Source organism: Komagataeibacter xylinus (genome assembly GCF_009834365.1).
Lineage (GTDB): Bacteria > Pseudomonadota > Alphaproteobacteria > Acetobacterales > Acetobacteraceae > Komagataeibacter > Komagataeibacter xylinus_D.
The window spans coordinates 1,302,501-1,360,171 of record NZ_CP041348.1; the positions used below are offsets into that span (position 1 = coordinate 1,302,501).

The 57,671-nt window shown below is 58.2% G+C and carries 42 protein-coding genes, 1 tRNA gene, 2 rRNA genes, 1 pseudogene and 1 other annotated feature (2 of these 47 cut by a window edge); of the genes and pseudogenes, 36 read left to right on the forward strand and 10 right to left on the reverse strand.

All coding sequences use genetic code 11. The annotated features are described in order from the left end of the window. The 5 genes and pseudogenes from FMA36_RS06185 to FMA36_RS06205 all read left to right on the forward strand — a co-directional run. A 23S ribosomal RNA gene (locus FMA36_RS06185) occupies positions 1-2,142 on the forward strand (it extends 597 nt beyond the left edge of the window). Positions 2,143-2,256: 114 nt separating this feature from the next. Beyond that, positions 2,257-2,372, forward strand: a 5S ribosomal RNA gene (rrf, locus tag FMA36_RS06190). Positions 2,373-2,392: 20 nt separating this feature from the next. After that, positions 2,393-2,469, forward strand: a tRNA-Met gene (locus tag FMA36_RS06195). A 247-nt stretch (positions 2,470-2,716) separates the two neighbouring features. Then, positions 2,717-3,232, forward strand: a pseudogene (locus FMA36_RS06200) (DUF7986 domain-containing protein); the annotation flags it as partial. A 50-nt stretch (positions 3,233-3,282) separates the two neighbouring features. Then, positions 3,283-4,517 (forward strand): IS3 family transposase gene (locus tag FMA36_RS06205; RefSeq protein ID WP_159261584.1). Its coding sequence is split into 2 segments (ribosomal slippage): positions 3,283-3,577 and positions 3,577-4,517, totalling 1,236 coding nucleotides; the frame shifts between segments, so codons are not numbered across the junction. Beyond that, positions 3,570-3,686 (forward strand) — a sequence feature (AL1L pseudoknot). (Overlaps the previous gene by 117 nt.) Positions 4,518-4,752: 235 nt before the next feature. Here FMA36_RS06205 and FMA36_RS06210 read toward each other — a convergent pair. Continuing rightward, a complete protein-coding gene (locus tag FMA36_RS06210) occupies positions 4,753-5,535 on the reverse strand; it encodes an IclR family transcriptional regulator (RefSeq protein ID WP_159261586.1) in 783 nt (260 codons plus the stop codon). 236 nt (positions 5,536-5,771) lie between these two features. On the opposite strand from FMA36_RS06210, the gene FMA36_RS06215 reads away from it, so the two are divergent. The 21 genes from FMA36_RS06215 (at position 5,772) to FMA36_RS06315 (ending at position 36,016) form a co-directional block, all read left to right on the forward strand. Beyond that, entirely contained in the window at positions 5,772-6,719 is a 948-nt protein-coding gene (locus tag FMA36_RS06215) for an ABC transporter permease (protein WP_159261588.1), read from the forward strand. Then, complete coding sequence (locus FMA36_RS06220; RefSeq protein WP_159261589.1) at positions 6,716-7,597, forward strand: ABC transporter permease; 882 nt, start codon at positions 6,716-6,718, stop codon at positions 7,595-7,597. The genes FMA36_RS06215 and FMA36_RS06220 overlap by 4 nt, the downstream gene beginning before the upstream one ends. Next, complete coding sequence (locus FMA36_RS06225; RefSeq protein WP_159261591.1) at positions 7,594-8,610, forward strand: ABC transporter ATP-binding protein; 1,017 nt, start codon at positions 7,594-7,596, stop codon at positions 8,608-8,610. The genes FMA36_RS06220 and FMA36_RS06225 overlap by 4 nt, the downstream gene beginning before the upstream one ends. Beyond that, positions 8,607-9,605: an oligopeptide/dipeptide ABC transporter ATP-binding protein gene (locus FMA36_RS06230; protein WP_159261593.1), complete on the forward strand. Its 999-nt coding sequence runs from the start codon at positions 8,607-8,609 to the stop codon at positions 9,603-9,605. Before FMA36_RS06225 ends, FMA36_RS06230 begins: the two co-directional genes overlap by 4 nt. A 36-nt stretch (positions 9,606-9,641) precedes the next feature. After that, positions 9,642-10,967, forward strand: a complete 1,326-nt coding sequence (locus tag FMA36_RS06235) for an NAD(P)/FAD-dependent oxidoreductase (RefSeq protein WP_159261595.1) — start codon at positions 9,642-9,644, stop codon at positions 10,965-10,967. A 39-nt stretch (positions 10,968-11,006) separates the two neighbouring features. Beyond that, positions 11,007-12,653, forward strand: a complete 1,647-nt coding sequence (locus tag FMA36_RS06240) for a peptide ABC transporter substrate-binding protein (RefSeq protein ID WP_159261597.1) — start codon at positions 11,007-11,009, stop codon at positions 12,651-12,653. A 90-nt stretch (positions 12,654-12,743) separates the two neighbouring features. Beyond that, a complete protein-coding gene (locus FMA36_RS06245; RefSeq protein ID WP_240906495.1) occupies positions 12,744-13,463 on the forward strand; it encodes an SDR family NAD(P)-dependent oxidoreductase in 720 nt (239 codons plus the stop codon). 103 nt (positions 13,464-13,566) lie between these two features. Further along, positions 13,567-14,382, forward strand: coding sequence for an aldo/keto reductase (locus FMA36_RS06250; RefSeq protein WP_159261599.1), 816 nt, complete (start codon positions 13,567-13,569; stop codon positions 14,380-14,382). A 1,075-nt stretch (positions 14,383-15,457) separates the two neighbouring features. Beyond that, positions 15,458-17,974: a TonB-dependent receptor plug domain-containing protein gene (locus FMA36_RS06255; protein ID WP_206065197.1), complete on the forward strand. Its 2,517-nt coding sequence runs from the start codon at positions 15,458-15,460 to the stop codon at positions 17,972-17,974. A gap of 358 nt (positions 17,975-18,332) precedes the next feature. Next, positions 18,333-20,801, forward strand: coding sequence for a zinc-dependent metalloprotease (locus FMA36_RS06260; RefSeq protein ID WP_206065199.1), 2,469 nt, complete (start codon positions 18,333-18,335; stop codon positions 20,799-20,801). Positions 20,802-20,876: 75 nt separating this feature from the next. Next, the gene (locus FMA36_RS06265) at positions 20,877-22,661 is read left to right on the forward strand and encodes an amidohydrolase family protein (RefSeq protein ID WP_159261605.1); all 1,785 of its coding nucleotides are present in this window, start codon (positions 20,877-20,879) and stop codon (positions 22,659-22,661) included. A gap of 400 nt (positions 22,662-23,061) precedes the next feature. Further along, on the forward strand, positions 23,062-23,991 hold the full coding sequence (locus FMA36_RS06270; protein ID WP_159261607.1) for a LysR family transcriptional regulator: 930 nt from the start codon (positions 23,062-23,064) through the stop codon (positions 23,989-23,991). A 340-nt stretch (positions 23,992-24,331) separates the two neighbouring features. Next, a complete protein-coding gene (locus FMA36_RS06275; protein WP_159261608.1) occupies positions 24,332-25,399 on the forward strand; it encodes an ABC transporter permease in 1,068 nt (355 codons plus the stop codon). Then, a complete protein-coding gene (locus tag FMA36_RS06280; RefSeq protein WP_159261610.1) occupies positions 25,399-26,229 on the forward strand; it encodes an ABC transporter permease in 831 nt (276 codons plus the stop codon). Before FMA36_RS06275 ends, FMA36_RS06280 begins: the two co-directional genes overlap by 1 nt. After that, the gene (locus FMA36_RS06285) at positions 26,219-28,021 is read left to right on the forward strand and encodes an ABC transporter ATP-binding protein (RefSeq protein ID WP_206065201.1); all 1,803 of its coding nucleotides are present in this window, start codon (positions 26,219-26,221) and stop codon (positions 28,019-28,021) included. The genes FMA36_RS06280 and FMA36_RS06285 overlap by 11 nt, the downstream gene beginning before the upstream one ends. Then, positions 28,018-29,640 (forward strand): ABC transporter substrate-binding protein, encoded by a 1,623-nt coding sequence (locus FMA36_RS06290; protein ID WP_159261612.1) that lies wholly within the window; start codon positions 28,018-28,020, stop codon positions 29,638-29,640. The genes FMA36_RS06285 and FMA36_RS06290 overlap by 4 nt, the downstream gene beginning before the upstream one ends. Beyond that, positions 29,637-30,212 carry an isochorismatase family protein gene (locus tag FMA36_RS06295; protein ID WP_159261614.1) on the forward strand — a complete coding sequence of 192 codons (576 nt, stop codon included), beginning with the start codon at positions 29,637-29,639 and terminating at the stop codon, positions 30,210-30,212. Before FMA36_RS06290 ends, FMA36_RS06295 begins: the two co-directional genes overlap by 4 nt. 37 nt (positions 30,213-30,249) lie before the next feature. Continuing rightward, positions 30,250-31,341 carry an alpha-hydroxy acid oxidase gene (locus tag FMA36_RS06300; RefSeq protein WP_159261615.1) on the forward strand — a complete coding sequence of 364 codons (1,092 nt, stop codon included), beginning with the start codon at positions 30,250-30,252 and terminating at the stop codon, positions 31,339-31,341. 7 nt (positions 31,342-31,348) lie between these two features. Beyond that, complete coding sequence (locus FMA36_RS06305; protein ID WP_159261617.1) at positions 31,349-32,494, forward strand: NAD(P)/FAD-dependent oxidoreductase; 1,146 nt, start codon at positions 31,349-31,351, stop codon at positions 32,492-32,494. Between the two features lie 352 nt (positions 32,495-32,846). Then, positions 32,847-34,649 (forward strand): FAD-dependent oxidoreductase, encoded by a 1,803-nt coding sequence (locus tag FMA36_RS06310; protein ID WP_159261619.1) that lies wholly within the window; start codon positions 32,847-32,849, stop codon positions 34,647-34,649. Continuing rightward, positions 34,640-36,016 carry a multicopper oxidase family protein gene (locus FMA36_RS06315; RefSeq protein ID WP_159261621.1) on the forward strand — a complete coding sequence of 459 codons (1,377 nt, stop codon included), beginning with the start codon at positions 34,640-34,642 and terminating at the stop codon, positions 36,014-36,016. The genes FMA36_RS06310 and FMA36_RS06315 overlap by 10 nt, the downstream gene beginning before the upstream one ends. Before the next feature lie 128 nt (positions 36,017-36,144). Here the strand turns inward: FMA36_RS06315 and FMA36_RS06320 are convergent, their stop codons facing one another. Genes FMA36_RS06320 through FMA36_RS06330 form a run of 3 tightly spaced genes read right to left on the reverse strand, consistent with a single transcriptional unit; the run spans position 36,145 to position 41,774 of the window. Continuing rightward, complete coding sequence (locus FMA36_RS06320) at positions 36,145-37,515, reverse strand: multicopper oxidase family protein (RefSeq protein ID WP_159261623.1); 1,371 nt, start codon at positions 37,513-37,515, stop codon at positions 36,145-36,147. Continuing rightward, complete coding sequence (locus FMA36_RS06325) at positions 37,512-39,410, reverse strand: NAD(P)/FAD-dependent oxidoreductase (RefSeq protein WP_206065203.1); 1,899 nt, start codon at positions 39,408-39,410, stop codon at positions 37,512-37,514. Before FMA36_RS06325 ends, FMA36_RS06320 begins: the two co-directional genes overlap by 4 nt. A 15-nt stretch (positions 39,411-39,425) precedes the next feature. Continuing rightward, positions 39,426-41,774: a TonB-dependent receptor plug domain-containing protein gene (locus FMA36_RS06330; RefSeq protein ID WP_159261624.1), complete on the reverse strand. Its 2,349-nt coding sequence runs from the start codon at positions 41,772-41,774 to the stop codon at positions 39,426-39,428. A 584-nt stretch (positions 41,775-42,358) separates the two neighbouring features. Here FMA36_RS06330 and FMA36_RS06335 point away from each other — a divergent pair. Further along, the gene (locus FMA36_RS06335; RefSeq protein ID WP_159261626.1) at positions 42,359-43,456 is read left to right on the forward strand and encodes a LacI family DNA-binding transcriptional regulator; all 1,098 of its coding nucleotides are present in this window, start codon (positions 42,359-42,361) and stop codon (positions 43,454-43,456) included. Between the two features lie 17 nt (positions 43,457-43,473). On the opposite strand, the gene FMA36_RS06340 is transcribed toward FMA36_RS06335, so the two are convergent. After that, positions 43,474-44,727, reverse strand: a complete 1,254-nt coding sequence (locus FMA36_RS06340) for an MFS transporter (protein ID WP_159261628.1) — start codon at positions 44,725-44,727, stop codon at positions 43,474-43,476. A 695-nt stretch (positions 44,728-45,422) separates the two neighbouring features. Here FMA36_RS06340 and FMA36_RS06345 point away from each other — a divergent pair. From FMA36_RS06345 to FMA36_RS06355, 3 genes are all read left to right on the forward strand, one after another. Next, entirely contained in the window at positions 45,423-46,202 is a 780-nt protein-coding gene (locus FMA36_RS06345) for an N-formylglutamate amidohydrolase (protein WP_159261630.1), read from the forward strand. A gap of 37 nt (positions 46,203-46,239) precedes the next feature. Continuing rightward, positions 46,240-47,514: an NAD(P)/FAD-dependent oxidoreductase gene (locus FMA36_RS06350; protein WP_159261632.1), complete on the forward strand. Its 1,275-nt coding sequence runs from the start codon at positions 46,240-46,242 to the stop codon at positions 47,512-47,514. Between the two features lie 87 nt (positions 47,515-47,601). Continuing rightward, positions 47,602-48,258 carry an IS1595 family transposase gene (locus FMA36_RS06355; RefSeq protein WP_159261634.1) on the forward strand — a complete coding sequence of 219 codons (657 nt, stop codon included), beginning with the start codon at positions 47,602-47,604 and terminating at the stop codon, positions 48,256-48,258. Between the two features lie 42 nt (positions 48,259-48,300). Here FMA36_RS06355 and FMA36_RS06360 read toward each other — a convergent pair whose 3' ends face one another. Both FMA36_RS06360 and FMA36_RS06365 read right to left on the reverse strand, forming a co-directional pair. After that, positions 48,301-48,852, reverse strand: coding sequence for a hypothetical protein (locus FMA36_RS06360; RefSeq protein WP_159261636.1), 552 nt, complete (start codon positions 48,850-48,852; stop codon positions 48,301-48,303). Beyond that, positions 48,849-50,042, reverse strand: coding sequence for a DUF3500 domain-containing protein (locus FMA36_RS06365; protein ID WP_159261638.1), 1,194 nt, complete (start codon positions 50,040-50,042; stop codon positions 48,849-48,851). The genes FMA36_RS06360 and FMA36_RS06365 overlap by 4 nt, the downstream gene beginning before the upstream one ends. 284 nt (positions 50,043-50,326) lie before the next feature. On the opposite strand from FMA36_RS06365, the gene FMA36_RS06370 reads away from it, so the two are divergent. The 5 genes from FMA36_RS06370 to FMA36_RS19690 all read left to right on the forward strand — a co-directional run bounded on the left by FMA36_RS06370 (position 50,327) and on the right by FMA36_RS19690 (position 55,674). Next, positions 50,327-51,964, forward strand: coding sequence for an MFS transporter (locus tag FMA36_RS06370; protein ID WP_159261640.1), 1,638 nt, complete (start codon positions 50,327-50,329; stop codon positions 51,962-51,964). Between the two features lie 16 nt (positions 51,965-51,980). Next, a complete protein-coding gene (locus tag FMA36_RS06375; protein WP_159261642.1) occupies positions 51,981-53,057 on the forward strand; it encodes an HlyD family secretion protein in 1,077 nt (358 codons plus the stop codon). Positions 53,058-53,061: 4 nt separating this feature from the next. Next, entirely contained in the window at positions 53,062-54,588 is a 1,527-nt protein-coding gene (locus FMA36_RS06380; RefSeq protein WP_159261644.1) for an efflux transporter outer membrane subunit, read from the forward strand. Between the two features lie 9 nt (positions 54,589-54,597). Continuing rightward, positions 54,598-55,329, forward strand: coding sequence for a pirin family protein (locus FMA36_RS06385; protein ID WP_159261646.1), 732 nt, complete (start codon positions 54,598-54,600; stop codon positions 55,327-55,329). Between the two features lie 219 nt (positions 55,330-55,548). Next, positions 55,549-55,674 carry a hypothetical protein gene (locus tag FMA36_RS19690; RefSeq protein ID WP_276612605.1) on the forward strand — a complete coding sequence of 42 codons (126 nt, stop codon included), beginning with the start codon at positions 55,549-55,551 and terminating at the stop codon, positions 55,672-55,674. Here the strand turns inward: FMA36_RS19690 and FMA36_RS06395 are convergent. After that, a complete protein-coding gene (locus FMA36_RS06395; protein WP_159261648.1) occupies positions 55,661-56,128 on the reverse strand; it encodes a hypothetical protein in 468 nt (155 codons plus the stop codon). The genes FMA36_RS19690 and FMA36_RS06395 overlap by 14 nt on opposite strands. Between FMA36_RS06395 and FMA36_RS06400 the strand changes: the two genes are divergently transcribed. After that, complete coding sequence (locus FMA36_RS06400) at positions 56,127-56,276, forward strand: hypothetical protein (protein ID WP_159261650.1); 150 nt, start codon at positions 56,127-56,129, stop codon at positions 56,274-56,276. The two genes, FMA36_RS06395 and FMA36_RS06400, sit on opposite strands and share 2 nt — an antisense overlap. Positions 56,277-56,682: 406 nt before the next feature. On the opposite strand, the gene FMA36_RS06405 is transcribed toward FMA36_RS06400, so the two are convergent. Further along, positions 56,683-57,534, reverse strand: coding sequence for a 23S rRNA (adenine(2030)-N(6))-methyltransferase RlmJ (locus FMA36_RS06405; protein ID WP_167518013.1), 852 nt, complete (start codon positions 57,532-57,534; stop codon positions 56,683-56,685). A 104-nt stretch (positions 57,535-57,638) separates the two neighbouring features. Then, a protein-coding gene (locus FMA36_RS06410; RefSeq protein WP_159261652.1) for a hypothetical protein crosses the window boundary here: on the reverse strand, positions 57,639-57,671 show its end. 129 nt of this gene lie beyond the right edge of the window; 33 of the gene's 162 nt are visible here — the last part of the coding sequence; its start codon lies off the right edge, out of view — the gene reads right to left on this strand; the stop codon is at positions 57,639-57,641.

The window sequence follows — 57,671 nt, forward strand, 5'->3', positions numbered from 1 at the left end:
GGTGTAGGCGCAGCGAAAGCGAGTCTGAACAGGGCGACGAGTTGCTGGCAGAAGACCCGAAACCGAGTGATCTAGCCATGGCCAGGCTGAAGGTGCGGTAACACGCACTGGAGGGCCGAACCCACGCCTGTTGAAAAAGTCGGGGATGAGCTGTGGCTAGGGGTGAAAGGCCAATCAAACTCGGAAATAGCTGGTTCTCCGCGAAATCTATTGAGGTAGACCGTCGAGTATTACCCCGGGGGGTAGAGCACTGGATGGGCTAGGGGGGCCCAAAGCCTTACCAAACCTAACCAAACTCCGAATACCCGGAAGTATGAGCTCGGCAGACAGACAGTGGGTGCTAAGGTCCATTGTCGAGAGGGAAACAGCCCAGACCACCAGCTAAGGCCCCCAAATCGTGGCTAAGTGGGAAAGGATGTGAGGATTCCAAAACAACCAGGAGGTTGGCTTAGAAGCAGCCATCCTTTAAAGAAAGCGTAATAGCTCACTGGTCTAATAGAAACCTTGCGCCGAAAATGTAACGGGGCTCAAGCCACGTGCCGAAGCTGTGGGTGCATTCTATGAATGCGCGGTAGCGGAGCGTTCCGTAGGTCTGTGAAGGAGACGGGGTGACCCTCTCTGGAGATATCGGAAGTGCGAATGCTGACATGAGTAGCGACAAACAGTGCGAGAAACACTGTCGCCGAAAGTCCAAGGGTTCCTGCGCAAGGTTAATCCGCGCAGGGTGAGCCGGCCCCTAAGGCGAGGGCGAAAGCCGTAGTCGATGGAAACCGGGCAAATATTCCCGGGCCTGCCAGAAGTGACGAATACAATATGTTGTCGGGTCTTATCGGATTGATCCGGCTTTTGGAGTATTCCAGGAAATAGCTCTGGCATATAGACCGTACCCGAAACCGACACAGGTGGACTGGTAGAGAATACCAAGGCGCTTGAGAGAACGATGCTGAAGGAACTAGGCAAATTACTTGCGTAACTTCGGGATAAGCAAGACCCGTCAGTGGGCAACCATCGGCGGGTGGCACAGACCAGGGGGTAGCGACTGTTTAGTAAAAACACAGGGCTGTGCGAAGTCGAGAGACGACGTATACGGCCTGACGCCTGCCCGGTGCCGGAAGGTTAAGAGGAGGTGTGCAAGCACCGAATTGAAGCCCCGGTAAACGGCGGCCGTAACTATAACGGTCCTAAGGTAGCGAAATTCCTTGTCGGGTAAGTTCCGACCTGCACGAATGGCGTAACGACTTCCCCGCTGTCTCCAGCATCGGCTCAGCGAAATTGAATTCCCCGTGAAGATGCGGGGTACCCGCGGTCAGACGGAAAGACCCTATGAACCTTTACTGCAGCTTTGCAGTGGCATCAGAGACATTCTGTGTAGGATAGGTGGGAGGCTTTGAAACCGGGGCGCCAGTTCCGGTGGAGCCATCCTTGAAATACCACCCTGACTGTTTCTGATGTCTAACCGAGGCCTGTTAGCCAGGTCCGGGACCCTGCATGGTGGGCAGTTTGACTGGGGCGGTCGCCTCCCAAAGTGTAACGGAGGCGCGCGATGGTGGGCTCAGGCCGGTCGGAAACCGGCTGTCGAGTGCAATGGCATAAGCCCGCCTGACTGTGAGAGTGACAGCTCGATCAGAGACGAAAGTCGGCCATAGTGATCCGGTGGTCCCGCGTGGAAGGGCCATCGCTCAACGGATAAAAGGTACTCTAGGGATAACAGGCTGATCTCCCCCAAGAGTCCACATCGACGGGGAGGTTTGGCACCTCGATGTCGGCTCATCACATCCTGGGGCTGGAGCAGGTCCCAAGGGTTCGGCTGTTCGCCGATTAAAGTGGTACGTGAGCTGGGTTTAGAACGTCGTGAGACAGTTCGGTCCCTATCTGCCGTGGGTGTTGGAGACTTGAGAGGATTTGTCCCTAGTACGAGAGGACCGGGATGAACATACCTCTGGTGCACCGGTTGTCGCGCCAGCGGCACAGCCGGGTAGCTAAGTGTGGACGGGATAACCGCTGAAAGCATCTAAGCGGGAAACCCACCTCAAAACAAGGTCTCCCCAAGGGCCGTGATAGACCATCACGTCAATAGGCCAGGTGTGGAAGCGCAGTAATGCGTGCAGCTGACTGGTCCTAATCGCCCAATAGGCTCATTCCAAGGCCCCTTAAAAGGGCAACACACATGCACAGCAGTCATCCACTCTCAACACAAAATCATACACACCAACCCATCCACTTCCAGTCCAACCCCATACCGGGGAGACTGGATGACCTGGTGGCCATGGCGGGGAATGATCCACCCGATCCCATCCCGAACTCGGCCGTGAAAACCCCCAGCGCCCATGATACTGTGCCTTAAGGCACGGGAAAGTCGGTCGCCGCCAGGTCTTCCAGTCTCCCCCACAACCGCGGGGTGGAGCAGCCCGGTAGCTCGTCAGGCTCATAACCTGAAGGTCATAGGTTCAAATCCTATCCCCGCAACCATATATAAGTGTCTGAAAAGACAAGAGAAAAGCCACCCTTAAGGGTGGCTTTTTTTGTGTTCAAAAACCACCGCAGGAAACACATAGGAAACAGACGGAAAGGTAATCCGGCGCATTTTTGTCGAAGGTCACAAATGCGTGAAAGTGGGGAGGGGCATCCCGTCGCCTGTTTCAGGGTATGATCCTGCCCTGTCGAGTCAGGACAGTCTCCCCTCTGCTGTCCATAACTGGAGTAGCAGGAAAGCCTCATGGCCGCAGACGAACTCACGGGACTGATCAGATATCTCGGTCAGGATGACTGGCAGGACTGTTTCGCGGAAGTGCTCGGCGATCACATCGGTCCGGCGCTGGAAGCGGGCGACATCACGTTCGAGGATCTGGCGGAGATGATCGGCCCCGACGTCGCCATGACACTGTGGGGCTGTGCCTTCGAGGATTTTCTCGGGCAGGACCGGGACGATGGTCGGAACATCGTTGACGTCTATCTGAAACGCCGGGGCTGGAAGGAAGGGCCGCGCAACAGCGCCTATATGCGTGCGCTCAGGGCTTCGGTCATGAGCCTGTATGAAGTCTCGGACATCAGACCCGGCCAGAGCTTCACGGCGCGTGACCTGCTGCGGGGTGGCGAGCCTGTTCTCGTGCATGAAGGCACCGCCACCCGGACACTCAGACAGTGGGACCGGATTGCAGCGCGCCTTGTACCGTCCAATGGAAAGACCATTCTGGCAGGTGGACTGCTCGCCTGTTCACGGGGCGCCTGTGAGTGAACTGCCCCGGGTTTACCGGAGAGTAAAACTCTCGGAGGATGAACCCTATGGTAGAGAAGAAGAAAACATCGCGTTATTCGCCTGAGTTCCGTGAGCGCGCCGTGCGCCTTCTGGACGAACATCGATCGGATTACCCGAGCATTTCGGCAGCCTGTCGGGAGATTGGTGGCAAGCTTGGCTGTTCGGGAGACAGCCTGCACGACTGGTGGAAGCAGGCGCGGCGAGATGTTGGTGCACAACCGGGACCGACCACAGCCGGGACGGCACGGATCAAGGCATTGGAGCGTGAGGTTCGTGAACTGCGTCAGGCCAATGAGATCCTCAAGAAAGCTTCGGCTTATTTTGCGCAGGCGGAGCTCGACCGCCCGTTTCGCAAATGATCGCGTTTATTGAAGCCTGTCGTACCGATTATGGGGTCGAGCCAATCTGTCGCGTTCTGCCGATTGCCCCTTCCACGTTTTATCATCAGGCGGCCATAGCGAGAGATCCGGCCAGAGCCAGCATACGAGCACAATGTGATAGGGATCTGATGGCGCATATCCGTCGGATCTGGCACGACAACCGTAATGTTTATGGTGCGCGCAAAGTCTTGCACAGCCTGCAGCGCGAAGGACGGAAGGTCGCGCGCTGCACTGTCGAGCGCCTGATGCGGCAGATGGGCCTGAAGGGGGTGATCCGGGGCAGGAAGGTCATCACGACCCGTCCGGATACGGCGCGTCCCTGTCCCGATGACAGGGTCAACCGGCAGTTCCGGGCCGAGGTTCCCAACCAGCTCCGGGTCTCGGACTTCACCTATGTCCAGACCCGGAATGGCATGGTCTATGTGGCGTTTGTCATTGATGTATTCGCCCGCAGGATCGTGGGCTGGAAGGTCTCGACCTCCATGACCACCCAGTTCGTGCTCGATGCCCTTGAACAGGCCATCTGGCAACGAAAGCCTGCAGGAAATAAGGTGCTGATCCATCATTCGGACCGTGGATCACAATATCTGTCGATCCGATATACCGAACGCCTGGCGCTGGCTGGCATCGATGCCTCGGTCGGCACGGTCGGTGACAGTTACGATAATGCACTGGCGGAGACGATCAACGGTTTATACAAGGCCGAAGTTATCCATCATCTGGGGCCATGGAAATCCATGGTGCAGGTCGAATGGGAAACACTCAGATGGGTGGACTGGTATAATAATCGACGCCTATTGGCACCAATTGGCTACAGGCCTCCCGCCGAAGCCGAACGCGCCTTCTATGCAGATCAGAGCAGACTTGATATCGCAGCCTGAGCGCTGAACAAATCGCTCTCCGGTAAACCCGGGGCAGTTCATACAGGCGTAATTTACGGTTTTTCCCTACGGATATCCGGCATCCGACCTTCTGTAGTTGAGTGCCGTCGCTGGTGACGTGCCTCTCCAGACCCTTGTCTGCCGATTTGGGCAGGTACCCTGCCGTCCAGTTGGGAATGCGGCCGCCCAGTATCATGGTCAGCCCGCCAGTTGGTCGGAACCTGGCGGGCCTGCGTTATGCCGGCTGTTCCATGCCGTGCAGTTCCTGGAAACGTTGTGCCGCGTGGGTGAGGCGCCGCATGAGCAATGTGCAGGATGTTGTCGTATGTTCCGACAGGTAGAATGAAACCCCCAGGGCGAGGGAGGCCGATCCCCGCGTGACCGGCACCGGCACCGACATGCCCCCGATATTGGGAATGAACTGTCCGTGCTCCTGGTCAAACCCATCCTGCCGGGCGCGCTGGACGCGCGCCATCGTCTCGCGTGGGCAGTAGGCGTAATGATCACGTAGATATGGCGTGTTGTGGCTCAGGACCTGTTCCTGTTCCGACTCCATGCATCCGGAAAGCAGCATGAGCGAGGCGCTGCCTGCCCCTATGGGTATCCGTCCGCCCACGCCACGGCAGAGGGAGGGTGTCTGGTCACTGCCAAAACAGGCATCGATGCAGATTGCGTCAAAGCCCTGCCGACGGAACAGAAAGAACGCATCCCCCGCCGCTACGGCCAGCGAGGCGATCATGCGTTTCCATTCACGCGTGTGAACTGCGGTGGAATGGGAAAGCCGGACAAACTCCATGCCGGTGCCGACGCGGCGGTAACGGCGTGTTTGTGGTACCTGCTCGATCAGTTTTCCACGCTGGAGCGAGGCGAGGAGGCGATGACATGTTGTCTTGGCAAGGCCGTCGCTGCGGGCAACGATATCGGCCAGGGCAAGGCCCGTTGTTCCTGCATTTTCAACAATTTGCAGCAGGCGCATGGCCTTCTGGATCGTTCCTGAAACATTCTTGTCCAAATTCATGTTCAACTCACTATTCGGAATAGTGGAGAGACTGCCCTTAAATTATGGCGAAAGTTGTTGATCGACCGCAACATTTTTTCCCATCCTGCTCTGACCGGCAGAAAGGGATTTGCTGCCTGGAGGGACATGTTGCTCAAAATGGTCATGACAGCAGGTCGTTCACGCTTTTACGTCCTGGAAACAGGGAAGGGTCCATCGTGCCTTTTCATGATCCATGACCGCCGAAGGAGAGGCGTATGCTCCGTCTTGTAATGCGGCATATTGTCGGCAGCGTGGGGTTGCTGGTGGCGGTTTCCATGACAGGATTCACGCTTCTGCGTCTTGCGCCCGGTGGCCCGCTGGCACAGTTCGCGCTGGCGCCGGGCATGACGCAGGAACGCCTGCGGACAATCGCGCACCAGATGGGCCTGGACCAGCCTTTGTGGCTGCAGTACCTGCGGTGGCTCGGGGCCATTCTTCTGGGCGACTGGGGCCGCTCCTACCGTGACCAGCAACCGGTCACGCATGTCATCGCGACCCATCTGGGGGCAACGACGGAACTCGTGGCCATTGTCATCCTGATCTCCTTCCCTATTGGCGCGGCGCTGGGGCTGTGGGGCGCGCTGACGACGGCCCGGATCGTGGACCGGGTCATTTCAGTTTTCAGCATGGTCTGTTATTCGGCGCCCACTTTCTGGATCGGCCTTGTCCTGATCTATGTTTTCTCAATTCGCTTCGGCCTGCTGCCTGCCGGTGGAATGGTCTCGCCGGGCACATCATCCTTCATGGACCGTGTCCGTCACCTTGTACTCCCAGTATCGGTGCTGGTAACGGTCATGGTGCCGGTCTGGTGCCGCTATATGCGTGCCTTTGCCGAGGATGTGCTGCGACACGACTATATTCGCACGGGCCTGGCCATGGGACTGCCCGCATGGCGTGTCTATGGCCGGCATGTGTTGGGCAACGCCATGCTGCCCATGATTTCGGTGCTGGGCACGCAGGTGCCGGCACTGCTGGGCGGGACGCTGATAACGGAGACGGTGTTCATCTGGCCGGGGATCGGTCGGCTGTTCCTCGACTCCCTGCAGTATCGCGATTACCCGGTCGTGATGGGCATCCTCATGTCCAGCGCGATCTGCGTTATTGTCGCGGCCATCATCGCGGAAACCTGTTACCGGTCCATTGATTCGAGGCTGGCGTTATGATGGTGTCGTTGCGTCGGCCGCGCGGCATCATGGACATGCAGGTATGGTCCCTGCTCAAAAGGGGTGGCCCCGTTACCAATGTCTCGCTGGTGTTCGTTGTGGCCATGGTCCTGGCATGCATGGTCGGGCCGTGGGTGCTGCCGTACAATGCGCGCCATATCGACCTGCAGCATCATTTCCTGCCGCCCTTTTCGGGGGGGCATGTGCTGGGCACGGATGAAATCGGGCGCGACAGCCTGGCCAGGCTGCTCATGGGGGGGCGCGCCTCGCTTGAAGTCGGGCTGACGGCCACCGCCATCAGCGCCACCATCGGCATGTTCGCGGGGATCCTGACGGGCACGGGCATCGGGGGATGGGCGGTCCGGTGGCTGCTGCGGGTCATCGTGAGCCTGACTTTATGCTTCCCCGCGATTTTCCTTCTGCTGACGCTGGCGTCGATCATGGGACCGTCGGTTTCGACGATCATCATCATCATCAGCTTCGTGATCTGGACGGAAACGACACGGGTCGCGGATATCCAGACCCGCACCCTGATGCAGAAGGATTTTGTCGCCGCCGCCATCGGCATGGGGGCGACGCGGTGGCATATCATCATGCGCGAGATTCTGCCCAATGTACTGCCCGTGGTCACGGTGACATCCACGCTGAACCTGGCGCGCGCCATCTTGCTGGAAGCCTATGTCAGCTATCTGGGTTATGGCGTACAGCCGCCGGACCCAAGCTGGGGCAGCCTGCTCAACAACGCGCAGGAATACCTGGTTTCGGATCCGTGGTTGGCGATTCTTCCGGGGCTCGCCATCACCCTGACGGTGACCGCGATCGGTTTCGTGGGGGAAGCGGTGCGCGATGGTCTGGGCCTGAAGAGGGACCAGGCATGACGCGCGATACCGTTCTGGATGTAAGCGGTCTTTCCGTAAGCTTTGGCCGCAATCGTGGCGCGGTCGTACCTCCCGTGGTCGAGGATGTATCCTTCAGCGTCCAGCGCGGCGAGATTGTCTGCCTGGTAGGGGAAAGCAGCTCCGGCAAAAGCGTAACCTCGCTGGCGCTGATGGGGTTGCTGCCCCCTTCCGCACGGGTCAGCGGAGAGATCGTGCTGCATGGCAAGGAGGAGGGCGAGTCTGGGCTCAACCTGCCGCAACTGTCGCGCCGGGCCCGAAACCGCATCCGTGGCCGTCGGATCAGCATGGTCTTTCAGGATCCTATGAGCAGCCTGGACCCGATTTTCAGCATCGGGAACCAATTGGTCGAGGTCCTGCGCTGCCATAATCCCGTCTCGCGCGTGGTGGCCTGGGGGCAGGCGATCGACTATCTGGATGCGGTTGGCATCAACCAGCCCGATGCCTGCATGAACCGCATGCCGCATGAACTCTCCGGTGGCATGCGCCAGCGTGTCATGATCGCCATGGCGCTGGCGGGCAAACCGGAACTCCTGATCGCCGATGAACCCACCACCGCGCTGGATGTGACCGTGCAGGCCCAGGTGCTGGACCTGATCATGCGCCTGCGTGAACAGACCAGCATGAGCGTGATCTTCATCACCCACAACCTTGCCGTCGCATCGCGCATCGCGGACCGGATCATTGTGATGTATGCCGGGCAGATTGTTGAGAATTCGCCAGCCGGCAGCTTTTTCAGCCGGCCCATCATGCCCTACAGCCGCGCCCTGCTTGAGGCGCTGCCCACAGTGGAGATGATCCATCAGGGGCAAAGGCGGCTGAACACCATCGTGGGCAATGTGCCCGGTCTTGCCGAGCGGCCAAGGGGATGTCGTTTTTCGCCACGTTGCGCCCATGCGGACGCCATCAAATGCGAAACTGCCATGCCCGTGCTGCAATCGGTTGATACGGACCATCTGGTGCGATGCAATCGCTGGAAAGAGATCGAGGCATGACGCAGCCCGATACGGTCCTGTCGGTCCGGAACCTCAACAAGGTCTATCAGAACGCCGTCTCATGGGGCAGGCCCGGGAGCAAAAGCCATGTCGTGCGCGATGTGTCCTTTGACATGCGGCAAGGTGAAATCCTTGGCCTAATGGGCGAATCCGGATCGGGCAAGACGACGCTGGGCCGCCTTGTCCTTCAGTTGCTTCCCCTGACATCGGGGCAGGTCATGCTGGAAGGCCGTGAACTGTCGGCCATGACAATGCAGGCCCTGCGCCCATTGCGCGCGCGCATGCAGATGATTTTTCAGGACCCGCTCTTCGCCTTCAACCCGCGACATACGGTCCACCAGATTCTGAGCATGCCGCTACGGCTCCATCCCGAACTGGTGGCGCGCCATGGTCCGGTAAATGGACAGATCAGCCAGATTCTGGCGCAGGTCGGGCTGCCGCAGGACATACTGCATCGCTACCCGCAGGAGTTTTCGGGCGGGCAGAGGCAACGCATCGGGATCGCCCGCGCGCTGATCCTGCGGCCTTCGCTGGTCGTGGCGGATGAAGCGACATCGGCGCTGGATGTCTGCGTGCAGGCGCAGATACTCAACCTGTTGCTGGACCTGCGCGATCAACTGGGCCTGACAATCCTTTTTATCGCCCATGACCTGACGGCCATGGGGCTGGTATGTGACCGGGTGGCGGTCATGCTGCGGGGGCGGATTGTTGAAATCGCCCCGACGGCCGAACTGTTCAGCAGGCCGCGCCATCCCTATACCGCCAGCCTGCTGCAGGCCATTCCCCGTATCGGGAGCCGGGCGGCCACCGCCTCTTCCGCAGTCGTTCCGGCAAGGATCGCAGCGGGACAGGACATGGATCATGGGTGCCCTTTTCGCATGTCATGCCGTTGGGCGGTGGAAGTGTGCGCCCGGACTGACACGACATTGCGACTGTTCGAGGACGGCCACTGGTCGGCCTGTCACCGCGAGGACCTGGAACTTCCAGGAATCTGAGCAGGAATAACAATATAATAGGAGGCTGTTGTCATCATGGGACCAGTAGTGACTTCTATCGAGACGGATCCCGTTCCGCCTGCCCAGGCCGACGTGGTTGTTATTGGCGGCGGCATTGTCGGGGTCAGCACGGCCTATTTCCTGGCCAGGCAGGGCCTGTCGGTTGCTCTGTGCGAAAAGGGATATATCGGCGGCGAACAGTCCAGCCGTAATTGGGGCTGGGTGCGCAAGAACGGCCGTGACTGGCGTGAACTGCCGCTGATGCTGGAAAGCTTCCGTATCTGGAAGGGGTTTGCCGCGGACAATATCGATACCGGCTTCAAGATCTGCGGGGTTCTGTCCGTTGCCCGGTCCGAAGCGGATCAGGCGCGTCATCACCGCTGGGTTGAAGAATCCATGCCATACCAGATCGGTTCGCGCATTATCGACGGGGATGAAATCCGCAAGGTGCTGCCGGGTCTTGCGCGTCCGTTCCGTTCGGCTCTGTACAACCCGACGGATGCACGCGCCGAACCGCAGAAGGCCGCCCCGGCCATTGCAACCGCCGCCCGTAACCTGGGCGCCAAGATCGTAACCAATTGCGCGGTACGCGGGCTGGACCGCCAGGGTGGGCGTATCTGCGCCGTTGTGACGGAGAAAGGGGTTATCAAAACATCATCCGTCGTACTGGCGGGCGGTGCGTGGTCGCGGCTGTTCCTTGGAAATTACGGGGTGACGATTCCACAGCTCAAGGTTCTTTCCTCGGTTGCCCGTACGGCGCCGGTTGAAGGGCTGCCGGAAACATCGGCTTATCTTGGTGATGTCGCGTACCGCAAGCGTGAGGACGGAGGCTACAATATCGCGCCTTCCACGGGGTTGAATGTACCGGTCGTGCCCGACCTGTTGCGGTTCATGGTGAAATATCTGCCTGCGTTCAAGGCGGACCGCAAGACCGTGAAGCCGCGCCTGGACAACCGGTTCCTGACGGAACTGATGACGCCTAGGCACTGGCCGCTGGACATGCCATCCCCTTTCGAGGCCGTGCGGACCCTTGATCCCACGCCTGCGATTAGCAAGGCGCGTGCGGCCGTGGCGACGCTGCAATCCATGTTTCCCAACGCAGGCAAGCTGTATGTGCTGCAGTATTGGGGGGGCATGATCGACGTGATGCCCGATGCGGTTCCCATTATCAGCCCGGTGCCCCAGTTGCCGGGCCTGACCCTTGCCACCGGTTTTTCCGGCCATGGCTTCGGGATCGGGCCGGGGGCCGGGCGGTTGACCGCGGAAATCGCGACCGGCGCAACCCCCGTGGTTGACCCGCATCCGTTCCGTATCGGTCGCTTCACGGATGGTTCACCCATTGTCGTTGATGGCGGATTCTAAGGGTTTTTGGCATCCAGAGAAGCAATTGGAATATCATTCGTGAGTGAGAACCGTAATTTTTCTCCTGGCAGGCGTCGTTTCCTGTGTGGCGGGGCGGCGGCAGCGGCGGCAGTGGTGCTGCCCCGGCCCGCACGGGCTGCGGATGGGCCCGCCGCGGGAAAAAACCAGGTCGTCATCGGCATTTCACAGGAACCCACGGTATTCAATCCGCTTCTGCCGCATATCGAGGTTGATGAAGGGATCTATCTGAACCTGTTCAGCCCCCTATGGTCCATTGACGACAAGGCCCGGCTTTGCCCGGAACTGGCTCGTGTGGTGCCGACGCAGGAAAACGGGCTGGTATCCGAAGATGGTCTGGTCTGGACCATTCCCCTGCGTGAGAACGTGCGGTGGCACGACGGGCGACCTTTTTCCGCCAATGATGTCATGTTTACCCTTGCGTTGCTGAAATACACGGAATTCCCTGCATTCAGCCGGCAGGGATATGAATACATGGAGCGTGTGGAGCAGACTGGCCCGTTTGAAATTCGCTGGCATATGAACAAGCCGTTTGCCCCGCTTCATTCCATTGTCGCCAATACTTTCATTGTACCGCGTCACAAATTTGAATCAGTTGAAAAATGGTCCGAAAGCCATTTTGCCGAACATCCGGTGGGAACCGGCCCCTTCCAGTGGGAGCAGCGGCTATCGGGGGAAAAGATCGTAATGAAGGCGAATCCCCTGTTTTATGGAGTACGGCCCGCACTCGATTACGTCACGTTTTCCTATATCCCTGACCTGACGGTCATGTTTACCCAGTTTCAGGTCGGAGCGATCGACTATATCGGCATGCAGGGAATCCCGCCCAACCGTTATCATGAGGCCCTGCAGATCCCCGGGCGGCAGATCATCGCCATTCCACAGGCTTTTCTCGAAGGATTTATTTTCAATACGGGGCGGCCGCAGTTCCAGGAACAGGCCGTGCGCAACGCCATATACATGGCTCTTGATAAGGAAAGTGTGCGTAAATACCTGTATCAGGACATTCTGGAATCCACGGAATCCTATCTGCCGCGACAATCTCCATATTTTAACCCCGATCTGCCCCCACATGTGTTTGATCCGGCACAGGCCCGGCATATCCTGGCGGATGCGGGTTGGAAAAAGGGGCGCGATGGCATCCTGCAAAAAGAGGGGGTGCGGCTGGAATTCACTAATTCCACGACATCGGGCAACCAGTTGCGTGAGCAGACGCAGGAAGTATTTCAGGAAAACCTGGCGGATATTGGCATGCGGATGCACATCCGCAACATGCCGCCTGCTGTCATGTGGGGAGAATACTGGATCATGTCTGAATTTGATACGGCCCTGTCCTCCGTTGATTACATGCTAGGAGCCGATCCCGCATGTGGATCGTATTTCGACAGCAGAAATATTCCAGCCCACCACGGTGCGGGCCAGAACATATTTGAATATGAAAACCGGGAGGTGGACCACCTTCTGCATATGGGGAACATGACCCTGGATACAACAAAAAGGAAAGAAATATACGATCAGGTACAGGAGGCATTACGTCGGGAACTGCCCGTGGCGCCCCTGTTCCAGGTTGTTTCGATAGAGGGGAAGAAAACCAGCCTGTCCGGTTGTCGGCCCAATATCAATGTCCGTTCCACATGCTGGAATGTTCATGAATGGCAGTGGATGTAATTGGTATTTTCAACATCAATATTTAATGGAAAGGTCGATGGACATGAAAATTTCATACGCCCCATATAACGAACATGACTGCAGCATGACATGACAATAAAGCAGGGCGAAACGGAAATGAAAACAGGCCGTGTGGTGATGATTTCCGGTGCCAATCGTGGAATCGGCGCGGCATTGTCGGCGCGGTTGCAAGCGGATGGATGGTCCGTCAGTGCGGGCGTGCGTAATCCGGATGTGCTGCAACTCGGGGCGCCACACCTTGTGTGTCCGTTTGACGCGAACCGCCCTGAATCAGAACAGGAATGGACTGAAAAGACCTATGCACATTACGGACGTATTGATGCAGTGATCGCCAATGCCGGGATCATGACACAGGGGTCGTTTCTGGATGTAGGGGACGCGGCGCTGGAGCATATGTTCCAGATCAATGTGCTCTCACCCGTCAGGCTTGTGCGGGCGGCCTGGCCGCATCTGGTCAGCAGCGGGGCAGGGCGTGTCGTCATTGTATCATCCTTATCGGGAAAGCGCGTAAAATCAGCACGATCAAGTGCTTATGCCATGACGAAGCACGCGGTGGTTGCGCTGTCGCACGGAATTAAACGGGTGGGGTGGGCTGATGGCGTGCGCTCGACGGTGGTTTGCCCCGGTTTTGTCGCAACGGATATGGCGCGTGGCATAACAGGCCGTGATGAAAACAGCATGACGCAGGCAGATGACATTGCGATGCTGGTCAGTTCCGTACTGGATATGCCCAATACAGCCAATATCGCTGAACTTTGCATCAGTTGTCAGGAAGAGGATCTTTACTGATGAAAAGAAGTCATGCGTTGTCGCATAAAGAACTTTTAAACCGGGAGCGGGCCTGTTTTACCCGAAAGCAAGCCTTGCGTCCAACCTGCCGGGAGAGATGCAAATGAGCAGTAACCAGCCCTATATCCGGCTCAATGATAATACGATGATGCCGCAGTTTGGTCTTGGTGTATGGAAAACGCCCGCGGCAGAAACGGACAGTATTGTGCGGCACGCGGTGGCGGCCGGATACCTTGCCGTGGATACTGCTGCGATTTACAGAAACGAGGAAGGTGTGGGCGCCGCACTGGCGGAGCATCCCGACATTCATCTCACGACAAAGGTGTGGAATGATGATCAGGGGTACGACACGACCTTACATGCGTTTGATACAAGCATGCAGAAGTTACGGCGTGAGACCCTTGATCTTTATTTGATCCATTGGCCCAGACCTACTGAAGGCAAATTTGTCGATACCTGGAAAGCCCTGGTCAAACTGCGCAGAGACGGGCGGGTTCGTTCGATTGGCGTGTCGAATTTCCGTGCGGAGGATATCGACCGGATCACGGAGGCGACGGGAGTAGCGCCAAGCGTTAACCAGATTGAACTCCATCCACGTTTTCAGCAGCATGCACTGCGCGCCTATAACGAGAAACATGATATCAGGACCGAATCCTGGAGTCCGCTAGGTCAGGGAAAGATCCTGGAAGAACCGGTCATTACAGCCATCGCCCGCAAGCACGGCAAGACGCCAGCGCAGGTCATTATCCGCTGGCATCTTGATAATGGACTGATCGTCATCCCCAAATCGGCCATGCCGAAACGGATTGATGAGAATATAGCGGTATTTGACTTTCATCTGGATGCACCAGACCTGAAGCAGATCGCTGGACTGGATTGCGCTGATGGTCGTATCGGCCCCGACCCTTCAATATTTTGATATTGGACCGATATTCACGATTATGAGCAATTCCGCAATTAAAATAGGGATATATAGTTGTAATTCCATGTGATTTTTATTTCGGATAGCTATGAACCGTTTTGTTTGAAAGGCATCAGTCATGTTTGTGCAACTTGTTTGCGAACCTGGTCTGGGGCATTTTTTCATTTCATTGTAACAACTGTTGCATGAAGCACACGATGGGGAAGTAATATTAAAAATAATAAATTTTTACTTGAGGGAAACAACCGTGCCGGGACATAATATTTATACGTCCGGCAAGCATGTAACAGCCTGAACATAAAGGTGGCCATGCGGCGATTGGTGAGGGGAAGGGCGTCATGTCTGGTCCGGTGTCGTGTCGGAAGGTCGTCAGTTCTACGGGTTCTGTCATAGCCATACGTTATGGAATGAGCATGAAATATTATTGGACATCGTTCTTTTACTGAAATAATGTTAATTATGAATAAATGGACGAAGTAAGTGAACCTGAAGGTTATAAAAATAACTTGAGGTAAGCCGAAGTCGTGTAAATAATGTTACGTTAAGATAACAAATTATGCAGGGTGGACGGACAGCGGCGTCATGCTGTTCGGGTGTTTCGTGGATAACAGTGTGGGGTTCGGTCGGAAAGAGACAGGATATCATGATGAAGTCCGAAATTATGAAACCCGGAACGTGTCATATCAAGCACGGACTGGAATTTGCCACCTCTGTCATGGAGCTGGCGTGTGTCTCTCGGGGATCTTCCTGAAAAATGAGTTTTTAACCTCTAGAAGTCATGGACCATAATCAGGTTGAGTGGAAGGCAGGACTTTAATAGGTGGGTGTAGGCATTCCATGCCGACCTGTCTGGGGCGGGCTGGCTGTCTTTATATTGTCCTGATGATCTTCAGATAGTTGATCGGCATGCTTTTTCATTGACGTGCCTGATCTGGCACATATCAGCTTATGCTAATGTGTGAAGTCATCCCTATCAGCCTTTTTATTGTCATGCTGTAAGTCGGAGTTGATAATGCACGGTCATTTTTCTTCGCGTAGGACCATTATTTCGCTGGCCTCGATAACGGCATGCATGATCTGGCAGGGAGTTGCCCATGCTGACGATACCATACCGGCAACAGGGCAGGGCACGAGGGCAAAGTCGTCCCAGGCTTCGGGCCAGCGGACAGGGGTGGGCAGGTCACAGTCCGCTCGTACCACGCTGCATACATCAAGCAACCTCGCATCGGGGCGGCAGGCTTCGGGCGCAAAAGGGCGTACGAATGGTGTTGAGGCGGATGGCGCAGGTGAGGCGATCATTGTTACGGGCACGCATGCCAGTAACAGGCGCGCCTATGATTCCGTCAGCCCGATTTCGGTGATTTCAGCGGCTGCCCTGCAACATACGGGCCAGGTCAATCTGGCGGATGCCCTTGTCAGGATGGATCCGTCCATCACGGCAGAGCAGGTGGGCAAGGGGGGGGCAAGCCTTGTTTCATCAATCCGTATGCGCGGGCTCAGCCCTAACGAAGTTCTTGTGCTGGTTGACGGCAAGCGTCGGCACAATTCGGCAACCATCAGCATTTCCACGGGCACGGAAAAAGGGTCGAGTGGCGTTGACCTGAACATGATTCCGGCCAGCGCGATCGATCACATCGAGATCCTGCGTGATGGCGCGGCTGCGATGTACGGCTCGGACGCTATTGCTGGCGTGGTCAACATTGTTCTCAAGAAACGGGTAACGGGTTTTCAGGGCAGTGTACAGACAGGCGCCAATGCCTATAATGGTGATGGCTGGCAGACGCAGGTCAACCTTGGCGGTGGTATCACGTTTGGCGGTAGTGGCTATTTCCGTATCGATGGCCAGTACATGCATACTGATCACATGGAGCCACGTACTTATGATGTAGGTTCAACGAAGTATAATTTCCCCTCTGATATCAATCATATCAATAGTACGCCTGAAGAAACGCGCGGAAGCATTGGCATATCATTCGGTGGGGACCTGGCAACGAATGTACATGGATATGGCAGTGTGACATATGCCCATCGCCATGATGAGCAGTTCCAGAACTATCGTTATCCGAATTCCCTGCCGGCATTATACCCCAATGGGTATTCCCCGATTGAAACCAACGATGAAAATGACTTCAATGCCAGTCTTGGCATAAAGGTTGATGACCTTCTGGGCTTCAACTGGGATTTCAGTACAACTTATGGCGAGGATATCAGCCGGATCGATACGATCAATACCGCCAACATCGATCTGTATGAGCTGACGGGTTCCACACCCACTCATATGAACGATACACAATATAGTTTCTCCCAATGGACGAACAACATCGACCTGCGCCGTAACTTCAAGATCGGCAATGTCGTGCCCATGACGCTGGCCATGGGTGCCGAGCAGCGGCTGGACATGTACCAGCTCTGGGCAGGTGAACCGGCATCCTATGAAACTGGTGGCGCCCAGGGGTATTCCGGCCTGATGCCCTCAAACGCTGGCAAATGGGATCGCGATATCTGGGCAGCCTATATTGATGGCGACTTCCATCTCACACCCAAATGGGAACTCGATTTCGCGGGTCGCTTCGAACACTACACGGATGGAACGGGCAATAACGAAACGGGCAAGGTCTCCACACGATACAACTTCAACAGGCGGATCGCGATCCGTGGCACGATCAGTAACGGTTTCGAAGCCCCCACCCTTCTGCAGGAGCATTTCAGTTCCACCAATGTCGGGCCGACCAGCGCGACCGGCCTGCTGTCACCCACCAGCGCGGGTGGTGAATATCTTGGTGGCCAGCATCTGAAGGCCGAACGCTCGACCAGTGTTGAAGGCGGTGTCATTCTCGAGCCAATCGACCGCTTCCATATTTCCGCCGATGTTTACCAGATCGATATCCGTGACCGTATCTATGTGGGCAGTTCCACCTATGGCGAAGATGCTGTTAAGGCGATCGGCCTGAGTGGCGCCTCCCTGGCAAGCACCGTGCTGGCCAGCAATGTCAGCGCGGTCACATTTGCCAATGTAGGCACAACCAGAACCCAGGGCCTTGATATCCGTGCGGATTATGTCTGGCGCTCGCCACGGTTCGGCACATTCAGGCCCCTGCTCGCGCTCAGTCTGAACCGCACACGGCTGCGCCACAATAATACGGATCAGAACGGCAACCCGTACCTGAACCAGCAGACAACCTCTTTCCTGACCACGGCGTCACCGCGCAGCAAGATCATCCTGGAACTGAACTGGAATCTGGGCAAATGGGATGCAACCGTTCGTCAGACCCGCTATGGCCAGACAACCACCATGATGACATACGAGGATCAGGCCGTGGGCACCTGTAACGGACAGGCGCTGTCGTTCTCCAACTCGTGCTGGCTGCAGTTCCATAATACGCCTGCATGGCTGACCGATCTCGAAATCGGATACCGTCCGACCGAAATGATCCATGTGGCGGTTGGCGCGAACGATATCTTCAATGTGCGTCCGCGCAAGGTTCCCCTCAGCGTCAATTACCGTGGCGCAAGTCCGTATGACCTCAATTCCTCGGGAATTTCATATACGGGCGGATATTACTACGCGCGTGTCGATGTGAAAATGTAACCCTTCCCCTCTGGCATTTTTGTGGAATAATATCGTTATTGTATCGGAACATATCGGGAGAGGCGTACACGATGCTTCCCGGACGGGGCGGGGATATCAGGCACAGATCCCGTGCAACACCCCAACCTGGCGCGGTAGGACAATCCTGCTGCGCCAGCGTGCGCCGGGCATGCCCCTCCTTCTATTTTTGATTTTCCAGGGAGATCCGACGTGTATTTTAAGATGGCGGCGCTTTTCCTGACCATCGGGGGCTGGCAGTCTGCTTCCCCTGCGGGTTTTTGGGCAGCCCTTCATGCAGGTCAGTCAATACCGCCGGGATGACAATATGATTCGTGCTCGACATTATCCGTCTAAAATCGTGCCTTCCCTTGTTTTGTGCTCTGCGTTTGTGTTTGGCACGCTGGCCGGGCTTTCATCCGGGCGGGCGGAAAGCGCTCCGTCGCCGTCGCTATTGCAGGTCAAGGCCGATGACCACACCGGAAAAGTGCTTGTTACCCTTCCCCCGCCTGATGGTGATGGCGTCTATGGCCGCTATCTCTATGCCAGCGCGTTACGTACCGGGCTCGGCTCGGCAAAGATCAGGCTGGATCATGGGATGCTGGGGCCAACCCAGATCATGGCCTTCCGGAAAATCGGCTCCCATGTTGCCGTTGTCTTTGAAAACCCGAAATTCACTTCTCAGGGTGATGAACAGATCACCAGCGGCGTGAGGCGCAGTTTCGCGTTCAGTGTCATCAGCATGCTTGATATCGTGGGTACCGATCCTTCGGGGCGGGTTGTGGTCGATCTGACCCCTTTCTTCATGCATGATTCAATCGCCATCGCGGAAAACCTCAATGGTGGCGGAATGAAACTGCCGGATACCGGGGATGCAGGCGCGAAAGGCTTCAGGCAGGTGGCCGCCCTGAGCGCGGTTGAAATACCCAGCCTCAAGGTGTTTCCTGAAAACATTGAGGTGGAAGCCGTTCAGACATTTGCTTCTGATACACCTGGCAGGGAAGTCACGCAGATTACTCCTGACCCGCACCAGGTCAGTTTCATCGTGCACCATTCGATCGTCAAGCTGCCAGATCCCGGCTACGTACCCCGAAAATTCGATATTCGTTCAGGGAGCCACGCCACCGGCATATATGATTTTGGCACGGCGCTGGGGCAGGATGTTCTCGTACAGTATGCCAATCGCTTTCGCCTGATCAAGACCGACCCGTCAGCCGCGCGTTCGCATGTCGTCAAACCGATCATCTACTATATCGACAACGCCGCGCCTGAACCGGTGCGTCGCGCCCTTGCCGAAGGGGTCGCATGGTGGAACCAGGCCTTTGAGGCCGCAGGTTATATCGATGCGTTCCAGGTCAGGATCCTGCCACCCGATGCCGACCCGCAGGACATACGCTACAATATCGTCAACTGGAATGAACGTCAGACCAGAAGCTATTCCTACGGTATCGGTGTTATTGATCCGCGTACCGGCGAAGTCATCCGTGGCAATGTGGTGCTGGAAGGCCTGCGCCTAAGGCAGGACATTATTATTTTTGAGGTACTGGCCGGTACTGCAGCCGAGAATACGGGCGGCCCGAATGATCCGGTCCGCATTTCGCTTGACCGTATCCGGCAACTGGCGGTGCATGAAGTCGGGCACACGCTGGGTTTGGTCCATAATTTTTATGGCAGCGTGCAGGACCGTAGTTCCGTCATGGATTATCCGGGCCCACGCATCAACATCCATAATGGCGGCCTCGATTTTTCTGATGCCTATGCAAAAAATGTTGGTCCGTGGGACAAATACGCGATCGACTGGCTTTATGGTGAACCCGGACCCGGGGTGAACCCCGATAAGGATGCGGCGCGCAAGGCACGGGAGATCGAAGCCCGTGGGTTGCGTTTCGGAACGGATATTGACGGGCGAGATGCTGATTCCGCCATGGCCGGTAACAGCATGTGGACCGACGGGGGGGATACACCCGACGATCTTCGCCGCATGCTGCAGGTCCGTGAAATCGCCCTTTCGCATTTCGGCCCCGGCGTCCTGCATCCCGGTGACCGCCTTTCCGATCTGCGTCGCAAATTCGTTCCGCTGTGGCTGGTGCATCGCTACGAAGTGGAAGCCGTGGGCAAACTGGTGGGGGGGCTGGATTATCGGTATGCCGTTGCAGGTGGCGGAAGTCCGACACCGGTGTCGGTTGATGGTACAACGCAGAAAGCTGCAATCGATGCCATGCTGGAGACACTTTCCGCCCGAGTCCTGACCGTACCAGCCAGCCTCACGCTCCAGCTTTCATCGGGTGTCAATGGAAACGCCGACCCACAATACGATACGGAGATATTCCGCACCGCGGGCGTCTCCACATTCGATCCGCTGAACGCGGCGGATGTGGCGGCCGAGATTACGCTGGATTCCCTGCTTGGGCCGGACCGGCTGGAGCGTCTGCATATCCAGCACGGCCGTGACGCCGCGCTGCCCGGGCTTGATGACCTGCTTGGCCAGATGTTGACCCGGATTATCGAAAAGCATGGCAGTGCGGTGGAACGGCGCGTGGCTTATCGCACCCTGCTAAGCATGGCCCAGGCCCGCGATAACCCGAAAACCTCACCAGACGTGGCGCTTGCCCTTGCGGGAACCCTGAAAGCGGCCGGTAACCATCTGGCCACCGTGCATGGCAATGAAGAAGAAACACGGTGGAGCCGTGATGCCAGCGCGCTTCTTATGGATCCATCCCGACTTGACAGGGAAGCCGCCAGGATGGCGCGTCCCGCCCCCACGATTCCGCCTGGCACACCAATGGGAGAGGATGAGGAAGACTGGCTTTCGGGCGCCAGCCTCCTGTGATGGATCAGGAGTCCGAAACGCGTCCTGTCTGCACTCGTGTGCCTGAAAAACAGGGTGGGTAAAATAATGGAGTGTATGATGAAACGGGCAGGCGGCTTTTTTATCCTTGGTATGTTGATCTGCGGGGGCGTTACACCGGCTGCGGCTGGAACTATCGCCATCGTGGGGGGCATGGTTTTTGACGGCACGGGCGCAGCGGCGCGGCGCGGCACCATTCTCATACAGGATGACCGGATTACCGCTGTCGGCAGGGATGTGACCGTTCCGGCTGATGCACGCGTCATTGACGTGCATGGCATGGCCGTAACCCCCGGCCTTTATGATCTGCATACGCATTGGGGGCTGGAGGGGACGCCAGCCGATGTCCCGTCCATCGCGCATGCCTATCTTGTTTCTGGTGTCACAACGGTCAATGATTTCAATGAGGAGACGGAAGCCTTTGCACCGTTGCGCACCTGGCTGGTCCGGATGCCTGCGCCGCATGTCAATTTTGCCGCCCGTATCAGCACGCCCGGTGGGCATGGTGCCGACTGGTCGGACCAGGATACGACAAGATGGGCCAGTACAGCCGCAAGCGGCAAGGCCGCCATTGACAGCGTCGTGGCGTATCATCCTGACCTGATCAAGATTTTTACCGATGGGTGGCGCTACGGTCGCATGCCGGATGACACCAGCATGAACGAGCAGACCCTGGCCGCCGCCGTTGCCCAAGCCCATGCCGACCATCTGAAGGTCATGACCCATACCGTGACTGTCGAACGGGGACTTCTTGCAGCGCGGGCGAAGGTCGACTCTCTTGCCCATAGCATGCAGGACCGTGTACTCACATCGGCCGATATAGCCACAATCAGGGCGAGCGGTATGGGGGATATAGCCACACTGGCCGTATATGACCCGGATAAATGGCGCAGGGTGCCTGAACATAAGGTGGCTCCCAACACCAGGCTTTTTGATAACGCCCTGAAGAATGTCAGGAAGCTGTATAAAGCCGGCGTGCCGATCGGGGTCGGTACCGATGCGGGCATGCCCGCCACGCCTCATGGGGAATCCACCCTTCATGAGCTGGAACTGCTGGTTCGCGCTGGCCTTACACCTGCCCAGGCCCTGGTGGCGGCAACCCGCGTCAGTGCGACCCTGCAGGGGCAGCAAACGGACCGTGGCACCATTGCCCCGGGCATGCGCGCCGATATTACCGTGTTCGACGGGCGCCCGTGGAAACATATTGCTGACATTCACCACGTCGCCATGACCATGGTGGATGGTCGACCGCTCATCGGGCTTGGCGCTCTGCCTGATCAGGCCTCGGGCACGGGCTGGCCCGCGCCTGTGCCCGCTGGCAGGCTCATTGATGATTTCGAGCGTGCTGATGGTCGTTCCTCGCTGAACACGCTGCGTAGGGACACCATGGACTGGGGGCAGGATCGAACGGAAGAAGTATCAGGAACCATGACCCGTGAGACGGGCAGGGGAAAAATCCTGTTCATGGCGGCACGCATGGCGGACAAGAAAGACGCATATGCCGGTGTTGCCGTGCCGCTCTCCACCGGGTCTGTCCTGCCTGTTGATGTCACGGCGTATAAGGGGATTACGCTGGAAATTCGTGGCGCGGCGTGTCCCAGCCGCCTTACGGTCACGGGTACTGTCGGCGCAACGTGGAGCGCTCCGGTCAACATGACGCAGGGCTGGCAGACAATCCACGTACCCTTCAGCGCTCTTCAGGTCGTTGACCCGAAGGTGGGGCGGGCGTGGAACGGGCGGGATGTGACGGAAGTCGAGATAGGCCAGAGTTGCCCGGCGGAACACAAAAGCTGGCTGCAGGCAGATAATCTTGCTTTCTACTCCGGTGGCACCAGCCACTAGGAAGCTGTTTGAACTGCCTGCCCACCAAGTTGGCCTGCAAACCATGAAAGTTTTGGTGAAGCTTTTTCCAAGGAACATCAGAAGACGCGGGACCCGGAAACTTTCATTTTCCATCAATGATCTGTCCTTAAAACAATCGCTAATCACACATCGGTGCTTTAGGGGCTGGTCTGGGGATGGGTGTATCCTGGTCCTGGCTGTAGCCTAGGGAATTTCGATCGCCAGTCCAGCCCTGCATGCGATGCGGGCATGTCTTGGGTGAGCAGGATCGAACTTTCCTACAAGGGCTGTCGGGCACATTGTAAACGGGAGAGGCGGACGGAAATTTCAGAAGTGACAAAGAGACCTTATGGTGAGAGCCTGATTTCCGCCCCAGCGCTCTGGAAATGAAGGACGATCCATGCTGCCGCAACGATTGCACCAGTTACGTGCGTTTCTTGCCGTGTATCAGGCCGGGTCGGTCACGCTCGCGGCCGAAATGCTGCATCTTTCCCAGCCAGCGGTCACCAAACTGGTGCATGCGCTGGAGGCCCAGGTGGGTATCGTCCTGTTTGACCGTTCGCGTCGCAGGCTGGCCCCGACACGTGAGGCGGTCGTCCTGCGCAATGAGCTCGATACCCTGTTTTCCACGCTTGACCGTACGGACAGTCTGCTCACCGCATTAAGGAATGGTCTGGACGGGCGCCTTCATATTGCCGCCGTGCCGGCGGTTGGTAACTTTCTCATTCCCGGGCCGCTATCAGTTCACCTTGCACAACGGCCATCACAGGCGTCCGTTACGGTAACAAGTTCGGTGGAAGTGAATTCACTGGTGCAATCGGGGGCCGCGGATATCGGTTTCTGTCTGCCTGTCAATGCGGGTGACATGGTCAATGTCCGGCATATCATCACATTGCCTTCCTTTGTTGCCCTGCCGCGGGCGCATCGTCTTTCACGAAGCCGGTGCGTGGACATCGCCCAACTGGAGGGGGATCCTTTCGTGACAGTCAATCAGAATTATGGTTTTGGCAATCCGCTGGTTGATTTTTTCCGTACACATGGTTTCCATCATGCCCCCAGAGTGGAAACGCAAAGTAATGCGGTCGCATGCGGCCTGGTTGAAGCGGGTGTCGGTTTTGCCATTGTCGATGCGCCAACGGCCTATAGTTACCGGAAGCGGGTTTGCGTATTGCCCATGACCCAGGAGATCAGTTTTCCGATCCGTGTGATCTATCCCCCTTCGGTCGAGCGGTCTTCCCTCGATCGTTTTATCCCGCTGGTGGAAAAGGAACTGGCAAGAATGACTTCCAAAATACTGGAAGAGTCAATCGATCGTGAAGACCCTGTTTGAAACGGGATATTGATAAAAAACGACAACAGTTTCCGGGCGCCGCCTTTTTCCCAAAAGGCGGCGTTTTTTTCGAGGCGTCCTGAAAAGAGCTTCAGCCAGAAACGTCCTTACGGCCTGAGCCCGTCATAACTGGCAGGAATGGGAGCGCAATCATTATTCATTTGCAATGAATGATGTGTTTCAGCAAGATATCTTAAAGCATGCTAATGAACCAGCCCCTTGGAAAAAATAGATTATTTCGAGCGGGAATGTATCGCTGATGTAGGGAAGGTTAAAAATTAAAGTGACGTGAAGCCGTGTTTTTGCGTGACCGCAATGTATTGCATCGGAGGAAACGGATGTGGCACAAAAATCCCTTGCGTCTTTATCTGAACAGCAGATGTTATTGAGCAGACGCTTGTCTCTGCCCATCATAAAAAGACTGTTCAGCCCGTTTCCACGTTTCGTAGCATCAGGGGCACTGCCGGTCAGGGCGGTTATCCGTCGCCTGATGAGTTCCCTCATGACGGTTTTATTTCTTTCAGCCCTGACATTTTTATTGGTACGACTGGCTCCCGGTTCAATTGTTGACAGTATTCTTGGCATGACCGAACGTACGGCGGAACAGGCTGCGGCGGTACGCGCCGCGTATCATCTTGATGATCCCCTGTTCGTGCAATACCTGCGCTGGCTTGGTGGGATTGCGAGGGGAGACTTCGGGCAGTCCTTTATGTTGAACGAGCCTGTTATTGACGTAATACGCAGGGACTTTCCCGTTTCTATTTTCCTTTCAGCATATAGCTTTGTTTTTTCCATGATTGTCGGGTTTTTACTTGGTGTCATCGCGGCGCTTAGGCATGGATGGTGTGGTCGGGCGGTGCTTGTGGCCATTACGTTTGCTTCGTCCATTCCCACCTTCGCCAACGGGTTGATGCTTCTCTGGCTATTTGGAATCATGGTACCCCTGTTTCCTGTTATTGGCCTGGGTAATCCGACCTTTCTGTCGCGTGTCTATCATCTGACGCTGCCCGCCATTGCGCTCAGTATTCCGGGGGCGGCCATTCTCGCACGGACACTCGCCCATGTCCTGCATGTCATTTATCATGAGGAATTCGTTCTTTTTGCCCGAAGCCGGGGTATCGACCCTGTGCGGATATTCATGGCGTATGGCCTGCGTAATGCGCTGGTTCCCGTTATTTCGGTGCTGGGTCTGGTCATTTCCACCACCTTGGTCGGTTCGGTTCTGGTCGAGATGACGTTCAGCCTTCACGGGCTGGGCATGGCCCTGGTTGACGCCATCGAAAACAAGGATGGCGCCCTGGTTCAGGGGATTACGATGATTGTTGCGATCACCATTGTTACGATGAACGCGCTGCTTGATATCGTCTGCTATTTCGCCGATCCCAGAATGCGTGAAAAGAAAAGCTGATGCGTATTGTCACGCTCAGGATCAGCATATTGTTTGCATTGTCCGTTTCCGCACTGATCATGCTGGCAATCGTGTTCGGCCCGGTGCTCGCGCCCTGGCCGGCCGAGCAGCAGGACCTCGTGCACAGTTTCTCCGGCCCCAGTGCCCGGCACTGGCTTGGTACTGATGAACTGGGGCGCGATATTCTCTCGCGTCTCATCATAGGCGCGCGTGCAGCGGTTCTCGGTCCAGTTATTGTCGCACTTGGTGCGATGGCCTGGGGGGCGGGGATCGCGATGATCGCCACGTATCATGGCGGCATGGGCGAAAGCCTGATCGTGTTCTGGATAGACCTCATGTCGTCTGTTCCGCATCTGCTTATTGCGATTGTGGCCCTTGGCATGCTTTCCGGCTCGTATTGGGATGCCATATTCATCATGATTGTTCTGCTTGCGCCGGGCGATGCGCGGATCATCCGCAACGCCACACGGCAGCAACGCAATCTTGCTTATGTCGAGGCCCTGCGTGTGGCGGGCGTGCCGGCCCTGCGGATCATTTTCCGCCATATCTTTCCCTCGGTCGTACCGCAGGGTCTGGTGCAGGCTTCAGCCAATTTCACGACCGGTATCATCATGCTGTCGTCCCTGTCGTTTCTGGGTTTTGGCGTACCCCCGGGGGCTGCCGACTGGGGGCGGATGATGGTCGAGGGCAGGCTGGTCATCGGCCAGAACCCGTGCTGCATGCTGGGGGCAGGGCTGGCGATCGCCTGCACGGCAACATCCGTAAGTATTCTGAGTGACTGGCTGGGAAGCTACCTGAGCACGAAAATGGGGGGTGCCCATGCCCGATAAAAGCAGCCTGCATGTATCTGGCCCTTTACTTGATGTGCGCGGTCTTTCCATCTCGAATAAAAACGGCGTTCTGGTTTCCGATGTCTCGTTTCGTGTCAATGAGGGGGAACGGGTCGGGATCGTGGGAGAGTCCGGGTCCGGAAAATCGTTGAGCATCCGCGCATTGATGGGGCTGTTACCATCGGGGATGCATGTAAGGGGGAATGCAACCTGCCGTACGGGACAACTGGATCTGAATGCCGGGTGGAAGCGGGCACGCTCCGGTTTCGGGATGATTTTCCAGGACCCCTTTACAATGCTCAATCCATTGATGCCCTGCCGTGATCATATTCTCGAAAGCCTGCCCTGCCATCACCCCGCGCAGGCAACCCGGGCGGGGCGGCAGCGGATCGTGGCGGAAAAACTGGCCGAAGTCGGGATTGCCGATGAAGCCGTGGGCGCGCGCCATCCGTTTGAATTATCCGGTGGCATGCGCCAGCGTGTCGGCATTGCCGCGGCACTTGCGCCAGACCCGGAAGTCCTGTTTGCCGATGAACCGACAACAGCGCTCGATCCCGTCACGCAGGCCGCCATCATGGCCCAGTTACGCCAGATCCAGGCGCAACGGCGCATGGGTATCGTTCTGGTCACGCATGACCTCGAACTGGCTTTTGCTTTCTGCACGCGGATTTATGTTCTCTATGCCGGTCGCGTTATTGAGGAGGGGCCACCCCTTGCCCTGCGTGAGCGGCCATTACATCCCTATACACGCAGCCTGATTGATGCCACCCCACCCCTGCGCGTCAGGCTGGAAACACTGCCGACGGTGGCGGGACGGATCCCGGCAGCGGCCAGGATCGGCAATGCGTGCGGTTTCGCGCCGCGCTGCGCGCAGGCGGTGGCGCCATGCTTCCAGGCGGTCCCGCCCCGGCTTTCTCCCGAACCTGATCGCTATAGCGCGTGCCTGCTGGCCAACGGGGTTCCAGCAGCCCCGCGGATGCGGCCCGCAGATGCCGCCCATGGCGGGAACGGATCCGACGGGAATGATATCGTGCTGAACATAACGGGCCTGGGCAAGAACTTTGGCGCGGCCCCGGCAATGCGGCAGGTTCTCCGTGACGTTTCGCTGACAGTACGCCGTGGAGAATGCGTCGGCATCATTGGTGGTTCTGGCTCGGGCAAGACAACACTCGGGCGCTGCATCATCGGCCTCGAGAAACCGGATGCGGGTTCGATCCTGTTTGAGGGGGTCGATATTTCCGATTACCGTCGCCTGTCGGGCAGCAGGTACCGATGGATGCGGCAGCAGGCCCAGATGGCCTTCCAGGACCCGTTTTCCACCCTGACCCCGACCATGACGATCGGCCAGACCCTGCATGAGATTCTTCGTCTCGATGGTCGGGTCACACGGCAGCGGATCGATACGCTGCTGGCAGATGTTGGACTGTCGCCCGAATACGCCGCCCGCCGCCCAAGGGAACTTTCGGGGGGCGAGCGCCAGCGTGTGGCCCTGGCCCGTGCCCTGGCCCGGCAGCCCGCGCTGCTTGTCTGCGATGAAATCGTGTCCGCGCTCGATGTTCTGGCGCAGGCACAGATCCTTAACATGCTGAATGTCATCCGGGTCAGGCGTGGCATCTCCAGCCTTTTCATTTCGCATGATCTGGCAGTTGTGCGACAGGTCGCCACCCGTGTCTATGTGCTTCATCACGGCATGATCGTGGAGGAAGGTGAAACCGGGCGAGTGCTGGATAATCCACGCGACACCTATACCCGCAGCCTCATCGGTGCGGTTCCCCATGGGGTGCCGGCATGATGGGTATCACCGCATCGGGCCGCCATCCGTCCTGTTTCATGCTGATGGGAATGCTGGTGATCTGTGGCGTAGCCCTGGGGCATGGAGTGGCGCGCGATGCGGTCGCGGCACCCACAACGCTCAGATGGGCAATCGGGGGGCCACCACGCGCACTGGATGTCTATCGTGATGCGAGCCTCAATGCGCTGGTGGTGCTGAATGTGCTTTATGACCGGCTTGCCGTGCTTGATGACCTGAAACTCAGGCCCTCGCTTGCCATAAGCTGGCGGCAGACTGATCCGCTGACCTATGTCTATTCGCTTCGTGATGATGCTGTCTTTTCGGATGGCCAGCCGGTCATGGCGGCGGATGTGGCCTTTTCCTTCATGCGGCATATCGGGGCGGGTTCGACTTCGCTGATCGCAGCCCACCTGAAAACGCTGCGTCTTGTCGAGGCGACGGGACCGCACGAAGTGACGGTGCACCTGAAAACACCGGATGCCACATGGATATATGACCCCCTGTTTGTCCCGGTTGTCGAGCAGCAGGATGTGCAGAGGCGTGGTACTCGGTACGGCGCGCCGCAGGAGGTTCCTGTCAGTTCAGGCCCCTATCAGCTTGTGCGTTTTGATGCGGAACACGGCATCGAACTGGTGCGTAATACGCGGTACTGGGGCCCACGGGGCGTGCCGGACAAGGTGACATTCAGCTATATTGCCGATCCGGGTTCGCTTGCCCTGAGCCTCAGGGGCGGGGTCATAGACGGGACTTTCAATCTGTCCCTGACATTCCTTCCGCTTTTTTGCAATCTTCAGGATGTGCATTGCCTGCACGGTGCAGGGCTTGCGCTGGTGTCGCTTATCTTCAACCTTGAGAAATGGCCGTATAACGACATCCATGTCAGGCGTGCCATCGCCTATAGTTGGCCGGCCGCCGATTTTACGCAAAAGGTCATTCATGGCGCCGGGCGGCCCGCCAATACGGCGGTCGCGCCCGGCTTCTGGAGCAACCTGCTCCCGGCAGGCGAGGTTGCCGCCAGTTACGCAAGCCTGCCTACGTTCTCTTTCAATCCCCAGCTTGCGCGTCGGGAACTGGCGGCATCCACTGTGGCAAAGGGTTTTACCGAAACGGTCAGCTTTCCCGATGTCTATCCGGTACTTGGTGAGGCCCTGCAGGTACTGGCGGAAAACCTAGCGCCGCTTGGCATTACACTCAATATCAAGGAAATTCCCTACCAGCGCTGGATCGGCAGGCTGGCCGGGCGCACCGAGCTGGGGCTTGAAATCGCCCACTGGAATGCGGATTACCCTGACCCGAGCGAACTGGCGGTCAGCTTTTACGCAGGCAGCCATGCCGTTGCGGGCCAGTTCAATATCTCCAATTACCGCAATCCCTCTGTTGATCGGATTCTGGACCGGCAGGCGGTGGCTTCTGATCCGGCGGAACGGGCATCGCTTCTGATGCAGGTTCTCCAGATCGTGGCCAATGACATTCCAAACGTCAATCTATACTGGGAAGACTCCTGGATGACGATATCGAACACTTATAAATATCATGACTTTAATGGGCTGAGCACAATGGAGCAGTGGATCTATCGCATAGATACTGTATCGAGCTATCAGAAAGAAGCCAATCCATGAAATTACTTGAACCCGAAACCACCGCGCTCATTGCCATAGACATGCAGCGCAGTGTTGCATCCCATGATGCGGCGCCGCATTCAGCGGCGGAGGTGATCGCCCGGATCGCATTACTTGCAGATACGGCAAGACAGGTGGGAAGCCTGCCCATTTTTGTCCGGACCAGTTTCCTGCCCGATGAATCGGACGCCCCAAAGCGCGTACTGGATGGTCTGGGCCTGAAGCCCGCTGCCCGTGTGCCGGGCTGGGATGAACTGCTTCCTGACATGAAACGCCGCGCAACCGAGCCCGTCATCATAAAACGCAGTTTCAATGCCTTTTACGGGTCCGATCTTGACCTGCAACTCCGGCGCCACGGCATCAGGACAGTGATCATGGCCGGGATTTCAACCAATTTCGGTGTCGAAGGTACGGCCCGAAGTGCCTATGATCACGGATACAGCATCATATTTGCACGCGATGCGATGGCAGCCTCCACGACTGTCATGCACGAAGCATCATTGACCAATGTCTTCCCCTATATTGGGCGTATTCGCTCAACAAGCCAGATCGTTGAAGCCTTCTCACAGTAATTATTTGTGTAAACCATATGGATGAGGCACGGACTCCATGGCCAGAATTGATGACCGGTACGCCACCCGCGAGCGTTTCACCACCCTGCGCGGCCTGCGCAATGAAGCACGGCGACAGCTTTCGGAGGTCGCGTGGAATTACCTGTGGTGCGGTACCGGCGACGAAACCACGGTGCATGAAAATACCGCGATCTTTGATCGTTATAAATTCCGCACACCAATTTTCGCCGGAATTTCCAACCCGGATACTCGGACGCAGGTTCTTGGCCTTGACCTGAGTTTTCCGCTCTTGACGGCTCCGTTCGGGGGAGAGGCAACATTTCATCCGCATGGTCACCTTGCGGTGGGCCGGGCGGCGCAGGCCGTGGGCGTGCAGCAGATGGTGCCCGTCGCGGCGTCCCATACACTCGAATCCGTCGCCGCGGCCAGCCAGGTCGCCGCTATTTACCAGATGACGTTTGTGGGCGATGAAGATGCTGTCGTTGACATGATGCACAGGGCGCAACGGGCGGGTTACCGCTATATATGCGTTACATATTCCCCAATCCGCCAGTGGCGTGAAAGGCTGATGGAAGACCGGTTCTCGCCCCGGACGGACGATGGGCCCGCGAATTTCGGCGAGGGGTTGTCTGATCCGGCCAGCCTTGTGGAACTGCTGAACTTCACGCAGCCCCGCTGGACATGGGAGCAGGCCGCGCGCGTGATCGCCCGTTCACCCCTGCCCTGTATCGTCAAGGGCGTGCAGAGTATTGCCGATGCCCATGCCGCGCTCGATGCCGGTGCCATCGGGTTGTATATTTCCAATTACGGGGGGCGCACGCTTGACCGTGAACCGGCAACCCTTTCCGTTCTTCCGGGCATTCGTGGCGCAGTAGGAAAAGATGTGCCGATCATCCTTGATTCCGGCATTCGCCGGGGCAGCGATATCGCCACGGCGCTTGCCCTGGGGGCGGATGCCGTGGCGGCTGGCCGTATTATCCTGCAGGGACTGGCCGCCGCGGGGGAGGAAGGCGTGCGCCGCACGCTGGAACTGCTGAAGATGGAATTCTGGTCCACGCTGGGCCATCTCGGCTGCTCCCGGGTGTCGGATCTCTCGCCTGCTATTTTTGCCCAGACACCACAGGAATGAGACCGCGATGAAAATCGTCATAATAGGTGCGGGCGCCATCGGGGCGAACTGCGCGTTCCGCATGGCGCAAAAAGGCGCTGAGGTTGTCGTCCTTGAAGCCGTGGTGCCGGGTAGTGGCACATCAGCGACCTCGGCTGCGTGGCTTTCGTCGTTTCCCCAGTTTGGATGGACCGAAAGCCCGGGCCGGGCACGGTTGCGGCGCACGGTACATGCACGCTTCGCCGCCCTGCAGGCCGAACTGGGGGGGGACTGGCTGCATTGGGATGGCACCCTTACGTGGGGACTGCCTTCCGAGCGGGCGGATTTTCGCAAGGCCTTCCATCTCTGCAAGGATCGAGGCGCGGATCTCCAGTTCCTCGATGCGTCCGCGGCCCGGCGTCTGGTACCGGGGGTCATGTTCGGTGATGATGATGAGATCGTCCGCGATGAACAGTCCGGCTGGGTGGATGCCGCCTCGATGATTGCAGCATTACTGACCGGAACCCGGGCGCTGGGGGGTATTGTCGATACCCGCAATGCCGTGACGGGCATTCGCCGCGCGGGCGGGCATGTCACGGGTGTGACCCTGGCGGATGGAGAGCATGTTACGGCTGATGTCATCATCAATGCCGCCGGAAGCTGGGGGAGCCATGTTGCGGCCATGGCTGGCGTCGGGATCCCGCTGGAGCTTGTTCCCGGGCTTGTGGTTTTTACGCAGCCAACGCCTTCGCCGGTTCTGTCGACCGTGCTGAACGCACCGACTTTCGTGGTCCGGCCCGATCCCTCGGGCGGCGTGGCCATTATCTGGCGTGGGGAGAAACTGACCAGCATACACGGGCGCAACGGTTCGGATGTCGGTGTGATCATGAAAGATGTGGCACGGGTAATTCCGGCCCTGAGTAATGTGGGAATCGCCGATGCTCGCATGGGTGTGCGCGCCATTCCGCCGGGGGGGCCTGTCATCGGGGCGTTGCCATGGCTGGATAATTTCTATTGCGCCGTGTCTCATGGCGGCATCGGGTGGGGGCCATGCTGGGCCGACCTGCTCGCCGCGGAGATTCTCGATGGCAGGAGCAGCCCTGATATGGCGGATTTCCTGCCCCAGCGGTTCTATCATGAGCCGATGGAAATCGGGCGTTTTGCTGACGATGCGGAACAGGTCTGCAACTCATGATGGATATTGTCGCAATGACCGTGCGCCCCGATACGTTTCATACGGGCCGGAAGCTAGTTTTTTCACGGCCATTTTGCACGCCTGGGGGAAAGGTGGGCTGGCGGTGTCGCGTGCCCGTCCGGTCTTGCCATTTTATGCCTGTGGCCACGGGGTTGCGCTGATATTTCCTGAACGCGCCGGTCATTGTTCTGGAAGAAAAACCATTCAGTATGCGTGATGATCGCCGGACGATACACGGGCATTCCCGCAGCACGGGTCCTGTCATGACCCGGTCCGTCAAAAAGGAGTTTCCGTATTGCATCGAGAGGATATGGCCCTTGGGGTTGGTGGGGGCACTACACGGCGCGACTTCATGAACGGACAGCCGATGGCGGCGGGCGCCTGCCCGCTTGTCTCGCAGGCACCCGTTGGTGACGATCTGTTCTCGGGTTTCGGGGGTGTGGGTGATTACGCCAGGGCGAATGGCAACACGCTGCCGATTCTTACAGCCGCGCATCGCGTGCGTGATGGGTATTATGAGCAGTTTCCCCTGTCCGAAGCGGGGGACGATGTGGAAACGGTCGACCTGCTGATTGTCGGCAGTGGTCTGAGCGGCCTGATGGCGGCAAAGGAATACACTCGCCTCACGGGTGGACGCAAACAGTGCCTTATCGTGGATAATCACCCGGTTTTGGGGGGAGAGGCACGGCAGAACGAATTCCTTGTGGATGGCGTGCCGCTCCTTGGGCCGCAGGGGTCAAACGATTTTTTCCCCCCTGATCCGAACGCCACCACCCCGGCGGGAAACCTGTTTCGGGAATGTGGCATTCCTTATGAATATACTTATCAGAAATGGGATTCCCCGCATCCTGAACCGCGTTTTTCGCTTGATAACTATTCCAACATGGATGGTTTCAATGAAGACATGGTCGATGTCGCCTACCGTTTTACCGAAAAAGACGGTGCCAAGGCCCCTTACTGGACCAACAATATCTGGCGCCGCGGGCTTGCTGATACCCCCTTCAGCCAGCAGACGCGCGATGCCCTTCTGCGCTGGCGCCACGGGGAAGACCATCGGGACCTCGACGACCGCGCGCTGGACCAGATGGATTACCGGACCTTTCTTGAAAAGGTCTGTGGATACCCGTCGGAAGTCACGACCTTTCACCAGCCTGTCGTGGGGTTGCTGGGCGGCGTGAGCGCCGATGCGATCTCGGCACGGTACGGCAGGCACCTCGTCAGTCAGAAAAACCGTTTGACACTGTCATTTCCGGGGGGGAACACTCTTTTTGCCCGCTGCCTTGTAGGACAGCTTATTCCGGGCCTGTTTCCCCAAGGCACCGCTTTCTCGGCCATCCAGCGTGGCCCCTTCGATCCTGCCGCGCTTGAGCGGCCCAATCCGGTTCGCATACGCCAGAACGCCATGGTGGTTTCGGTCCGGCATCACAACGGAGATGCTTCGGCCCGCACGGTTGATGTGACCTATGTGCGTGATGGTTGTGTCCACCACGTCAGGGCTGGCGCGGTGGTAATGGCGACAGGCGGATGGATTACGAAGCACGTGGTCAAGGACCTACCCGATGATATCATGGAAGCGTATTCCCAGTTTTTCTATGCCCCGGCGCTGATTGCCAATGTCGCGCTGAAAAACTGGAGATTCCTGTACCGCCTCGGGGCGACGGCGGTACGCTGGATGGATGACGGTACCTCGTTCGGTTTCTGCGCCAATATCAGGCGCACCATGGTCACGCCGGATTATGCGCCGCCGCTTGATCCCGATCGTCCGGCCCTGCTTACATTTTACATGGGTCTCTACACGCCCGGACTAAGCGCGTGGGAGCAGGGCGCGCGGGGACGCATGCGCCTGCTTTCGACCAGTTATCTTGATTACGAGCGGATCATCCGCAGCCAGATGGCCAATATGTTTGCCGATGTCGGGTTTGACCCCAAGCGGGATATTGACGGGATCATACTCAATCGCTGGGGGCACGCCCGTGTGATCCAGACCCCCAACTTCTATTATGGCGTAAACGGCAGGCCCGCACCGCGGGAAGTGGTTGCGCGGGGATTTGGGCGTATTGTCCTTGCCCATTCCGAACTCAATGGAGCACAGAACGCGACAGGCGCGTTTGAGCATGGCATGCGCGCCGCGCGGGAGGTTGCATCATGGGGCTAGACGGTCTTGCGCTGCGCCGCCGTGCGTTCATGGCGGGTACGCTGTCCAGCATCGGGCTGGGGGCCACCAGCGTAGCCCGGGCCAGGCCGGGCGTGGAAAACCACACCCTCACAGTCGCGCCTGCCGATATCGAACTTGCACCCGGCATCATGCGGCGCGTACTGGCCTATAACGGGCAGGTACCGGGGCCAACCCTGCGCCTGAGGGAAGGGGTCCCCGTCGATATCATGGTGCGAAACCGCAGCGCCTCACCCGAGCTGGTGCATTGGCATGGGCTGCATATTCCGCCATTCCCTGATGGGGCGGAGGAAGAAGGCTCGGGCGTCATTCGCCCAGGGGAGACGCTGCGTTACAGTTTCACGCCCAATCCGTCGGGCACGCGCTGGTACCATACCCATACCATGGCGATGATGGATTTCTCGCGTGCGCTTTATGGCGGGCTGTTCGGCTTCCTGATTGTCGAACCCACGCGCGATCCGGGCCGGTATGACCGCGAGGAACTGCTGGCGGTCCATCATTGGGATGCATCGCTGGCCCATACGTCGTCCTCGCCAGAACTCTGCGCCATGCTGCGCTACGGGTTTGCCACCTTCAATGGTCAGCTCATGAGTGCGGCGGAGCCAATCCGTGTGCGCAAGGGCGAGCGGGTACTGTTCCGTTTCCTGAACGCCAGTGCGACGGAAACGGTCTCGCTTTCCCTGTCCGGGCATCGTTTCACGGTTGTGGCGCTGGATGGCAATCCTGTTGCGACACCCCATTTTGTTTCCATCCTGACACTGGGGGTGGCGGAGCGTGTCGATGCCATCGTGGAGATGGATCAGCCCGGCCAATGGGTTCTGGGGCCAGTTGACCCGGCGTTACGGGCGGCGGGCCTTGGGCGTGTGGTGGAATATGCCGATATCCCCCGGGGTGCGCCGGTCTGGCGGCAGCCGGAACGCGATGACTGGGATTACGGCTTGTTTGGCGGGACGGCTCAGACCAGTGCGCGCACCATCCGTTATGATGGTATATTCCCCATGCTGTTCGAACGGCATATCGATGCCCAAGGCATGGAACGCTGGACGATAAACGGGAAAAGTGGCAGCGAACTCCCGCCACTTTCGGTACGTAAGGGAGGGCGCTATCTGTTCCGGTGGATGAACCTTTCCGGCTGTGCCCATCCGTTGCACCTGCACCGGCATAACTTTACGCTGTTGGCGCGTTCACAGCGCCGTATCGGGGCGATTGTCAAGGATACGGTGCAGATTGGCCGTTTCGACACGATCGAGGCCAGTTTCATCGCGGATAATCCGGGCGACACGCTCTTTCACTGCCATCATCAACTGCATATGGATTATGATTTCATGCAGATGATCCGCTATTCCTAGTGCGTGTTGTGGCTGTCCATTGCAGGATGACGACGGGTCGATACTATTACCTCCAGCCCGGCCCCAGGGCCGTTTTTTCTGAGGGCGATGCCCCGGGAACCAGCTCCGCGTGACCTATCGCGGCGCGTTCAGTAGCTGATCAGGCGCATGAAGCCGTAATCCATATGGATCTGCTGGTGGCAATGGAACAGTGACAGGCCCGGGTTGTCCGCGCGCATGTCCACATCCAGCGAAGCATAGGGCGGCAGCACGACGGTGTCCTTCACCACGCCACTGAAAGGCCGCCCCGCAATCGCGGCAATCCTGAAACTGTGTCTGTGCAGATGCACCGGATGGTCCTCGCGGCTGGCGTTGAAGAACCTGAAACGGTAGCGCCGTCCCTTTACCAGCCGCAGGACCGGCGCATCCTCAAAAACGAGGCTGTTGATGCGCCATTCATCCATGCCGTCTTTTTTAAGGAAACGTTTTGAGATCACCATCGGAATGACCTCGTCAATGCCTTCCCCCGTCACCAGACCGGGTGCGGCGAACAGGCGGTAATCCCAGTCATGTCGCGACGGGGCGATCCAGCGCGCGGGACCGGAACGGCCTGCATATTCAATGGACAGCGCCAGGCCTGCCGCCCGTTCCGCATCATCCGTGGCACCCAGCATCCACACGCCGGGGTTGTTCATCTCGACAATCGCATCGACCCGCTCGGCAACCCCCAGGCGGATCACATCCACGCATGACTGCACGGGCACCGGATTGCCATCCAGCGCAATGATACGAAAACGGTGCCCCGGCAGGGTGATGGACGTGTTCTGGGTTGCACTGGCGTTAAGGAAGCGGAAACGGACGCGCTCCCCCCGTTTTACCCGCAACGGTTCGGCGGCTGAAAACAGGCGGCCATTGAACGTGGCATATCTGTAGCAGACCATCTGGTCGGAGACCGGCGCGCCCATATCGCACAGGGCGCCGCTCCAATGATGCACCGCCAGGAAAATTTCCCGGTCATAGGCGGCGGGGAAATGGCCGTCATCAACATCAAGAAAGCCGAACTGACCAGAGTATCCGCCCGCGTCCAGATCGCGACCGGCCATGACATGCGTATGGTACCAGCGTGTTCCCGACGGGCCTGGCACGAATTCATAACTGCCGGTCTGGCCTGGCGGGATCATCGGAGATCCTTCCTCCATGGCGCCATCGACATTGCCGGGAATGTGCAGTCCATGCCAGTGCACCAGCTCCGGCCGCAACGTATTATTGGTGACATGAATAGTGCATGACCGCGCAGGGTTCAGCCTTAATGTAGGCCCCGGTACCGTTCCGTTATACGTCGTGGTCGGAATCGTGACACCATTGCCCAGGTCGATATTGGTCCGTTCAATGCTCAGCTTTACAGGTGCATCGGGGTAAAGCAGTTCAGGGCGCGCTGCCGCATGCAGCCGGACGGGAAAAGCCGATGCGGCCAGTGCCGCTGTCAGGGTCTGGCGGCGGGTCAGGACCAGCGATGTCATGGCCCTACCCTTTCGGCATTATCAATTTCATTAACGGCGCGCCAGGCCATGTCTATCGCAAAAGCGGTGCTGTCAGTGCCTGCCGCATCGGTATTGGCGATGGTGATACGCCCGAATTTCTTGCGTGCCCGAAGGTGTGGTGGCTCTTCATTCCTTTTCAGGAAATCATCATAGAGGGGGGAATACCAGTACGAATAACCATGTCCCCACCGATTGACGGTAATGCCCAGTATGTCCTGTGCCGCATCAAAACCATACGCGCCCAGTGCCGTGTTGAACTGCAGGCGTAACTCACGCTCATATGTCTCGAAGCTGGTTTCGTACATATCAATTCGCCCTGCACGGAACTGGTCCTTGATCGGCAGGCCAGGTGCGCCGTAGCCGCGCAGGAGCGAAACATGGGCAGGCTGACCGGGAGAGGGGGAATGTGCATAGCCACCGACCGAGACGGGCGGTTCCAAGATGATGGAGGCGTAATAGGAACCCGGTGCGTTCATCAGGCACGTACCGGCCTTGTGGAACGCCTGCCAGTTTTTAAGCCATACATTGACCCACAGGTTGGGCGTATGGACATTGTAGTGCAGCGCGTCACGCTGTTCGCTTGGCATATCGGGGCAAAGATAGGGAATGACGTGAAACCAGCAGGCAAGAATGCATGATTTGCCCTTGACGGAAAACAGGCCGCCATCGCGGATATAGTTTACCGAAACACCCTCTTCCGTATTCCTGACATTCACGGCGGTGGCGTTCAGGCGGATCCTGACGTTATTTTTCTCCAGATCCAGTACATCGTAATTCACGCGCCTGACCATGGCGTTTGACAGGCCGTCGCATTCAAGTGCTCCAGGCACCAGTTCCCGTACGACCATACGGGGAATGGTGGCGTTTCCTTCAGGGAAATAATACTCTGCGCCACCGTGTTTTTTCATTCCCTTTTCCGGAAGGCCCATGCCCTGAAAACCGGGGAACTGAAAGCGCTGGTAAGCGGAAAGCGCTGTCGTGGCATCCAGCCCCCTACCGCTGCCAAAGCTGCGGTCGCCCAGATAGGTGCACACCATTGGATCACACCCAACGACTTCAATCAGATACTGGCGATAGCTCATCAGGGCGAGTTTCTGCAGCTTTTCATCCTGCGACAGGCCGGGCATGTAGTCCCGGTTATCGTGATAGAGGCGGAAAATGTCTTTCTTTACCCTGTTGGAAAGCGGCGCCGCGCGCATGAATGCCGCCCACCGTTCATCGGCGTCGGGCGGTGTAGTGGGGGCATAAAGAAACGTGAAGTCGGTCCATGGCGCAGGATCCCTGAGCAACAGATTCCGGCCGAACGTCTGGCCATCGAAAAAAACCGTCTGCCCCATGCCCATCTGGGCATAGAAATCACGTTTGATGGTCGTTTGTGACAGCTTGTCGACATCAATGCCGCAAACATCAAAAATCAGCTTCTGGGCCTCGGTCTGCGGTGTGTAGACATTGAACGTTCCGCCATTGGCAATACGTGTATTACCCTTGTACGTGAACTCATTGCGTTTGGCATGACCGCCAAAATCATCATGATTGTCCAAGACAAGGATCCGGGCATGCTGCCCGTATTTGCGGCGGTAGAACCAGGCCGCCGACAGGCCACTGATCCCGCCACCCACAATGACCAGATCATAGACCTGATCGACCGCCCTGGCCTGTGGCAGGCTGTCTGTCAGGTTCCCGTTGCGCAGGGCGTGGCCGGGACAGTAGGCGCGCTCGTAACCGCTGCCACGCATGCCGGTCAGGGCAGGGGGGTAATGCGATGCCCGTTCCGCGCGTTCATCAGACCGGTCCACGCGCGGGATGTCGCAGGCCATGCCCAGTGCCTGGTCCATCCTTACGGAACGCGCGCCTTTTCTGGTAAGATCACTCACGAACAGTTCTCCCGCTCATAGGGAATAATCCAGGCTGGCATAGTAATATCCACCATTGAAACCCAACTGCTGTGCGCTCGAATCATACGGAATGACACCCACATAACTGGTGTTCAGTGGGATGCGCGACGGATATTCGTTGAACAGGTTGTTCGCGCCAATGGCGACATGTAGCTGTTTCGTGGCCTGATAGCCCAAGATGACGTTCGTCTGGAATTTCGGCTTGCTGTACATCTGGTAAAAAACCTGGTTGGACCAGGCGTTTGGTCCCGTAACGTACTGAAGCTGGTCAATGGTGTGGCCCCAGCGCATTTCATGAATGGCGAAATCCCATTTCCCCAGATGCCAGGAGGCACCAAAAATCAGCTTGTTGCGGGGGAATGCCGTGGTTAGGTAACCGAGATCCTGCGCGCTGAGCAATGGATTGCCATTTGAATCCAGGTAATCTTTCAGTACTTTGGTCTCGTTCAGGTTCAGCGCGACATCCCAGTTGACGCGCCCATATTTTCCGAAATCCGTCCTGTATCCGGCAGATATGTTTACGCCGCGCGTTCTGGTGTCGGCACCGTTGGAAAAATACTGCACCGACACGCTGTCCGGCGTGACGGTCGAATCAACCTGATATCCGCCATCCTTCAATGCATTGATGGCGCTCTGGCCGTTATAGACCCCGCCCTCGACGATTCTATTGCGAATGGTAATCTGGTAGGCATCAACGGTAATGTTCATGTTCCGAATGGGGTTGATCATGAAGCCTGCGCTATAATTCATGCTCCTTTCGGGACGTAACGGTTTGGAGCCAAGGGCCCGCGCCGTTGCCGAATTGACCGCCACCACGCCATCCGCGCCGGTCGGGGTGGTGCTCAGGCTGGTATAATGCTGTTCGGCCAAGGTCGGGGCCCGGAACCCGTTACTGATGCCACCACGTAACGCGAAATATTTGTTCACGTCGTAACGCATTGAAACTTTTCCGGTTTCTGTATCTCCGGAATCGGTATAATGTTCAAAACGTCCGGCAAAATCGACCTGCCAGTTCTTTAGAAGCTGCGTTGAAAGACCAACATACCCCGCCGTGACATCACGGCTGGCACGCGTATAGCTGAGCTGGTTCAGACCGCTCTGCCCCTGCGGGCCAGACCCGTAATAGGAAGCCGCGTCGCCCGGATTGACATTATATGCGTCGTTTCTGTACTGCGCGCCAATTGAAAAATTGACCGGACCCGCCAGAAGCGGCACGTCAAATGCCTTGCGCACGCCGAAATCGGTCGTCCACTGGCGGTTTGAAAACGTCATGACATGGAAATGCGTCGGCGTATAACCCGTGTCGCTATACAGCATTGTATTGACGGAATTGTTCAGGTCGAAATGTGAATGGTCCTCGCCGTAGCTGGTGCTGAAATCCCAGTTCCAGCCATGGAACAGTTCGCCCCTGAACCCGACCGCGACGTTGAAATCATCTTCATCAAGCGAACTGACGGGGCTGAAGCCGTTGGGATATACCTGGGGCAGAACCGTGCCGGTGCGATAGTTCTGAAAGGACCATGCCGTCCGGTGCGCGTAACTGGCGAAGGAATATAGTTCGACCCGGTCTGTGATATGGTATCCCATATTGTAGCCTAGGGAGACCCTGTTTTCCTGTGGGTTGCCGAAATACTGGTTAAGTTTTTTCCCTACGCGCGTATCGATGTCGCCGCGATTGGTATGGTCCTGGTGTTTGTATTCGGCATCGAGATGGAAATACCCACGATCCGTCAGTTTCGTGCCCCAACTGACTGTATTGTCCGTTGTGAATCCGTCTCCTGCATAATAGCCGCCATCAACCGAATGGAGTTGAAGTCCCTTCGTGTCTTTCTTGAGGATGATGTTCACCACGCCGGCTATGGCGTCTGATCCGTAAAGGGCTGCGGCGCCATCCTGGAGGATTTCAATATGGTCAATGGAAGAGGTGGGAAACATGCCCAGATCCACTGGCGTCGTGCCGTTTTCCGGGCTGCCGGTATCATCCGTCATGATGGATGTTGAATGACGGCGTTTTCCATTGATCAGGATGAGGGTCTGATCGGATGTCAGTCCCCTTAAACTGATGGTCGAGGTCATGTTGGCATTGCCGGAGGTCACGCCCGGGCGGGTGATCGAAGGATCAAGCTGCACCAAGGCATCGCGCAGGTCTGGCTGGCCAGTTGATTTCAACTGCTGTGCACTGACGACCGTGACTGGGCTGATGCTTTTTCGCGCGGTCTGGTGGGGGTCGCGGGTGCCGGTTACAATGAGTTGCTCTTCGGCCGGTGCATCGGGGGCCGCGAAGGCGGAAGCGGAAAGCGCGCAGGCTCCTGTCGCGACAGAAGCAAGAAGAAATCCACGCATGGCAGAATAACCTCATACGGCAGCAATTGATGTTGAACGGTTCCATAACAGGATATATCGGTATCGTTATGATAACGTTCTCATGGAGTCAATTTGCAAATACATCCTGCCCCGAAAATTTTTCTATTATGTCTGATGTGCCGTCGGAAATACCCCTGATCGGAAGAATGTCGCGCCTTAAATAAAGAACCTGAAACGATGAAGAAAAGTTATTTTGCAAGGGGTATCAGGGAGTTGGCCTTTGGGCCCCCGCATTGTGCCGCCGAGGTGGCGGTGCAGCGCCTGACCTCGCGCGTTTTAACGTGAGCCTGCGTGCGCAGACCGGGACGAATCTGCCTTCGCGCCCCTGACCAACGCAAGTGGTCTTATGGCGTTCTGGCCGCACCAGTACCTAGCCTGTGCTCCCTGCAAGGCAAAACCGGCAGGATCGTGCCGTGCACTGGAACAGGTTGGGGCGCTTGCCCAACATGCAAACAGCAATTATCAATTCCTGGGTCTCCTGTTATGGACAGGAAGCGCGCAGGGGGTAGATCTGGACCAAACCATTGACGGCAACCCGCATGACGATTGGCAGGAAGAAACCGGTGTCAGGCAATAAACCAAGGCATGCAACCCTTGCGGATGTTGCCAGGGCCGCGAATGTCAGCGTTGCAACCGCGGGCAGGGCCCTGGGCAATTACGGTTATGTGCGGCCGGAAGCCAAGGAGACGATCCTGAAGGCGGCGCATGCGCTGAATTACAGGAAAAACCTGGCGGCACAGTCCCTTATTTCCGGTACTGCCAAGACATTCGGCATGATCGTATCGGATATCGGAACCGAGTTTTATTCCAATATCATAAAATCAGTCGTGAACTATTGCCGGGGTCATGGATACTGTGTCCTGATTTACGATACACATGAATCCGTAAGGATAGAGCGCGAAGCCCTGGCTATTTTTCAGCAGCATCGTGTTGATGGCATTATCATTTCTCCTGCCGATTCCCGAAATGCCGATCACCTGCGTGAGTTCGTCTCGTCTGGTGGCCGGATTGTGCAGATTGACCGGTGCGTGCCTGATCTGGAAAGTGATACGGTGCAGCTTGATAACAGGCGCGCCGCCAGGGAGTGTACGCGAAAGCTGATTGCCGCGGGCCATCGCAGGATTGGCTATATTGGCGAACTTTCCGAAATTCGCCCTGCCACCCTACGCAAACTCATGGCAGCCAGTCCGCCCGCATCAGATGCAAGGCAGCCCTTTGCGCCAAGCTACCAACGTTTGTTTGGCTATCTCGATGCGCATCACGAAGCCGGGCTTGGCGTCTGTCTGGATCTGATCGGCCGGACAGGCCAGTATAGCGACAGCGCCGCGAACAGGGAGACGGGAAAGGTTCTTGCCCACGCACCAACCGCCCTGCTGACGGCTGATGGCCTGATGACTGTCGGGGCGTTCAGGTCCATCAGGGCGCATGGCCTGCGTATTCCCGAAGATCTTTCGTTCATCAGTTTTGACGATCTGGACTGGCTCCAATTTGTCGATCCGCCGGTCACCGCCTTTGCGCATCCATGCAGTCGGATCGGGGAGGAGGCGGCGCGCATACTGATCAGGCGGGTCACGGGGAGTGAGGATTCATCCTCCCTTCATCATGAGCATGTTCGTCTGGCCGGTAACCTGATCGAGCGTGCCTCGATACGCACATTGTAGATGCCCTGCATTGGGCCTCATATTCTCGTCTCTGGCATTGCCGTGGTCCGGTCCTTGCGTGAGAGCACGAACAGCGACATCACCCCGACAGGTATGGCGGATATGAGGATGTAGGCTGGCGCCACGGGGTCATGGAGGCTGCTGATGAGCCACATGGCAACTGGCTGCGTGGCGACACCGCAGAATGTAACGGCCAGCGAATACACGATACCAAACACATGACCACGGACCCGGTCTGGCAGGGCACGCAGGGTGATCAGGTAATTGCTGGCCTGCATCAGCCCCCCCACGAATGCGGGTATGCAGCACAGCAGGAACAGGCTGAGCGGCGTACGGGCGGATGCGCACCACATGTAAAGCGGGATGGCTGCGCCGATATAGACCGAACCCGCGCCGAACAGGAGCAAGATCGGGCGCAGGCGCCGCAGGGCCATGCCGCCACACCAGATGCCAATGATGTTCACGATCGTTGATATCGTGATGAAAAGCATGATGCGCGCGGAAGGCTGGTTGAGTATCGAGATCGCGTACGTGACATTGAACGAACGGATATAAGCCGCGACCGAGCCGTATGAAATGGCGAGAAACAGCAGCACGTAGTCCATGGGGGAAAGGGTATCGTGCTGCGCCGGTTTACGGTCTTGTGGCGGCATATCGCCAAATTTGCCCCGACGCAGCATGATGCCTACCGGCAGGAGAACCAGCCCGAGGGCAAAAGGAACCCGCCATCCCCATGTGAACAGAACCTCTTTTGACATGATCAGCGCCAGTATCAGCCCGACGGTGCTTGCGGCGAGTTCGGCCAGGGACTGCGTGATGCTCAGAAGGGCGACAAGAAGACCACGCTCTTCCGCTTTGCCCAGTGAAAACAGATAATCGCTGGCCGGGCCGACTTCACCACCCTCGGAAAAGCCCTGAATGATCCGTGCGGTCAGGATCAGGCATGGGGCCAGAAGGCCGATCCGGGCATAGGATGGCGTGCAGCATATCATCAACGATCCGAAGCACATTAATGCGAAACTGATCATGAGCGTTTTTGAAACGCCATTCCGGCGGCCATAATTGCCAAGAACAAGAGCGCCCAGGGGGCGAAAGACAAAACCGATGCCAAATGTGAGTATGGTTCCGAAAACGCCGGATATGCGGCCATCGGCCGGAAACATGGTGGCGCCGATCATGGGCACGAAATACACGAATGACAGGAAGTTATAAAACTCAAGGAAATTCCCTATGACCCCATAGGCAATCTGCTTTGACCGGAAAATAATCAAGATACGTTCACCTTGGAAATGGTCACCGGATCATTGCCCTGTAAAAGCATCGATATCCGTCGGGACAGTTATCGACAGTATCTGCCTGGGGCGGAATATGATGGTATGGTCCCGTACAATCATGGATTCATGACATAATACGGGTTCCAGGAAATTTTTCAGGAATTGGAAATTCCGTCAGATCACTTTGACTGTATTTATATATTATTTTTACGAAACGAATTAATTTTAATGAGGGCACATAATGAATGTCAAGCCTATTCGCCCGTGAATCCCCTATCCGGGACGAGGCGACCGCCATTGCCGTAGCGTCGGTCAACGGACGTCAGTCACTGTTGCCAGGGTGTCGCCTGTCGCCACGAATGCGGGGAGATATCCATGCATTCGATGTGACGGAAATATTGTTTCATACAAAAAACGAATTGAATATTTTTGTCACGAGGTAATATTGATTGTCAGTGATTTCTGGTGTATCGGACAGGCAGGTTACATAGTCTGCCTGATTCGTGAAAAATGTCCGTAGTAACAGTCATGCTGCGTGCATATTCCTGTTGTGACTGACTTCATGAAGCCTGGTTATATGTCGCTGTCCAGAGATACCGCCTGTTTTCTCCAGATACCGTTTTGACCGTGTAATATGGAACCCTGAACCAGACCGGTTGCCGGATAGACCTCCATAAGGAAACGCAAAGAGCATGAGGCTGTCAGATCCTCCCGAAGTGCTTAATGAAACATCGGATAAACCTTGTATCCTGGTGGTGGATCATGCGACCAATTACATTCCGCCCGATTACGCGGGGCTGGGCCTGTCTGACAATGTGCTGTCAAAACACATCGCTTTTGATATCGGCATCGGCCCTGTCGCCAGGCAGGTTGCGCGGCAGGCCGGGGTCGCGACCATTCTTGCCCCATGTTCCCGCCTGCTGGTGGACCCGAACCGCTGGGTTGAGGAACCGGGCTGCATTCCGGAAATCAGCGATGGAATTCGTATCGAGGCCAATGAATCCCTGTGCGCCGACAGCCGTGCCGCCCGGCTGGAGCGTTTCTTCTGGCCCTATCATGAGCGGATCAGTACGATCCTCGCCAGACTGACCCGCCAGCATCCGCGGGTTGTCTTTCTAGGGCTGCACAGTTGCACGAGAGTGCTGGGCGATATGCAGCGTATTGGTGACGCGGGCACATTCTGGCATGAAAATGATGCCCTGTCGCGGATCATCGTTGAAAGGCTGACGAACCGGTTCGGCCTGAAGGCCTGTGGCAATTACCCGTATAATGGAGAGGATGGCAGCTTCACCATCGACTATCATACATGGGGCCAGGGCCATCTGACCTGCGGGCTGGAAATTCTCAATGACCGGCTGCGAACCCCCGACCAGATCGCCCAATGGTCGGAACGGTTATGCGATATCCTGCATACCGCGATGGCGGGACTGGAAGTAAACAGTCCAGACCTGCTGGCCAGCACGGCATTATGACCGCGCCGATCTCTCATCTCATTTCCGAGGGGAAATAATGGAAGGCCTTTATGAGATCACCAGCCCGCCGGGAGATCATTATCCTTCCCTGACTGCCAGTATACAGGCGGACCTTGCCATTATTGGCGGCGGCCTGACCGGACTTTCAACAGCAATCCATGCCATGCGCGCCGGGACCGAAACGCTGCTTCTGGAGGCCAATGATATCGGGTATGGCGGTTCAGGGCGCAATCATGGCCACTGTGTTCCAGTCCTGCGTTACCTTAACCGCGAACGGGCGATACGGATATTGGGCGAAGAGCGTGGCGCACGGTATACGCAGATACTGCTCCAGTCCGGCCGATCCGTATTTTCAATGATTCGCGACTTTGATATCCAGTGCGAGGCAAGCCACACAGGTGCCCTGCAGGTGGCCGACACGCCGCTGCGCGCGCGCAGGCTGATGCAGACGGCAGCATATTATGCCTCGCTCGGTGTGCCGGTCCGGTATCTTGGCGCCAGCGAAGTAAAGGAAGCTGTCGGTTCGGATCGTTATATCAGCGGATGGATCCATCCCGATGGGGGGCATCTTAATCCTCTTGCCCTGACACGCGGGCTGGCGCGGGGCGCGGCGGGGCTGGGGGTGCGGATATATGCCCGGACGCCAGCACTGAAGATTGAACGCCAGGGTCATTCATGGCGCATTACCACCCCGCAGGGCAGTGTCACCGCCCGGCGGGTGATCGTGGCGTCAAATGCCTATACCGGTAAGTTCATGCCGCCACTTGGCAAGTCCTTTATAGGATTGCAGGCCTATGGCCTGGCCAGCGAACCCCTTGACCCGGCATTACGCCGGAAGATTCTTCCAGGCAATCAGAGCCTGGGTGATAATCGACCCGAAGTACGGTATTTCCGCTTTGATAAAGCGAACCGTCTCGTCATGGGTGGCATGGTTGAATACGTGATCGGGGTGAATATTCCGCGCACGATAAAGATGATGAACAGTCGGGTGCGTGAGGTGTTTCCTGAACTGCGGGACATCCGCTGGCGGCATTTCTGGACCGGACAGGAAGCGGTGAACCATGACATGCAGCCGCATGTTTATAACCCTGCGGAAAATCTTTTCGCCCTTGCCGGATATTCCGGGCGCGGGGTGCCTGCGTCGGTGGCTTTTGGTGAAATCCTAGCCCTTGCCGGTACCGGTACAGCGGCGCGGGATCTGCCGGTTGAAACGGTTGAACTGCGGGACCAGCACATGGCCCGTACCATAGGCGTGCTGGCGCGGGTTTTCCGGGGGCCGTATAACCGCCTCCGTTCGCTTTCCTCACGGTGATAAAGGCAGCGCGGGTAGAGAGGTTACTTTGAACTAAATCATTTAGGGGCTGGCATAGGTTAAGCCAATAAAGGCTTGATATGTCGCATGAAAGCACGTCATCGTAGTCAGCTGCCTGTCAGCATCCAAAAACGCCTTCTGGAGCACTTCGTTGCGGGCACGCCCACCCGGAGCGCCGCCGAGCCTGTAGGCGTCAATCGTAATACAGCGACCCTGTATTACCGGAAATTACGAGAGATCATCGCAGAACAGATTGCTCATGAGGTGCCGGTCTCGGGGAAAATCGAAGTCGATGAGAGCTATTTCGGTGGGCATCGCAAAGGAAAACGAGGCCGGGGCGCTGCCGGAAAAGTGGCCGTCTTTGGTCTGCTGAAACGGCACGGCCGTGTCCATGCCGTCATGATCCCCAACGCCGGCCATCAGACGCTGATGTCGATCATTCGAAAGAAAGTGCAGCCGGATTCAATCGTTTACAGTGATTCCTGGCATGCTTACGACAAGCTGGATGTCTCGGAATTCCATCACGAACGCATTGATCACAGCAGGCATCTTGCCCTGGGTAGAAACCATATCAACGGCATCGAGAATTTCTGGAGCCAGGCGAAGCGGCATCTGCGGCGATACAATGGAATACCACGTAAAGACTTCCATCTCTTCCTGGCCGAGTGCGAATGGCGCTTCAACATCCGCTCGCTTGCAAAACTCCTGAAAATCCTCACTCAATGGGCTAAACTGCCCGCGTGAACTGTCGCAAACAATGCTTACCTATGCCAGCCCCAAACCCTTTTATGAAGGCGGACCGACGGAAAAATCCAGTACATAGGATGACTGGTCAGCCGAGCGCTGCTGCCTGATGATATGGATCGCCGGATCCTGCGGCATCAGGCAGTTCACAAGCCAGGCCGTTTCGGGGTCAGCGCCCCGGTTATGATAGAGCAGACGGTTGTTGCCCATGCACGGATCGCGCCGTAATTTCAACTGAAGGTCAATGATTCCGGTACCCGCCCGTATTTCGGAGAGGGAAGGAAAGGTCATCGCGTCCACAAGCAGGCGGCCGCGCCGTCCGTTGAGGGAAAGCGACAGGGTACGTATGATGTGGGCTGCATAAGACTGCTGCTCGGCGGCAGACAGGCTGCCATCACCATTCCGATCCATCTGGCGGATGATGCCGGAGGCCACATCCACGCCGGGGGTAAGACGCAGGCGCAATGAAACATGGTCGCGTGCGAGGTTGAGGGTGGTTGCCTGCAGATATTCATCAAGCTGGTGCGCCGAGGCCGATGCGGTCAGGGCCAGCAGCACGATGACCATGAAAAGCGCGTGCCATGCCCTGTTCATGGAAGGGTAAACCGGCTGCCATAGCGATCGGTCGGATCCCGGTAGACCGTATGGACATGCAGCGTCGGGTCATCGCCAACCCCCTGGGGCGAAAACTCGATCAGCAGGCGCGGCCCCTGGATGCGGTAATAGGAAGACCCGTTACGCCCAGGCGCATGGGTGGTAGGGCCACTCCAGGCAAACCAGGTCTGATCCAGCCCCGCGCGGATTTCTTCCATGCGTGGGGCGGCATAGGCATCATTGATGATCCCGGCCCATTCGGTAATGATGTCGATCAACGCCTGTTTCTGCGCCGCGGTCAGCGCGTCTCCCCTGATGCCTTCGGGCACGAGGGTTTCACCGTCATGGCCTGGTCCCTGCACAAGGTCCTTGACCGCATAGGGTAGGATGGCCTGACCGCGTTGCGCGGTATCGAGCAAATCCAGCAGGGCAAACGCCTTGTCATTTTCGCCTGCCAGTACGCGCACGGTTTTTCCATCACGCTGGTACAGGGCGGGTTGCGCGCCCGTCAGGGTCGGGGTCATCACGCCGTGCGGGCCGTCAATCACGATATTCAGGCCCAGGTGATGACCACCGAACTGCACCATCCATGGCGCTGTTGCGGAAGGTTCGCCAAAAATCGCAAGGGTATAGACCGCCTCGCCCGAGGCGAACGGCGTGCCACTATCGGCAAGGGCCTGGTCGGAACCCATGATGTCGCGCACCTTCTGGTAGCCCTGTGCGCTCAGCAGGGCCTGGAGCAGGTGCAGGGCGGCGGTATGCTGCGCGGGTGTCAGCCGTCCCATCTGCAAACCGGGGCGCGGCACGTCACTGACGGGATAGTTGGACCACACCGCCGTGCCGTAGCGCTCGCCCACAAAGCCCCCCGGTGGCCCCATGCCCGGCCCGCGTTCCATCGGTGCGGTGGCCTGGGCATCGGTCACGGGCAATGCGGGCTGGTCCGGCGCACTCCTGCGGAAGCGGGCGAGCGTGCCGGATTTCTGTGCGACAAAGGGAAACTGGATTGCAGCGCGGTCGTGGACATTGAAGCGGGCGAGAAAGGAGCGGGCGGCGATCACGGCCGCACGCGTCTGGCTGGTGGGTGCGTCCCCTGCTGTTGCCAGGGCGGACGAAGGGGACGGTGCACCATGGGCAAAGGCGGGAAGAGTGGCCAGGAACAGGCAGCCGAGTATCCACAGTCCGTGCTTCATTCCGTCATCACTTCGTCCCTGAAGGGCTGCCTGAATGGCCAGTCCGGCAAACATCCTGTCATCATAAGAAAGTTTTTGGTGAAGCTTTTTTCAAAAAAGCTTCAGAAAGCCCCAGGCGCACGGGGCCGGGGCTGAAACGTGCCGCTGAATCCGGCGGGCATGCGCAACGGCATGCACAGGGGCCTGTGTGAAAACCACCGGGCATGTCCCTTCCGCAAATCGAAGTCATCGACTGCGGGAAATGGGGGTTGCCCGCCGCCTGCGTCTGAGGATCATGTGGCCGCATGAACACTGTCGCTCCTGCACAGGCGGCGGGTGGGCCGGTTATCCATGCCGCGCCGCCACGGCCTTCCTATATTCCGCCTTTTGGCCTGCGTACGGTCATTGGCTGTCTTGGCATGCTGCTGGCCGTGCATGTGGCGGGCTTTAACGAACATGTGACCGAGATCGGCCTGTCCGACATCCGGGGTGCGATGCATATCGGCCACGATGAGGGCACGTGGGTCATTGCCATCTACGAGGCATTCAACATCGCTGCCATGGCCTTCACGCCGTGGTTTTACATGACGTTCTCGATCTACCGCTTTTCCATTTTCATGACGGCGGCACTCGCCCTGTTTTCCATCCCTGCACCCTTCATGCCTGATGTGACATCGCTGTGCATCCTGCGGGCCTTCCAGGGGCTGGCGGGGGGATGCCTGCCGCCGGTGCTCATGACCGTCATGCTCAAATACCTCCCGCCCCAGATCCGCGTGTTCGGCATCGGGGGGTACGCCATGAGCGCCACATTCGGCCCCAATCTGGGCCTGCCGCTCGAGGCCTTCTGGTTTGAGCATGTCGGCTGGCACTGGCTGTACTGGGAGATCATTCCCACCGCCGCCCTGGCCATCGCCATGATGGCCTATGGCCTGCCGCGCGACCCGATGCATTTCGAGCGGTTCGAGAAATTCAACTGGCTTGGCATCCTTGTGGGGCTGCCAGCCATCTGCGCGCTGGTCATCGTGCTGTATCAGGGCGACCGGCTGGACTGGTTCCGTTCGCCCGTCATTACCGATCTTGCCTTCTGGGGTGGGGCGGCGTTCATCGTGTTCGTCATCAACGAGGCCTATCACCCCAGCCCGTATTTCAGGATCCAGTACTGGCGTTCGCGCAACATTCAGGCCTCGCTGCTGTCGCTGGTGGGCATTCTGGCCATCTGCTCCATCATGGGCAACATTCCGGCCACCTATCTTGAGGCCGTGCGTGGCTACCGGCCCATTCAGGCGGCCCCGGTCTCGCTGGTGGTGGCACTGCCGCAACTGATCATGCTGCCGCTGATTGCGGCCATCTGCAACAGGCGCAAGGTGGACTGCCGCTTCGTGCTGGCAGGCGGCATGCTGTGCCTTGCCGCTGCCGCGTGGCTGGGCACATGGCTGACGGTGGACTGGGTGCGCGACAATTTCTACCTGATCCAGATCCTGCAGGTCTTTGGCCAGCCCATGACCGTCATCCCTACGCTCATGCTGGCCACCATGGCCATGGGACCAGCCGACGGCCCGTTCATTTCGGGCATGGTCAACATGCTCAAGGGGCTGGCCAATGCCGTGGCCTTCGCCCTGTTCGGCGCACTGACCCGGCGGCGCGAGCAGTATCATTCCACCATGCTGCTTGACCACCACGGCACGCATCAACTGGCCCTGCAGGGCATGGGCGATCCCATTAACGGCCAGCTTGCCGCCACCTCGCCCGATAGCGCCCATGTGGCCCGCAACACGCTGCAGGTCTTTCATACCTATGTGCATGAGCAGGCGCTCGTGCTGGCTCTGAACGATATCTACTACATCCTCATCTGGGTCTGCCTTGGCTACGCGGTCATGAATCTCATCCTGCCGCACCGCGTCTATCCGCCGCAGGCCCCTTCACCCGATACTCCTGCCCGTTAATCCGGAATTACTGATCATGATTTACAAGAAACCGCTGCTTTACGCCGGCTGTGCCGCAGCCGTGCTGGCCCTTGTGGCATGGGGGGGCACGCGTCTGGTCAATGGTGATGGCATCAACCAGTACACCAACGATGCTTACGTTACGGCAGACTTCCCCACGGTGGCCCCCAAGGTTTCGGGCCGTATCGACCGGGTGATTGCGCAGGATAACGAGCAGGTGCATGCGGGCGAGGAACTCGCCCATATCGAGGATGACGACTACCGCGCTGCCCTTGAGGTGGCACGCGGCAACAGGCAGGCGGCGCAGGGTGATGTTGCCAATCTTGAGGCTGAAATCGCGCGTCAGGATTCCGTCATCGCACAGGCGCACGCCGCCGTGCTGGCCGATCAGGCGGACCTGATGTTCGCGCGCCAGAATGCCACGCGGTACCGCAACCTGTCCTCCGGCGGGGCGGGCACGATCGAGCAGAAACAGCATTCCGAGGCGCAGGAGAAGGAAGCCGAGGCCGCCATCGCCCGCGACCAGGCCGGGGTGGATGCCGCCACGCGCCAGGTAGCGGTGCTGCAGGGCCAGCTTGAACGTGCGCGCGGCGTGCTGGTGCGCACGCAGGGTGACGAGAAGCAGGCCGAACTCAACCTGTCCTACTGCACCATTCCCGCACCGATGGATGGCGTGGTGGGTGAACGTGGCGTGCGTGTGGGTAATTACGTACATCCGGGCACGGGCATATTGGCTGTAGTACCCGTACACGCGGCCTATGTGCTGGCCAATTTTCAGGAAACGCAGCTGACAAAGGTGCAGACCGGACAGCGCGCGACCATCTGGGTTGATACCTTTCCCGGTCACCCGCTCAAGGCGCATGTTGACTCATTGGCCCCCGCTACCGGCGTGGCGTTTGCGCCCATCCAGCCCGATAACGCGACCGGCAACTTCACCAAGGTGGTGCAGCGCATTCCGGTCAAGCTGACATTCGACCCTGACCAGCCCTTGGCCGACAAGGTACGCGTTGGCATGTCGGTCGAGGCGAATATCGATACATCTTCCGCGCCTGAAGGCCCGCATGCCAATGATGCCCGTTATGTCTGGCAGTAAGGCCATGAAGCGTATTCTTCTAGCGGGATTTTCGGTTGTGGTGCTGGCGGGCTGCACGGTCGGCCCCAACTACCACAAGCCGCAGGTCAAGGCGCCCGCGCAGTGGCGTACCACCCAGCCACCGGCGGAAAGTCAGGTCACCATGGCCACGACCGACCCGCACTGGTGGACGCTGTTCAACGACCCCATCCTGACCCGGCTGGAAAACGAGGTGGCCAGCGCCAACCTTGACCTCAAGGCGGCCAGCCTGCGGCTGATGCAGAGTGTTGCCGAGCGGCGCATTGCCAGCGCAGCCCAGTTGCCGCATGCCGAAGCCAATGCCTCCTACGGGCGCGAGCGGGCCTCCACCAACGGCGTGCTCGGGCTGCTGGGCACCATGGAGCGCGAGGGCACGGGCTCGGTGGCCTCGGGCACGCAGGGTTTTGGCCCCACGGCGCTGCCGGGTAGTGTGGGCAACCCATCTTTCAACCTGCCGCAATATGGCATGAACGCCTCGTGGGAGGTTGACCTGTGGGGGCATGTGCGCCGGCAGGTGGAAGCCGCCACCGCCGCCATGCACGCTACCGAGGAAATGCGGCGCGACACGCTTGTATCGCTCATGGCCGAGACCGCGCAGGACTATATCGACCTGCGCGCTACACAGGTGCAGCTTGGCATTCTGGAACACAACATCGCAGTGGCCGAAAATAGTGTGCGGCTGACCACCCTGCGCTTTGAGCAAGGCGCTGCGACCCGGCTGGACGTGGCGGAGGCCACCGGGCAACTCCATACCTTCACATCCCGTCTCGCCCCGCTCAGGGCGCAGGTCACGCACCGGCTCAATGCGCTGAGCTTTCTCGTGGCGCGTGAACCCGGCGCGCTTGATGCCGAACTCGGGCCGCCGGGCATCATTCCCGTCGTGCCGTCCACCATTCCCGTGGGCCTGCCCTCCCAGCTTGCCGAGCGCAGGCCCGATATCCGCATGGCCGCCGACCGGCTGCATGCGGCAACGGCCAGCATCGGGGTGGCGATTGCCGATTTCTTCCCCCGCGTCACGCTTTCGGGCAGCCTCGACGTGCAGGCGCTGCAGTTCAGCGGGCTGGGGTCATGGGCCTCGCGGCAGTATGGTTTTGGCCCCACCGCAACACTGCCTATCTTTGAGGGTGGCCGCCTGACCGGGCAATTGCACCTGCGCCGCGCCCAGCAGAAGGAGGCGGCCACCATGTTCCAGCGCACCGTGCTCAAGGCGTGGCAGGAGATTGATGATGCCATGGCCGACTTCACCGCAGCGCAGCGCCGCCGCGATGAACTGACTGAAGCCGTGCATGAGAACGAGATTGCGGTGGACACTGCCAAGGCGCAGTACGTGCAGGGATCATCCGACTTCCTCAATGTGCTGACATTGCAGAACGCGCTCCTGTCCTCACAGAGTGCTGAGGCGGATGCCACCGCTCATGTGGCGCTGTCGGTGACCAATCTCTACCGTGCGGTTGGCGGCGGGTGGGAGAGCCTCTACCCTGAAAAACAGAAGAAAACCCGCAAACATGCGTAAGGAGCGCTCATGATCACGATCCGGCATGCAGCCAGCCTTGGCACGGCCCATGATGGCGGGCAGGTGCTGCGCTGCCATTTCGCCTTTGCCGATTATGCCGATCCGGCGCATGGGCATGAGGGCCGCCTGCGCGCGGTCAATGCCTGCACGCTGCCTGCGGGCGAGACCTATCGCATCGGCCCGGAAGCGGCGGTGGATATCATGACATGGGTGGCCAAGGGCACACTGGCGACAGCTATGGACGGCTTTGCGCCCGATACACTCGGCACGGGCGGGTTGCACCTGGCCAGCACCGGCAGCGGTTGTGCACAACTGGCATGGCGCGCGGGCGGCCAGGGGGCTAGCTTCATCCAGTTCTGGTTTCTCGCTGACACGCAGGGCATGACCCCTGTGCAGGAGATGCGCCCGGCCCTGCCGGAACGCGAAGATGGCGGCTTTCGTATCCTTGCCTCTGGTTTCCCCGAAGATGACCCCGAGGAAGGCGAAAGCGTGGAAGATGGCGCGCCCGTCACCCTCGCCGCGCGTGCGCGGCTGCTGCATGCGGCCCTGCCGGGGGGTGAGGGGGCGGCTTACGGTACCGCGCCGGGGCGTGTGCTCTACCTGCTCGTAATATCAGGTTCCGTGCGGATCGGCACGCAGGGGCTGTCGGCAGGTGATGCGGCGGCTATCAGCGGACTGTCCGACATCACGGTCATGGCCGATGAAGCCGCCGTGGTGCTGCTCGCGGATGTCGCGGCCTGAGGCCCGTTACCTGACTGGCGTTCACGGCGTGCGGGCCATTGTGTAATGGAAGTCCACATCCGCTTCATGATAATTGGTTTTAAGGTGGGGGCTGGTTGGCAGGGCACGGTTCTGGCGGCTGTCTCGCAGGCGTTTGCATCCAGGTAATAAGAGCCGGTCGTTCTGGTCAACCGGTAGCGTGTCACCACGCCATCCCTGTCACGCGGAATGCAGAACCACATGGCACTCCACGCCACGACCCCCACCGCGCAGATCAGCCAGAACGCCATGCGCCATGAGGTGAGTTGCGCCACCACGGTGCCCATCGGCACGCCAAGGATCATGGCCAGCATCAGGCTCCAGTAACCCGGCGCGAGCATTGCCCGCAATGAAGATGCCCATGATCTGCACCATCTCCTGCAGGGGGCCGGGATCGGCTGGTATGGATCTGCCTGTGATAGGCGATGCACAATTGCTCAGGATATCCGAAAACATGAACATGGACCCGGTTTTGCGGCTGGGCAAAGGCTGGCCTCAGCTGCAGGATTTCCTGCACGCCATGGCCTTCCACCGGCATGAAAGCGGCTATGGAACGATGAAAGAAGGTTACGGACTGTATGGTATTCTCGTCCGTATCCTGCCGCTCAAATACCTTGCGGATATCACAGGCGGAGATCTGTGTTGCAAAGGCATGGCTGTGCAGGTTGGTGCCACCTCCCGTACCCTTGGCAATTCCGATGACCTGGTTGTGCCCGTTGAACAGCGTCGCGCCGGAGACGCCCGGCATCAGGGTGCCAGGGTCGGTAAACCACGCGTACATGATGCCTCCTGTAGAGCCGGGAGGCAATTTCTACCCCGCTGATCTGGTCATACGCGGGTGCGTGTGGCTGCATGTCGAGCAGGACCGCGCTATCACCCGGCAGGTCGGGCACGCCGGAGCCAGACTCCTGCGCCAGACGGCGTTCTGACACGATGATGGCGGAGGTCTGCCATGCTTCGCCCAGTTTGTGGCCAAACTGGCCAAGGACATAAATTCTGCCATGCATGCTGCCTTCAGCGTCTCGCGCTTGCCCTTGGGCACACGCTGCCCGTCAAAACACGAATGCTCCGCCACGATATCCGGCCCGCTCTGGTGCGGCATGTCCCTGTGGGAGATGGCAAACGGGCCAAGTTTGTGCGCAATGGTCACGGCCACGGAGTATGAGATGACGACAATCCAACGCAGCCAATGTCACCGTTCGCGTAAAAAGCGCCGGATCATGAGCCAGAAAAGGAATGGCGTGACGTGGCAGCAAGAAGACAGGCACCATGAGGGCCTTCATATCATGCGGGTGTGGTTCCGACCGCAAGGTATGATGTCGTGCCGCCTGCGGGTTATTCCCCCACAATCCATTCCACGCTGCCTTCCGCCTGCCCATCACCCAGATAGGGGCACAGGGCGGCAAGAATGGCCTGCGCTTCGTCTTCGAAGCGGAAAGGCGGGTTGGCGATCAGCAGCCCGCTGCCATTGAGGCGGGTCGGGTCGAGCGGGGGGCGCAGGGTCAGTTCAACCGCCAGCAGCTTGCGCTGCCCCGCATCCTTCAGCCCATTCATGAAGGCCCGCACCGGCGCACGGTGCTTGATGGGATACCACGCCGCCACGATTCCGGCCGGGAAACGCCTGCGCGCTGTCATGATGGCCCGCGCCAGACGGGCAAATTCATCCCGTTCTTCAAAAGGCGGGTCCATCAGCACCAGCCCGCGCTTTGCCTGCCGGGGCGGCAGCAGTGCGGTAATGGCCCCGTAGCCATCACGCCCATGCACCGCTACCTGTGCGTTATGGCGGAACAGCCGCCGCAGGTCGTGCTGGTCCTCGGGGTGGTGTTCGCAACAGGTCAGCGTATCATCGGGGCGGAGCAGGCGGGCTATGATTTCGGGCGAGCCGGGATAGAACAACTGCCCCTCATGCGCGCGCATCACGTCGTGCACGATGTCCAGCCAGGGGCCGAGGCTGGCCTGTTGCGCAACGCTCAGCGGGGCCTCGAGCAGGCGGCCGATGCCCTCGCGCCACTCGCCCGTGGCTTGGGCCTGCGGGCCGGACAGGTCATACAGCCCGATGCCGGCATGCGTATCGAGTACGGAAAAAGCCGAGGGCTTGCGGCATAGCGCCTTGATCAGGGCCACAAGCAGGGCGTGTTTCATGACATCGGCAAAGTTGCCGGCATGATAGCTGTGTCTGTAATTCAAGTCCGTCCTGCCAAAATGCGCTTACGGGCCCACTTCCCGCATGGCGGCAAGCGTTATCGTGCTTTTGGCATGGCTGTCCATCCCGGCCTGAGGCCCGGGGCTGTCTAACGCAGGAAGAAAGCCACCAGCGCCCACAG

What these genes read in the sequence shown, in the direction of transcription:
- FMA36_RS06210 (WP_159261586.1), bottom strand. Translation starts at nt 5,535, where the DNA reads ATGAATTTGGACAAGAATGTTTCAGGAACGATCCAGAAGGCCATGCGC.
- FMA36_RS06215 (WP_159261588.1), top strand. Translation starts at nt 5,772, where the DNA reads ATGCTCCGTCTTGTAATGCGGCATATTGTCGGCAGCGTGGGGTTGCTG.
- FMA36_RS06220 (WP_159261589.1), top strand. Translation starts at nt 6,716, where the DNA reads ATGATGGTGTCGTTGCGTCGGCCGCGCGGCATCATGGACATGCAGGTA.
- FMA36_RS06225 (WP_159261591.1), top strand. Translation starts at nt 7,594, where the DNA reads ATGACGCGCGATACCGTTCTGGATGTAAGCGGTCTTTCCGTAAGCTTT.
- FMA36_RS06230 (WP_159261593.1), top strand. Translation starts at nt 8,607, where the DNA reads ATGACGCAGCCCGATACGGTCCTGTCGGTCCGGAACCTCAACAAGGTC.
- FMA36_RS06235 (WP_159261595.1), top strand. Translation starts at nt 9,642, where the DNA reads ATGGGACCAGTAGTGACTTCTATCGAGACGGATCCCGTTCCGCCTGCC.
- FMA36_RS06245 (WP_240906495.1), top strand. Translation starts at nt 12,744, where the DNA reads ATGACAATAAAGCAGGGCGAAACGGAAATGAAAACAGGCCGTGTGGTG.
- FMA36_RS06250 (WP_159261599.1), top strand. Translation starts at nt 13,567, where the DNA reads ATGAGCAGTAACCAGCCCTATATCCGGCTCAATGATAATACGATGATG.
- FMA36_RS06255 (WP_206065197.1), top strand. Translation starts at nt 15,458, where the DNA reads ATGATCTGGCAGGGAGTTGCCCATGCTGACGATACCATACCGGCAACA.
- FMA36_RS06265 (WP_159261605.1), top strand. Translation starts at nt 20,877, where the DNA reads ATGATGAAACGGGCAGGCGGCTTTTTTATCCTTGGTATGTTGATCTGC.
- FMA36_RS06270 (WP_159261607.1), top strand. Translation starts at nt 23,062, where the DNA reads ATGCTGCCGCAACGATTGCACCAGTTACGTGCGTTTCTTGCCGTGTAT.
- FMA36_RS06280 (WP_159261610.1), top strand. Translation starts at nt 25,399, where the DNA reads ATGCGTATTGTCACGCTCAGGATCAGCATATTGTTTGCATTGTCCGTT.
- FMA36_RS06285 (WP_206065201.1), top strand. Translation starts at nt 26,219, where the DNA reads ATGCCCGATAAAAGCAGCCTGCATGTATCTGGCCCTTTACTTGATGTG.
- FMA36_RS06290 (WP_159261612.1), top strand. Translation starts at nt 28,018, where the DNA reads ATGATGGGTATCACCGCATCGGGCCGCCATCCGTCCTGTTTCATGCTG.
- FMA36_RS06295 (WP_159261614.1), top strand. Translation starts at nt 29,637, where the DNA reads ATGAAATTACTTGAACCCGAAACCACCGCGCTCATTGCCATAGACATG.
- FMA36_RS06300 (WP_159261615.1), top strand. Translation starts at nt 30,250, where the DNA reads ATGGCCAGAATTGATGACCGGTACGCCACCCGCGAGCGTTTCACCACC.
- FMA36_RS06305 (WP_159261617.1), top strand. Translation starts at nt 31,349, where the DNA reads ATGAAAATCGTCATAATAGGTGCGGGCGCCATCGGGGCGAACTGCGCG.
- FMA36_RS06310 (WP_159261619.1), top strand. Translation starts at nt 32,847, where the DNA reads ATGAACGGACAGCCGATGGCGGCGGGCGCCTGCCCGCTTGTCTCGCAG.
- FMA36_RS06315 (WP_159261621.1), top strand. Translation starts at nt 34,640, where the DNA reads ATGGGGCTAGACGGTCTTGCGCTGCGCCGCCGTGCGTTCATGGCGGGT.
- FMA36_RS06320 (WP_159261623.1), bottom strand. Translation starts at nt 37,515, where the DNA reads ATGACATCGCTGGTCCTGACCCGCCGCCAGACCCTGACAGCGGCACTG.
- FMA36_RS06330 (WP_159261624.1), bottom strand. Translation starts at nt 41,774, where the DNA reads ATGCGTGGATTTCTTCTTGCTTCTGTCGCGACAGGAGCCTGCGCGCTT.
- FMA36_RS06345 (WP_159261630.1), top strand. Translation starts at nt 45,423, where the DNA reads ATGAGGCTGTCAGATCCTCCCGAAGTGCTTAATGAAACATCGGATAAA.
- FMA36_RS06350 (WP_159261632.1), top strand. Translation starts at nt 46,240, where the DNA reads ATGGAAGGCCTTTATGAGATCACCAGCCCGCCGGGAGATCATTATCCT.
- FMA36_RS06355 (WP_159261634.1), top strand. Translation starts at nt 47,602, where the DNA reads ATGAAAGCACGTCATCGTAGTCAGCTGCCTGTCAGCATCCAAAAACGC.
- FMA36_RS06360 (WP_159261636.1), bottom strand. Translation starts at nt 48,852, where the DNA reads ATGAACAGGGCATGGCACGCGCTTTTCATGGTCATCGTGCTGCTGGCC.
- FMA36_RS06365 (WP_159261638.1), bottom strand. Translation starts at nt 50,042, where the DNA reads ATGAAGCACGGACTGTGGATACTCGGCTGCCTGTTCCTGGCCACTCTT.
- FMA36_RS06370 (WP_159261640.1), top strand. Translation starts at nt 50,327, where the DNA reads ATGAACACTGTCGCTCCTGCACAGGCGGCGGGTGGGCCGGTTATCCAT.
- FMA36_RS06375 (WP_159261642.1), top strand. Translation starts at nt 51,981, where the DNA reads ATGATTTACAAGAAACCGCTGCTTTACGCCGGCTGTGCCGCAGCCGTG.
- FMA36_RS06380 (WP_159261644.1), top strand. Translation starts at nt 53,062, where the DNA reads ATGAAGCGTATTCTTCTAGCGGGATTTTCGGTTGTGGTGCTGGCGGGC.
- FMA36_RS06385 (WP_159261646.1), top strand. Translation starts at nt 54,598, where the DNA reads ATGATCACGATCCGGCATGCAGCCAGCCTTGGCACGGCCCATGATGGC.
- FMA36_RS19690 (WP_276612605.1), top strand. Translation starts at nt 55,549, where the DNA reads ATGGCACTCCACGCCACGACCCCCACCGCGCAGATCAGCCAGAACGCC.
- FMA36_RS06400 (WP_159261650.1), top strand. Translation starts at nt 56,127, where the DNA reads ATGATGCCTCCTGTAGAGCCGGGAGGCAATTTCTACCCCGCTGATCTG.
- FMA36_RS06395 (WP_159261648.1), bottom strand. Translation starts at nt 56,128, where the DNA reads ATGTACGCGTGGTTTACCGACCCTGGCACCCTGATGCCGGGCGTCTCC.